Genomic DNA, 53,843 nt, shown 5'->3' on the forward strand with positions numbered 1-53,843 from the left:
CACGCCCCGCCCCCCTCGGAGCGGGCGCTGGGGGCGTGGGGGCCCCTTTCCCTGCCCGCGGGCTTGCTGGAGCGTTCCCCCCCCCTCATGGCCCCGGTCACCTCCTCCCCGCGCCCGGGGGCGGGGGTGAGGGGGGGCGCCGGCGGGGGGGCGCGTTCGGCGCCGCGCCGGGGGGCGCAGGTGCTGTTGTGGGCCGCCGGGCTCCGGCCCCGCCGGGGGCCCCCGCCCCTGCCGATCCTCCGGAGCAAGGCGAGGCGCCGCCCCCTCCCCGCCCCGGCACCGCACCGGTCCCAGCCTCGCTCCTCGACACCCTGCTGGCGAACCCGTCCCGGTTCAGCTTCGATGCGGCGGTGGCGGTGATGATGCGTGCGAGCGGGCGTGGCGATCCGGGCGCCGCGATCCGGTTCGAAGCCGCGCTCGGGCTCGCCTACGTGCCGGGCGACGTCACGTCGGTCCGCCCGGAGCGGAACGGACCCTTCGTGGCGCGCACCGGGATCCTGGGACTGACCGGCCCCGGCGGCGCCCTGCCGCGGCCCTATACAGAGATGGCGAACGGCCAGGCGCGCCAGCGCTCGGCCGCCTTCTCGCGCTTCCTGGATCTCGTTGCGCAGCGGCCGCTCGCGCAGTTCGCGCAGGCGGGGCTGAAGTACCGCCCGCATCGCGCCGCCGACGCCGCGGCCGCCGACAGGGAATCGCCGGACGATCCCGCCGCGGCCCCTTGCGACGGCATGCGGGAGGCGCTGCTCGCCCTGACCGGCTACGCGGATCCCGGACTGGTCGCGCGTCTCGCGAGCGACAGCGATCCTGTCCTGTACTACTCTGGATTGTTCGCGGCGCGCCCGCGCTCGGCCGGGAGGCTCTCCGCCATCCTGACGGAGTGGCTCGGCCGCCCCGTGGCGGCCGAGCAGTTCGTCGGTGCCTGGGTCGAGATCGGCCGGGAGCAGATGACCATGCTGCCGCGCGCGGGCGTCGGCCAGTTCAACCGCCTCGGCGTCGACGCCACCGCGGGGGCGCGGGCTTGGGATATCGGGTCGCGGATCCTGCTGCGGGTCGGCCCGCTCGACGAGGCGCAGTTCCGTCAGCTCCTGCCCGGGAGCGCGCTGCTGACACGGCTGTGTGCCCTCGTCCGGGCCTATCTCGGCGCGGAGGCCGCCGTGATCGTCAATCCCGTCCTGGCCGCCGACGCGGTGCCGCCGCCGGCCCTGGACGCCGCCGCGCTCTGCCTTCTCGGCTGGACGACCTGGTTGCCGGTGGGGGGCGGCCGGACATCGGACGCCGCGGAGGCGCGGTTCCGGCTCTGACGCGCTCGAAGACGCGCGGTCGTCACCTGCAGCGGCGGACGTCCACGCGCCCGGCGATGCCGCCGCGAGGATCAGCCGCGGCGCGCGGCCTGGAAGCGGCGCCCTACTCCCGGGCGTTCCAGGCGGCTGCGGCCGATCTCGGTCAGCGGCACGTCGCCCACGGCGCCGAGATAGCGCGACAGCACCGCCACGAGCGCGTTCGGGGAATAGGGCCGGCGCACCACGCCCGCCACGCCCGCCGCCGTCAGCGTCTTGCCATCCACGAATTCAACGGCGGCGGCCGAGAGCAGGATCGGACAGGTGACGAAGCGTGACGCCTGCCGGGCGAAGGCCAGACCCGGCGCGGCGGCGAGCTGGCTCTCCACCAGGATCAGGTCGAAGCGCTCCGGGGCGGCGCGCAGGGCCGACAGCGCCGCCTCGGGCTCCACGAACCCGATCGGCTCGAAGCCCAGCGCCGCCAGCATCTCCTCGTCCTCCACGATCCCGGCGCGGCTGTGCCCGACGAGCATCAGCGTGCCGCCGGTGGCTGCGACGCTGGGGTCGGCCTCGGGCGGGGCGACCACCGGCAGCCAGACCTCGAAGGTACTGCCCTCGCCCGGCGCGCTGCGCACGTCGAAGGCGCCGCCGCGTTCCTCCACGAACTCGAAGGCCGTCGCCAGACCGAGCCCGGTGCCGGTCGGGCGGGTGGTGAAGAACGGCTCGAAGATGCGCGCCCGGGTCGCCTCATCCATCCCGCGGCCGGCATCGACGACGCAGAGCCGTGCGTAGGGGCCGGGCCGCAGCGTGCCGTGCGAGAGCCTGCGCACGCCCGTGACGCCGACCGCAGCCATGTGCACGCCGACCACCGCTCCCGGATCCGAGGCCTGGGCAGCGTTCCGGATCAGGTTGTGGACCACCTGCTGCAGCTGGGCGGCCTCGCCCCGGACCAGCGCTCCGCCGGTGGTGCCTTCGAGCCGGATCGCGACCGGCTCGGCCATCGAGCTCCGGATCTGGGCGAGCGTCTCGCCGACGACGACGTCGAGGGAACTCGTGTGCCAGCTCGATGTCCCGCGGCGGCCGAAATCCAGGATCTGGCCTGTGATCTCGCGGGCGCGCCCGCCGGCCTGGATCAGCAGATCGATCTGGCGTGCGGCACGGGTGCCGGGCGCAAGGGTCTCGGCCGCGATCTCGGCATGACCCAGGATGACGTTGAGCACGTTGTTGATGTTGTGCGCGACGCCGCTCGTGAAGATGCCGATCGTCTCCAGCCTCTGCGCCCTGCGCAAGGCCGCCTCGGTCTCGCGGTGACGCTCCGAGGTATGCTGGCGTTCGAGCGCGGCGCTGAAGACGCCGCCGATGACCTGCAGCATGCCGCGCGAGCGGCGCAGCCAGGGTTGCAGCGGACCGGTCGAGCGCTCGTAGCAGAGCAGACCGACGACCTGATCTCCCCGGCGCAGGCGCGTGCAGCCCCACGAGACGACGCCGCGCGCCGCGAGCTGGTCCCGCAAGGCTCCCGGAGCGCCGCCGTTCCTCACCTCGATGGTGATGGGGTCGTGCGGCCAGGCGAGGATGTCCGGGATCATCGCGCGCTGGGCGCAGGGCCAGCCGGACGGCTCCGGCAGGCCGGATCGCGACCAGAGATGGGCCTTCTCGTCGGCCTCAAGGCTGAGGACGTAGCCGTGATCGAGCCCCGCCGCCGCCCCGATGATGGCCAGGACCTCCTCGATGCGCGAGGTGGCTTCCTCAGGCTGGGCGGCGAGGAACCGGTTGCAGGCCTGCGCGATCACGCGTTGGAAGCGCACCATCCGCGTGAGGTTGCGTGCGGCGCTGCGGACCTGAAGCCCGAGCAGCCCGAGCAGCGCGAGGGCGGTGAGCGAGAGGGCGAGGCGGTCGCGAACCGCGAGGGCTTGGCGGGCGGCGCGGTCGGCGTGGTGGGCGGTGATCAGCGCGTCCCGCTGCGGCTCGCTCGACGCCGTCGGCAGAGCGCGGCTGAGGGCGTCGACGCCGGGCAGAAGCTCCACCAGCGCGCGTCCGTGGCGGCGCACGCGTCCGATCTCCCTGTCGTCGCCGGAGAGGTCCTGGTCGGGCGGGACCAGCTGCTCCATCCGTCGGCGGAAGGCGTCGAGGCGCGGCTGCGTTGGATCGCGCGCCAGGGCGCCCGCTTCACTCGGCAGCACCTCCAGAAGCGGGACGAGGCGTGGATCGAGGCCGGTCATCCGCTCGCCCAGCGCATCGAAATAGGCGAGAGCCGCCTGGACCGGTGCATTGGCGGAACGGAAGCGCTCGGCCGCCCGGATCTCGTCCCCGACGGCGACCGCGACGGCCCGCAGCTCGCGTGCCCCGTGCGGCCGCGCCGCTTCCACGGCGGCGAGCGATGCTCTCAGGGACACGATCCGCGTCGTGAGCAGCCCGTCGCCGTGCACCAATCCGCCACGGGCCCGGAGGACCTCGTAGTGCAGCTGGGCCTCCGCGAGCCCGACGGCGTCGATGCTTCGACGAACCTCGATATCCTCGTCCGCGGGGGCCTCGATCCCGCTCAGCATCAGCCATGTCAGGGCAATCGCCAGGACGGAGCCGCCGACCGCCGCTCGGCCGGCCCATCCCGCACGATCCCCGGCCATCCGCGCCGCGCGGCGGTGGCGCCGCTCGGGCGGGGCACGGTCGGGTCCGTCCGGCCGCCGCGCGTGCATTCCGAGGATCACCGGGTCGCGATCCGGCCGCCGCAAGGCCGGCGCGGCCCCCGCCCCGGATCGCGGGCAATCCTCCGGACCACGGCGATGCGCGATCCATCGGCAACCTCCTCGACGCCGCGCGTCGAGGGCTGCCGCTGATCGTTTGCAGGCGGGTGTGAGGATCGAGAGATGTCGCGCAGCCTGCGCCGAACCATGACTGGCTCCGGTGCGTCGGGAACGGGCGGCACGATGCCGATCCCGGTCGCGGCCTCATCGGTGTCCCCGAACGCCGCCAGGATGAGGCGCTTCTATAGATCGAGAAGATCATGAGCGTCCATCGAGCGACCGTTACAGATGAAACACTCGCTACATCAATCGGTAATACGTGAATTATAGCCTGCATCTTGTGACGGTCTAACCCTGGTATTCTGACGGTGACGAAGGCGTTCTTGCAGACATGCTCTGGCTGCTTTCAGAAGCCGGTTTGTGCGTCCATGACGGGCGAGGCGCGTCGCATCGGTCCGGAGCGGCACGCCGTCTCGGTCCGGCGCTCCGGCCGGCCATCGTTCCGTCCTCCTTGCCTCACGGCGGCGGAGCCCGATCAAGCCGGGTCGAGCCGATGACGGCGCGTGGCCGCGCGCGGCTGCTCTCGGCGCTCGCCGCCGCCGTCGCTCCAGCCTGGGCCGATGCGGCCGGACATAGGGTGGCCGGACATAGGGTGGCCGGACCTGGGGCAGCCGGACCTGGGGCGACTGGATCCGGGACGGCCCGATCGTCCCGGGGCTTCCGCATCGCGCACGGGATCTATCTGTCGGATTCGGTGGCGGTCTCGCTGCAGCCGGACGGCGCCTATCGGGTCGAGGAACTCGGCGGGAGCCGGATCGCCCGGGGCCGCTACGCGGCAGGGGCGGATCTCCTCACTTTCGTGGCCGGCCAGGGCGATGTCGGGCGCACGCGTTTCCCACTGAAGTGCCGTGTCGCCGGCATGTATGGCGGCTTTCGTGTCGGCGCCGGGCAGCCGGCATGCAGGGCCTTCGAAGGGCTCTCCTTCAGGAGAGCGAATTGACGAATTTCGACGATACGGGCCGCTTCGGGGGCCATTCCGAGAAAGTGTCGCGGACGGTGCCTGCGCCGGCGTCCAGGCGGAGCGCGAGGAGAGGCTCGGCGAAGAACGCCCCCGCTGCGGTCCCGGCTGACCCCGCGACTCCCGCGGGCGAGGACTCCCACGTCGCGGCCCTGCCGCGCGGCACGATGCTGTTCGAGTACAGGATCGATGCGATTCTCGGGTCCGGCGGATTCGGCATCACCTACCTCGCCCACGACACGCTGCTGGACGAGCCGGTGGCCATCAAGGAGTTCTTCCCGAGCTTCACGGCGGTGCGGACCAGCGACCGATCGGCCCGGGCCCGTTCCAGCCGCGACGCGGCGGCATTCGGGCAGGGCGTCGAGTCCTTCCTCGAAGAGGCGCGCATCATCGCGCGCTTCCGGCATCCCAACATCATGCAGGTGCGCCGCTACTTCGAGGCGCACGGCACCGGCTACATGGTGCTGGAATTCGTTCACGGCCGGTCTCTCGAGGCGGCGCTCGCCGAGGGGGCGATGCCGGAGCCGGCGGTTCACCGGATGCTCCTCGGCATCCTGGACGGCTTGTCCGTGCTGCACGAGCAGGCGATCCTGCACCGTGACCTGAAGCCCCGGAACGTCATCCTGCGTCCGAGCGGGAGCCCGGTTCTCATCGATTTCGGGGCCGCCCGCGACTTCGATCTCCGGCACGGCGCCACCGTCACGCAGATCGTCTCGCCGAACTACTCCGCGCCGGAGCAGTACGGGGTCGGCGGACAGCAGGGTCCGTGGTCGGATTTCTACGGGCTCGGTGCGATCCTGTACCGCGCGGTGACCGGCACGGTTCCGATCGACGCCCTGCGACGGCTCAGAACGGATTCGCTCGAGCCCGCGAGCCGCGTGGCGGCAGGCCGCTACGATCCCGCCCTGCTGAGCCTCGTCGACGCGCTTCTGGCGATCGAACCGGACCGGCGCCCGAACTCGGTCGACGCCATCCGGACCATGCTGGAGCCGTCTCCGCACTGGCCCGCCGCCGCGGCTCGTGCCGGGGAGGTCGACGGATCCGCGCGCAGCCGGATCGCGGCCCGTGGGACCGGCGCCCGCGCGGCGTCCGGCAAGCGATCCGCGGTGCTGGGCCTCGCGGCTCTCGCCGTCGCGCTGGTCGGCGGATCCGGCCTCTGGCTCGTGACCCGCCCGGCCGACGCACCGAAGGAGGCTGCGCAGGACGCCCGGATGAACGAGGAGACCGGGCCCCGCCGGCCCGAGGCCCGGCAGGCGAGCAGCCCGATGCCCGAAGCCGCCGGCCCTGCGAAGCCGCCGGCGACCGGTCGGCGCGAGGCGGGGCGGCCGGTCGACCTGCGGCCGGGGATGTCCTTCAAGGATTGCCCGACCTGTCCGACCATGGTCGTGCTTCCGCCCGGCTCGTTCCAGATGGGGTCGGCGGATGGCCGTCCCGACGAGCGGCCGGTGCACAGGGTCACCTTCGCGACCGCCCTGGCGATCGGCCAGCGAGAGGTGACGCAGCGCGAATGGGACGCCTGCGTGACCGCCGGGGCCTGCGAGTCCCGCCTCGGCAACGCGGCGCGCGGCGACGATCCGGTGATCAATCTGAGCTGGCTCGACACGCAGAGCTATCTCGCGTGGCTGTCCGGCACGACCGGCCAGAGCTACCGCCTCCCGAGCGAGGCCGAGTGGGAATACGCCGCCCGCGGTGGGACCACCGAGGCCTTCTGGTGGGGCAGCAGCGCCGGCAGCGATCACGCCAACTGCGCCGTCTGCTCCGTCAAGGCGAGCGGGGCGCCAACCCCGGCCGGGAGCTTTCCCTCCAATCCGTTCGGGCTCTACGACACCGCCGGCAATGCCGCCGAGTGGGTCCAGGATTGCTGGACCCCCGACTACACGGCGGCCTCTGCCGACGGGAAGGCTGCGGAGACGCTCGGCTGCCCGCAACGCGTCGTGCGGGGCGGCAGCTTCGTCAACGACGCTCGCTATCTGCGCTCGGCCTCCCGCTACCGGTACGAGGCGACGGTTCCCTACTACGCCCACGGCTTCCGCGTCGCGGCCGAGGTCGGACGCCGATGACGGGCGGGCTCGCGCGACTGGCGGAAGGTGTGCCCATGACGCGATCGAAGACGGCACGGTGGACGGGGCTGATCGCGGCCATCCTCGCGGTTCTCCCGGCCGTTCCCCTGACAGCCTCCTCCGCCTCCGCACAGAACGCAGAGCGCCGGACCTACGTGCTCTCCGGCGAACTCCGGCGGGACCTCGACGCCCATCAGTTCGACGCGGCGCAGTACGAGGGCGCCGTCACCGGCATCGCCGAGGGCCTCGCCTCCGGGGATCTCGCGCGGGTGCTCGACCGCGCCACGCCAACGATCCGCGTGACGGACGGGGACAGGAACACGATCGTCGCCAAGGACCGGCTCGGGGCGCTGGGCGACAAGCTCCTGAAGAGCGCGGGCCTGCGGGACGACGTCATGGACGACAGCCAGACGATCGTGCGCGGCGACGAGATCGGTCTGGCGCGGGGCATCTTCTGGATCAGCCAGGCCTGCCTCGATCAGGCCTGCACGCAAAAAAAAATTTCGCTGGTGACGATCAACCTGCCGTGATGCTGGCCGCGAACACCGACAGGCCGTCGGCAGGCCCCGCGCCACCGCCCGTGACCGGCGATGTCGACGAACTGACCGACCGGCTGAAGAACCTGCTGATCTTCGAGGAGGGGCGCGTCGTGCTGCGCAACGGCCTGCACGTCGCCTACCGCGACAGCAAAGGCATCGCCACGATCGGCTACGGCTTCAACCTGGAGGCCGGCGCGACGAGCGTCCTGCGCAGCGTCACGCCGAAGGCGGCCGGCGAACTCATCGCCAGGACGGCCTTTCTGACCGAGGCCGAGGCGCAAGCGCTGCTGCTCGTCTCCGAGACCGCGGCCCTGCGGGGCGTCCGCTCCGTCTTCCCGGACTTCTCGGCCATCAACCTTCCCCGGCAGGTCGTGCTGGCCGCGATGGTCTACCAGATGGGCCAGGGGGGCTTCGGCCGCTTCCAGCGCCTGATCGGCGCCGTGAAGGCACGCGACTGGGCCACCGCCGTCGATTCGATGGAAAACTCCAAGTGGTGCCGAATCGACTCTCCCCTGCGGGCCCGCCGCATGAGCGCGGCGATGCGGGACGGCACCTTCCCGGCCTCCGCCGTGCGCAGCCCACCGGGCCAGCGCTTCGCCGTCCCGGATCTGAGGGCCCTGTCCGGTGTCCCGGAGAAATCGCAGGCCGCACCGCCGGCGGCCATGCGGGGGCGGCGCCAACCCTGGCCGTTCGACAACGAGTGAGGATCGCGTGGAGAGGATCAGTGCCGAACCGAGACGTCTCCGGGCCCTGTCGGCGGCGCTCCCCCGGCTGACAGCAACGTCCCACGATGCCCGTGCATCGGGCCGTGGGCCCATCGCGAATTCTCGACGTGACGCCAAAGGCATGGCGACCATCCGGGAACGGAACCAGCGGTCGCACCCAAAGATCGTCGGCGTGAGCTGGAGCCGGCCACGGCGTCGGGCGAGGCCGCTCCACGCCCTCGCACTCGCGCTCCTGCTGGCCGGCGGACCGGTCCTTCTCCCGCAGGCGCGGGCCGCCGACGGACAGGACGGCTTCGCGGCGACGCCTCCGCCGCCCGGGGCCCGCGTCTACTTCATCGACCTGAAGGACGGGGCGCGCGTGCCTCTGAAGCTGCTGGTGCGCTTCGGCCTCGCCAACATGGGGGTGGCGCCGGCAGGCAGCGTCGTTCCGGCCACCGCGCATCAGCACGCGTCGAATACCGGTCACCACCACATCATCATCGACGCGCCGCTGCCGCGACCCGACCGGCCGATCCCCGCGGACGACAACCACGTCCACCTTGGCGGTGGCCAGACCGAGGCGGAAATCACCCTGACGCCCGGCCCGCACACGCTGCAACTGCTGGTCGGCGACAGGAACCATGTGCCGAACGACCCACCGGTCGCCTCGCCACCGATCACGGTCGTGGCGGTCGAGCCGCGGATCAGCGCCCCGGAGGGCGCCGCCGTGTCGTTCATCGGAATGCAGGACGGAGCGACCGTCCCGGGCCCGGTGCGCCTCTACTTCGGCGTGAAGGGGATGGGCGTGGCGCCGGCCCGGAGCGAGGTACCGAAGACCGGCCATTTCCATGTCGTGATCGATGCCGACACGCCGGATCCCGACCTTCCCATCCCCAAGGATGACCGCCACAGGAGCTTTCCCGACGGCGCGACCCAGACGGACCTGAATCTGGAGCCCGGGCTGCACACGCTTCAGCTCGTCTTCACCAGCTTCAACGGCCGCAGCTTCGATCCGCCCCTGGTGTCGAAGCGGGTGTCGATCCGGGTCCGTCGGCGCCGATGAGGACGTTCTCGATCGGCCGCTCCGCAGCCTGCGACATCGTCCTTCGCGATCCCACCGTGTCGCGGACGCACGCGGTGCTGACGGTGACCGGGACCGGTGCCTACCGCTTCGTCGATCAGGCGAGCACCTCCGGCAGCTACCGGATGCACGACGGGGCGTGGCGCGCCGTGACCGAGACCGAACTGCGCGCCGACGACCGCCTGCGGCTCGGCGATCACGAGACGACGGTCGCCGCCCTGCTGGAACGGGCGGAAAGACCCGGGCCGGAGCCGCACGGGACGGCGACCGGCGGGCCGTCCGCGAGCGCGGCACCGGAAGAGGCGCAGGCCGAAGCGGCCGCGTCCCGCGCGCACGAGCCCGGGGATGCGCCGCGGCGGGCGCCCAGGACGGTGGTCGAGCGCGATCCCGCGACGGGTCGGATCGTGGTCAGGCTGCGATGAGTGCCGAGACCGCCACCCGGACACCGGTCGCGGAGACGGCGAGCGTCCCCGCCGATGCGGCGCGGAGCGCGCCCGCGCGGCGGCGCCCGCCGCTCGCGGAGAACCGGGCCACCTTGGCCGCCGTCACGGGCCTTGTGGGCGTGGCCTTGTGCGCCGTGTTCGGCCTCACGCTGCCCGACCACGCCGCCAAGCTGCTGATCGACCGGGGTGGCCTGCTCTATCCGTTCTCGGTCCAGAACTTCATGTGGGTCGCCTTCTGCATCGCGGCGGGCGAACTCGCCGCGCGGATGCGCGCCGCCTCGCGTGAGTTGCGTCAGCTCCGCCTCGGTTACCTGCCGGAGGATCCCCGCACCGTGCTCCAGGCCGACGACCTGGGGCCGATCTACCGGCGCGTGCGCGAAGGCGGCATGGCGGAGCGCTGCTTCCTGCCGCGCCTGATCTCCCGCTGCATCCTGCAGTTCCAGATCAGCGCCTCGGTCGAGCAATGCACCACCCTCATGAACGCCACGATGGACCTGATGGCGCATGAGATCGAGCTGCGCTACGCGCCCCTGCGCTACATCACCTGGCTGATCCCGTCGCTCGGCTTCATCGGCACGGTCACCGGCATCGGCCACGCCCTCGCCTATGCGGGCGAACCGGGCCGCTACCAGGAACCGACGCTCCTGACCGAAGTGACCGGACGGCTCGCCGTGTCCTTCGACGGAACCCTGGTGGCGCTCGTGATGGCCGCCATACTGATGTTCTGGCAGAATATCGTCGAGACGCGCGAGGAGCTGGCACTCAACGCCTCGGGACAATACTGTCTCGATCACCTGATCAACCGGATCTACGTCGACAAGGCGGGTCGTCCCGCATGACGGCGTCTCCCGCTCCGCACGTCTCCCCGAGCCTCATCGCTCGCCGCCGCGCGGCGCTTTCGCGAAACCGATATCCGCATCGAGAAGCGATCAACCGGACATCGGGCGGGACGACCTGATGCGCAGACGTCGGCGGCGGCACATCGAGATCTTCGGCATCTCGGCGCTGGATCTCTTCGCCTCGGCGCTGGGAGCCTTCATCCTCGTGACGATGATCCTGTTCCCCTATTACGGCCAGGGCCGCGCCGCCGCCGACCGGATCGCCGCGATGGATGGCACCCTGCGCGCGCTTCAGGATCGCGTCGCGCGGACCGCCGCTCCCGGTCCTCCCTTCCTGCTCGTGCAGATCCGGTGGGCCGACCCCGGGGCGGATGTCGATCTTCACGTCACCGATCCCGCCGGCCGCGAGTTCTGGTGGTACAAAGCAAACACCGACGGGCGCGATCATCCCGGCTCGGCTGCGGCACTCACCTACGACATGACGGCGGGACCGGCCGTGGAACTCTGGCAGAGCCCGAGCGCGGAGCCCGGCACCTACAGCATCGACTACGTCGCCAACGCATTGCCGGACGGCGCCGCCGTGGCGGTATCCGGGACGCTGCTCGACCGCTCGGGGCCGCACGACCTTCCGGTCCGCACCCTGCGCACGGCCAAGCAGCGGGTGCGCGCGGCGACGGTCACGGTGGAGCCAGATGGCCGTGTCGCGCTTCGCTGAGGTGCCCGCGCGCCCTTGCGGCCGGCGGGGCTGCGCCGTTGCCGCGCTCCTGCTCGCGATCGGCATGCGCGTCCTGACCGGCCCGGCCACGGCACAGGAGACCGACCGGAGCTACTGGCTGGCATTCGGCAAACCCGTCCAGCTCTGCCCACGGGCGCGACGGTGGATACCGGCCAAGCTCGTCGGCGAGGCCTGGGGCGTCGTCGCGAGCGGCGTCGTGCTGTGTCGCGACCGGGGCCGACATTATGCGCTCACCGTCGAATACCTGAACCTGCGGATCGATCCGGCCGAGCGCGGACGATCGGGAGGGGATTTCGCCCGCTTCGACTGGCTCGGCCTCGCGCTGTTCCGGCCGGATCGGCGAGGCGGCACGGAATGGCTGTTCGACACCGCACGACCCGTGGAGGGCGAATTGCGCCGCGAGGGAGCCCGCCGCCTGGCGTTCGGCGGGATCGCGTTCCGGGTTCCGAAGGTGCGGGCCCGGCTGGCGACCAACCTGCTGTTCTATCTCACCTTCGGCGCCCGGATGGTGGCCGTCCGTGTCCTCTGACGCCGTGCGCCGCCGGCGGTGGCCCGCCTTCGCCGCCATCGCCCTCCTCGCGGCCGTCGGGTGCAGGGTGCCGGCTGCGGCCGAACCGACGGACGCACCGGTGCGCCGCAGCTTCGACTTCGCGCGGCCCCGGCCGGAGGAGGTGCGCGGCCTCCGTGCGGGCGCGAGCGAGCCCCCTCCCCGCCTCGCGCAGTTCGCTCCCGCCGTCACGTCCAGGGCCGAACGATCCGGCCGGCGCGACGGCGTTGCCGAGGGCGCCGGACGCCCGTCGGGGTCCTCCCATGCGATGGCGCCGATCACGGCCGGCGACGCGCCGCCGTCCTCCCTCGGCGCGGCACGCTTGGCACGGCAGATCGTGACGCTCGGCATCACCGGGGCGCTCGCGGCCTCCACGGACAGCGCCGATGGCGACGCCCTGCGCGGGTCCCTGAGGCGTAGCCTGCTCGGCGTCGTCTCCGCGGGAACGGATGCCACAGGCCTCCGCACGCCCCGGCCGGGCCAGAGCCTCGAGATGAGGATCGATCCATGACATCGTCCGCAATACGCGGAGCACCGCCCGCGCGGTCGCTTCTCCTCGCCGCCATCGCGCTCGTCGTTGCGGGAGCGGCCGAGGCCGAGGACGCGCTTCTCCAGATCCTGTCGGCGCCCCTCGTCTGCCGTTTCCAGGCGGTCTCCGTCGGCCAGTTCCGGGGGCTCGATTACGGGCCCGGCACTCCGAGCGGCTCGTCGGTGATGACCATCGCGGCGGCCCCGGACGATCTGCGCCAGGGGCGGGCGGCAATGATCGAGCAGGATCGTGCCGCCATCGCGCGCATCGTCGTCACGGACAAGCAGACCCTTCTCGTCGGGACCACGCCGGGCGGCGACCTCGCGACCGTGACCCTGCTCCTCGCCGCCCGCACCGGCGGCGGCGTTCCGGCCTCCCTGACGCGCCACGCGATGATCGGCAACGTGCCCGTCCTGGCCCAGAGCACCGGCATCTGCCGCCCGGACGCGCCCGAGGCGGGACAGAAGGCCCGCTGACGAACCGCTTCGGCAGCGGCCAAGCACCCCGGCGCGTCGGCGATCAGCCGGCGGAGGGAGCCGCCGCGGCATTCACCGGCTGAGATTCTCCACCGGGATGGCGAAGACGTAGCCGATGCCGCGCTCGGTCACGATCATGCGCGGCTCGCTCGGATCGGCTTCCAGCTTGCGCCTCAGGCGCAGGATCTGCACGTCGATGCTGCGATCGAAGATGTCTTCGTGAACGCGCGTCGCCTGCAGGAGCTGCTCCCGGCTCAAGGGGCGTTGCGGCGCGTCGAGGAAGGCCGTCAACAGGGCGTACTCACCCTTGCTGAGGGTGACCTCCTCGCCCTCCGGGTTGGTCAGGCGGCGGCGGCGGCGGTCGAGAATCCAGCCGTCGAAGCGGCTCAGGCGGGCTTCCTTGGTGCGGCCGGGCGCGGAGGAAGACAGCTCGGCCCGGCGCAGGACGACGCGCACCCGGGCGAGGAGTTCGCGCAGGCCGAACGGCTTGATCAGATAGTCGTCGGCCCCGAGTTCGAGGCCCACGACGCGGTCGATCTCGTCGCGGCGGTGGCCGGTTGTGATGATGACCGGAATGTCGCTCGTGGTGCGCAGGTCGCGCAGCAGGTCCAGGCCGTTCTCGGAGCCGAGACGCAAGTCCAGCACGACCAGATCGAAGGACGGTTCGGCGAGGTGGGCCGTCGCCTCCGCGCGGCTCGCCGCCGCCACGACCGAGACGCCGTGGTCGGCGAAATGCTCCGAGACGATGCGCTGCATGCCCGGATCATCATCGACGAGAAGAATCCGGATTGACTCGCCGCTCATGATCTTTCCTCGATCCTGACCCGCTTTCCGCCGGTCCCCATCCCACGACGCCGTTGCATGGCCCGCGCGGGTAGTCGGGCGCCGACCGCCCGACCACCGACCGTCGTGCAGGCCCGATGGGCCGCGTGGCTCACCCCCGACGGGGTGGCGCCCATCGGCTGATCCTCGTTGCGATGTGTCGAAGGGTAGGTCTCCGTCGAGCTGTTCCCATTCCGAGCCTTGGGCGAGCGCTGTCGCCTCGGACCGCCGTGACTGCGCCTGAGGATCCCGGGCCACCGGCAGGGCCCTACCCGCCCAACCCGCCTGTTGGACTCGCGGCAGCCCGGAAGGCTACCGCATTGTGGCAGTCAAGGGTAGCAGGAAGGACAGATGCCACAAAGCCAGCTTGCGCTGGCGGCGGAGGGCTGGCCGGTGTGGCGTCGCAACGGGCGTGCCGGTCGCGTGATCCGTGAGAGCGGAGACGATGCGAAATTGTTCGGGAAGGCTCCTCCGTCGGGACAGGGATGATACTAACCATCGGCTCCCCGGGCTGCGGACAGGGTGATCCATGCTTTCGGCATTCTGGTCGACATCGGCTGATGGCCGTCGGTTATTCCGTTCCGGCCGAGCGGGCGGAGGCCCGCGGAGACCGGCCTCGATCCTGCCGGCCGTGATCCTTCCGGCGACGCTGCTGGCGCTTGCCTGCGCGCCGCATCTGAGCTGGGCCCTGAGCGACGCACCACCGATGGTGCCGGCCGCCCCGATCGCGACGGATCCCGACAAGGCCGCCCTCGGCGAGCGGCTGTTCCACGACGCGAGGCTCTCCGCCGACGGCCGCCGGGCCTGTAGCACCTGTCACGACTTGGCCCAGGGCGGGGTGAATCCATCGATCCCCCCGTCCTCCGCCGGACCGCACAGGGGGTTCGACACGCCGAGCATCTTCAATGCCGCGCTGAACTACAGGTTCGGATGGCTCGCGGAGCACCGGACGCTCGAGGCGTTCAACGAAGAGATCCTTGGCTCCCCCGACATCATGGCGGCCGACTGGACGGCTGTGCTCGCGACACTCAACGCCGACGCCTGGTATTCCGACCGGTTCCGGGCGATCTACGGCAGAGGCTGGGGGCGGAGCGAGGTCCTCCAGGCCCTCGCCGAATTCCAGCGCTCGCTCGTCACGCCGAACAGCCGGTTCGACCGCTTCCTGGAGGGCCAGGCGGACGCCCTGACCGCCGAAGAGGCGCAAGGGTATCGCCTGTTCCAGGACCTCGGATGCATGAGCTGTCACCAGGGCCGCAATGTCGGCGGAAGCCTCGTGCAGAAATTCGGCGTCTTCGCGGGCCCGCGTGACACCGCGAACCGGGATCTCCGAGGGGCCGATATCGGCCGTTTCGCAATCACCGGTCTGGAGCGTGACCGTCACGTGTTCCGTGTTCCGAGCCTCCGCAACGTGGCGGTGACAGCCCCCTATCTGCACGACGGACGCGTCGCGAGATTGGACGAGGTCGTCGACATCATGGGACGCATGCAGCTTGGCCGCGACCTGAGCCGTCACGACATTGATGCTATCGTCAAGTTCCTCCGGACCCTGACCGGAGAGTACAAGGGTGTTCCCCTCGACCAGCTCCGACCGGGCGCCCCCAGGTGAAGTCCTACGGCATCGCCACGATCGTCCTCGGTTCGGCTTTGCTGTTCGCGGCCTACACCCTGACCCGGGATCTGATGCCCGATTCAGGGGCCCACCAGCGCACCCTGGCCGTGTTCCTGCGTTCGTTCCTCGCGGACGCACGGTTGCGGCGCGAGGTGCTCCAGGCGCAGGTCGGCGTCGCCGTCAATTACGACGTCCTGAACGACCAGATCGCGACCTTGCGCGATGGGGCGGCGGAGTTGCGCGCCGTGGCCCCGATGGCCTTCGGCTCGCATGCGGGCGCGATCGTCGGGGCGCTGGAACAATTCGCGGAGAACATCGCGGCCAAGGAGGATCTCGTCGAGCAATTCAAGTCGACGAGCGCGCTGGTCCAGAACTCGAACCAGATCTTTTCCTACGTCGTGGGTGAACTCAGCGGCGAGAGTGCGTCGAAGGATGCGCCTCTTGCCAATGGCGTGCTTCATTCGGCCATCGCCCTGACGACGTTCGCGCACCGTCCGGATCGCGAGACGGAAGCGAAGGCACGGTCTGCCCTCGATGCGCTGGCCTCGCTCCCGGTCGACCGGCAGGACGGCGACCGATTGAAGACGCTGCTCAGGCACGGAACCCTGCTTATCGATCTCATCCCGAGAATCGACGACCTGACCGCGCGGATCGAGCGGACGGACCTCTACGACGCCATCTGGCTCCTGCGCAGCAGCTATCTCGATGCCTATGCGGAGCGGGAGCGCATGGCCGGTCACGTGCAGCTTCTGCTGTTCGGCAGCGCGCTCCTGCTCGCCCTCTACAACATCCGCCTCCTGTACCAGCTCGCGCGCAGCGCCACGAGGCTTGAGCAGCGCCTCTCGCTGGAGCAGACGGCAGCGACCATCTCGCGCCACCTTCTCTCGCTGCCGTGGAAGAGGACCGCGCAGGGCATCGGCTACGGCCTGGAGCGCCTCGCCCGCCAGATCGGCGGAGACACGGCCCAGATGCTGATCGTGGACGCGGGAGGACGCGTCGAGGCGGCGTATTGCTGGCCCGCCACCGTCGAGCCTCTGACGGCCGGCGACATCGGACACTTGCTCGATCGCGGCAGCGCCCCAGCCGGTCAGGACGAGTCGTTCTCGGTGGTCCCGGGCGCCGATCACCCGAACGCCCTGCTGCGGTTTCCGCTTCAGGGCCCCGGCGACCTCACCGGCTACCTCGTGATCACCCGGAAAGCCGGCAGGGCCCGGATCGAACTGGACGATCGGATCCTCCTCAATCTCGTCGGCGACATCTTCCGCTCGGCACTCGAACGCCTGCATCAGGAGGAGGAGCGCCAGAAGCTGCAGGTGCAGCTGGCGCGGGCCCAGCGCCTGGAAGCGCTGGGAACGCTCGCGAGCAGCGTCGTTCACGAGTTCAGCAACATCCTCGGCGCGATCCGCGGCCACGCCGAACTCGCCGGCGACAAGCTCGCGGAGGATGGACCGCCCCGGGATCATATCGCGCAGATCCTGGTCGGAAGCGCGCGCGCCCAGGCGGTGATCGACAAGGTGCTGACCTTCGGGCGTCGGCGCTCCGACCACCGGCATCCGTTCGATGCCAGCGACGCCTTGGCCGAGGCTTTGACCCTGCTGAGCGCGTCGGTTCCCGACACCATCGCGTTCCGCCGCGAGATCGACGCCGGGATCATGCTCGACGGCGACGTGACCGAGTTCCAGCAGATCGTCCTCAACCTCTGCACCAATGCCGTCCACGCGATGGGCGGCAAGGGCGAGATCGGGATCTCGCTCGCGACCGTCGATCTCGACGGCGGCGAAGCCCGGCCGGGCGCGCGACTATCGCCGGGTCGCTACGCGCGTCTGCGCGTCGAGGACACCGGCTCCGGCATTCCGCCGGGCGTGATGGACCGCATCTTCGAGCCGTTCTTCACCACGAAAGGCGCCGGTGCCGGTACGGGGCTCGGCCTGTCAACCGTCCACGACATCGTCGCGGCCTGGACGGGAGGGATCGACGTCTCGAGCACGCCCGGCCGCGGAACTCGCATGCAGGTCTATCTCCCGGTCGCCGCCGAGCACGAGAGAGGGACCCTCGGTTCCGGCCTCGTCCGGGGGAGCGGAGAGGCCGTCCTCCTCGTCGAGCGCGATCCGGATCGCCTGCGGCGCGACGAGGAGATGATCGCCGCGCTCGGTTACGAGCCGGTCGGCTTCTCGGATGGCTCCCGGGCCCTCGCCGCGTTCCGTTCCAGGCCGGAGCGCTTCGGGATCGCGATCGTCGAGGCGGATGCCGGCACGGGCCTTGACCTGCCGCGCGCCCTCGCGGCGATCAGAGCGGATTTCCGGGTGCTCGTGATGGCCGAGACCGAGGCGATCCATCACGTTGTCGAGGCGCAGACCTGCGATGTCCGTGACATCATCTCCGCGCCGTTGAGCGTGAACCAGATCGCCGGCCTGATCGCGAGCCGTCTGTCCCGGCATCCCGCCCGGTCGCGACCCGAGTGATCCCGACGGCCCAGGATTACTGATGTAACGCGACGGCCGGTTGCGGAAATCATGCCGTAATCGCTCGGGTCGATCTCATGATCCCGATGAACTTGTCTCACGATTCTGATCCGCGCGCGGTCCCATCGGGTTCCAGGAACGATAAAGGCCAGCGAAGACTGCTCATGGCTCCTGCCGACATCGTGTTCGACGTACCGCGCAGCTCGGGAGCGATCACAGGGCTCCGGCCCGCCCGCGGAGCCGGCCGGTCGTGACGGGCGGCCTGTCGCCGCTGCTGCTGCTCGACACGCCCCTCGGCGGCGAGCGTCAGCCGTTCCAACCCGGAACGCTCCACGCGGTCGCGATGACGGCGCGGGAGCGGATCAGCGCCCCCTATGAGATCGACATCACCGCGGTCTCGACCGAGCGGTCGATCGATCCCGACCGGCTGCTCTACAAGCCGGTCGGCCTGACGGTCCGGCGCAAGGACGGCACCGATCGCCACTTCCACGGCATCGTCCGCCGCGTCGACTCCGTCGGCCTCGAGCGGCGCGGACGCTGGGAGTACAGGCTGGAGGTGGTCCCGCGGCTCTGGTTCCTCGACCAGACGGTCGATTGCCGGATCTTCCAGCAGCAGACGGCCGAGCAGATCCTCGGGGATGTCCTCAGCGAGCACGATGTCTCCGCCGTCGATTTCCGGCTCTTCGGCCGCGCCACCGTCCGGCCCTACACGACCCAGTTCGACGAGACCGATCTCCAATTTGTCCAGAGAATCATGCAGGAGAGCGGCTACTTCTACTTCTTCGAGCATGAAGAGACGAAGCACACGCTGGTGATCGCCAACAAGAACCAGACCTTCCGTCCCCAGGACGGTGCGCTGCACCGGGTCATCTTTCAAGGCGACAACGTCGACATCATCGACGACTGGAGCGAAGGCCAGACCACCGCATCGGGCAGCGTGCGGATCCAGGATTACGATCCCGAGAAGCCGCAGCGGCCCGTCGAGGGTCAGCAGCGGACGCGGCTCGGGACCGCCGGCGCTGGCAAGCGGAGCGTGTACCGCTGGCCGGCCATGACGATGGACAAGGCGGTCGCCGAGGACCGCGCCCGGTTTCGTCAGGAGGCCGCCGAGGCCGCCGCCGCGTTGTGCCGCGGACACGGTTTCGATCCGCGCATGTCGGCGGGGCGGCGCTTCACGCTCGCCAGTGACCCCGTGACCCAGGCGACGAACGTCGATTTCGTGGTCCACGGCGTGACGCACCGGGCCAGCGACGAGACGTGGCTCGGCGGCACCGCGCCTCCGACCTACGACTGCGAGTTCGTCTGCTTCCAACACGCGGTGGCGTGGCGCGACGACCTCACGATCCCGCGTCCGGCCATGACCGGCATCTTCTCCGCCATCGTTCTCGGCGAGGCCGGCCAGGAGATCCACGCCGACGAACTCGCGCGCATCAAGGTCCAGCCGCTCTTCGATCATCGGAAGGACACGACCGCCGCCAAGTCGATCTTCGTGCGCGTCCTGCACGCCTGGTCGGGCAACCGGTGGGGCTGGCAGCACCTGCCACGCGTCGGCACGGAGGTAGGCATCTCCTTCATGAACGGCGACCCGGACAACCCGGTCGTGGTCGGCTGCTTCTACCATCAGGACGACCAGCCGGTCTTCGCCATCCCGCGGGAGCAGACCAAGCAGGGCTTCCGCAGCCGCTCGACGCCGAAGGGCGGGACGCGGGACTTCAACGAATTGTCGTTCGACGACGCCAAGGGCCGCGAACTCGTCTACCTCCACACGCAGAAGAACCACACGATCGAGGTCGAGAACGATCAATCGGTCACCGTCGAGCGTGATCGCACCGTCGTCGTCAAGCAGGACGAGACCGTCACGATCGGCCGCAATGAAACCATAGAGAGCCAGCGCGGAGACATCTCCATCACCGCTGATCTCGGCACGATCACCCTGAAATCCGGCCTGAGCCGGATCGAGATCTCCAAAACCGGCATCGTCATCAGCGGTCCGTTGATCAAGATCAATTGACCGCGGCGATCGCTCACGAGGATCCGCGACACACCCGGAGGAGGCGAGCCTTGCCCCGATCGCCCGCAGCGCGAATCACCGACAACCACGTCTGCCCCGCCACGACCGGACCGATCCCGCATGTCGGCGGCCCCATCGTGCAGGGGTGCCAGTCGGTGCTGATCGGCGGCCTTCCGGCGGCCCGCGCGGGCGACGCGGCCATCTGCGTCGGGCCAACCGACCTGATCCGGATGGGCTCTCTGACGGTCCTCATCGGCGGCAAGCCCGCCGCGCGGATCGGCGATCCCTGCGCGCATGGCGGGGCGATCGTGCAGGGCTGTCCGACGGTCCTCATCGGATGAGGCCGTGATGATGCGGTGGAACCGTTAGCATGGGCGCGATCCTCGCCATGACCCGCTGTCCCGACGGGGTGGGCGCCGAGCGGCGGGACGTCCCCGGCGGCGAACTGACGATCGGGCGCGGCAGCGATTGCGACTGGATCCTTCCGGATCCGGACAAGATCCTGTCCAAGCAGCACTGCCGGATCGAGGCGCGCGGCGACGCATGGCTCGTGACCGACAGCAGCTCGAACGGCACCCTCCTCAACGGCACCAGCCTGGAAAGCGGCCTGCCCCATCCCTTGCGGGACCACGATCGGCTGACGCTCGGGAGCTACGAGATCGAAGTCCGCTTCGAGGCGCCCGCGCCCGCCGACCCGGACGACGACCCGCACGTCGACCCCGCCGATGCGCCGACGCGCTTCGTGAGGCCGCCCGATCTGTCGGACCCGCAAAGGCTGACCGGCGACCCTTTCCCGCCGGAGGAGGATCCGCTGGAGGCCGCCCGCCCCTCCGTCGCCCTGCCGCTCGACCTCGACGCCCTGATGGATGCCGGCGATCGGATCGCGGAGCCGTCGGCCCCGTTCCCGGATCAGGTGAGCCATCTCGGCAGCCATTTCACGCCGCCGCGCCCGAGCTTCGATCTGCTACCGGAGGATTGGGATCAGGATGATGCGGCCCCGGAGGGTGTGGGCCCGTCCGAGCTGCCCCGCCCCGTCGACCGGACGGAGGACGACACGCCGTCTACCGGTCCGGTGCCGGTCCGGCCGTCCGCCGCGCCCGACGGGCATGCGGGCGACACCGGCCTCGCGGCCTTCCTGGCAGGCGCCCGCGTCCGGGGCGAACTGCCCGCGGACCCGGACGCGATCCTGCGCCAGCTCGGGGCCGCCTTCCGCGCCATGGTGGGCGGGCTGCGCGAGAGCATGATCGCCCGGGCGGCAGTCAAGAGCGAGTTCCGCATCGGCCAGACGATGATCCGCCCGGCCGGCAACAACCCGCTCAAGTTCTCCGCCGACGACGACGACGCCCTTGCGGCGCTTCTTGGGATCGGCCGGCAGAGTGCGATGAGGCCGGAGGCCGCGGTCGCCGATGCGCTGCGCGACATCCGGCTGCACGAACTGGCGACGGCGGCGGCGTTGCAGAGTGCGGTGCGCGAACTGCTCGCCGAGATCGCGCCCGAGCGCGTGATGCGCAGCGTCCGCGAAAGCGCCATCGACGACCTGCTCGGGCGCAGGAAGCAGGCGGCCTGGGATGCCTACGCGGCCCGCCACGCCGCGGTGACCCGGGCGCTCGGCGACGATTTCGACAGCGTGTTCGGCCGGGCCTTCGCCCGTGCCTACGAGATCGCCCTGGCGGCCGTGGGCAGGCAGGAAGCGCGCCATGAGGCGGACGAGGATGACCCCCTCGACCGGGGCGAGCGTTCCGGGAGGCAGACGTGACCTGGCACAACCGCGTTCTCTGGCAGGAGGGCATGTTCCTCCGCGCTCAGCACTTCCAGCAGCAGGATCGATGGACCGCGGCCGAACTGCGCCGCAGCCTCGCCGGATCGCGGCCCTCCGCCCACGGCTTCACGGCCCTGTCGATCTCGCGCGACCTGCTCGGGACGGGGCGCTTCGCCCTCGCGGCGGCCGCGGGGGTGTTCGACGACGGCACCTCCTTCTCGACGCCGGACGAGGCGGCGCTGCCGCCGCCGCTGAGCGTGCCGGAAACGGCGCGCGACGTCCTCGTCTTCCTGGCCCTCCCCCTCTACCAGCCGGGTGCCTCCGAGGTCGCGGGCCACGGCCGCACCGGCCGCTACGAGGCGGAGGAGTTCGAGGCCTTTGACACCCATTCGGGAGCGACCGAGGCCGCCCAGCTCCAGGTCGGCCGTCTGCGCCTGCGCCTCCTGCTCGAGACTGACGACCGGGAGGGCTACATGTGCCTGCCGGCCGCGCGGATCGTCGAGGTGACCGCCGACCAGCGGGTGGTGCTCGACGAGGCCTTCATCCCGACGGTGTCGACCTGCGTCGCGGCACCGCCGCTCGCAGCGCTCCTCGTCGAACTCGCCGGCCTGCTCAACCAGCGCGGCGAGGCGATCGCGGGCCGGCTCACGGCCGCCGCCGGCAAGAGCAGCGCGGAGGTGGCGGACTTCCTGCTGCTGCAATCCGTGAACGGCTGGCAGACGATGTTCTCGCACCTCTCGGACACGGCCCGCATCCATCCCGAGACCCTGTTCCTCACGCTGCTGCAGATGGCCGGCGAACTCGCGACCTTCACGGATCCGCGGCGCCGGCCGAGCCGCTACGAATCCTACCGTCACGACGATCTGCAGCGCAGCTTCGCGCCCGTGGTCGCCGATATCCGCCGCTCGCTCTCGGCGGTGCTCGAGCAGACGGCGATCCCGATCCCGCTGCAGGAGCGCCGCCACGGCGTCCGGGTCGGGCCGATCACCGACCGCACGCTTCTCAACGGCACCACGCTCGTCCTCGTCGCGAAGGCCGACATGCCGGGTGAGAGCCTGCGGCGGCTGTTGCCGAGCACCGCCAAGATCGGCGCCGTCGAGCACATCCGCGAACTCGTCAACGTGGCGATCCCCGGCATCGAGATCCGCGCGCTGCCGGTCGCGCCGCGCCAGATGCGCTTCATTCCCGAGGCGCAGTACTTCGAGCTCGACCGTCATTCGCCCCACTGGCCGCAGATGCAGAACTCGGGCGGCTTCGCCATCCACGTCTCGGGCGACTTCCCGAACCTCACCATGGAACTCTGGGCGATCCGCGCGTGAGGGGCCGGCCGTGACCAACAACCCCTTCGCCGAGCCCGGTGACGACGACCTGACGACCATTCTGCCCAGGCCGGAATCGCGCGCGCCCGGGCGGTCCGCGCCGGAGACGGCCGATCCGGTCGAGATCGGCTTCTCGGATCTGCCCGGGGCCAATGCCTCGCCGGTGATCTCCGCCGCCTCGCCCCTCCTGTCGCTGCTCGCGCGGCTGCGGAACGTCGCTACCGTCCCCGATCCGGGGCGGCTGCGTGAGCGCACCGTCGACGCGGTGCGGCGCTACGAGCAGGCGCTGCGGGACGCCAAGGTGCCGGTCGAGCTCCTGCGCACGAGCCATTACGCCCTGTGCGCGAGCCTGGACGACGTCGTTCAGAACACCCCCTGGGGCAGCCGCGGCGCCTGGGCGAACGCCTCCCTGGTCTCGACCTTCCATCGGGAGGTGCGCAGCGGCGAGCGCTTCTTCGATCTCCTCACGCGCCTCTGCCAGACGCCGGGCAAGTTCCTGCCGGCGATCGAGCTCATGTACCTGTGCATGTCGCTCGGCATGCAGGGGCGCTACCGCGTCTCGGCCCGGGGCGAGGCCGAACTCGACCGGGTCCGGGAGGAGACCTACCTGGTGATCCTGCGCCAGCGCGGCGCCGCCGAGCCCGCGCTCTCGCCGCATTGGCAGGGCGTCTCCGCACCCTATCGCCCCTTGCGGCCCGAACTGCCGGTCTGGCTGGCCGCCGTCGCGGTGCTCGGTCTGCTCGGTCTCGCCTATGCCTACGTCCTGCTCGGCCTCAATGCCGCCTCCGACCGCCTGTTCGACGAGGCGCTCGCCGCGCCGCCCGCCTCGATGCCGGGCATTGCCCGCGGCGGCGCGCCGAAGCCCCTGCCCCCCGCGCCATCACCGCCCGAGGACCGCGGCGACTTCGCCCGCCTTCTCGAGGCGGAGATCCGCACGGGCATCGTCAGCCTCGCCGGCACCCCCGCCGCGCCGATCATCCGCATCCGCAGCAGCGGCATGTTCGCCTCCGGCAGCGCGACGCTGCAGCCCCGCTTCGGGCCGGTGCTCGAACGGATCGCGGCGGCGCTGCAGCAGCGGCCCGGGCCGATCCGCATCGTCGGCTACACCGACAACGCGCCGATCCGCACGGTCGCCTTCCCGTCGAACTACGAACTCTCGCTCGCCCGGGCCAGGGCGGCGGAGGCTGTCATCGCGCGCGCATCCGGGAACGGCCGCGTCCGCTCCGAAGGCCGGGCCGACGCCGATCCCATCGCCAGCAACGAGACGCCGGAGGGACGTCAGCTGAACCGCCGCATCGAGATCCTGACGGAACCGGTGAGCCGCTCCCGATGAACCAGCTCGCTTCGCTGCTGATGCAGTTCGCCGGACGCTGGGGCAGCGGCTTCGCCGGCTGGGCGATCCTCAGCGCGATCATCTGGTACCTGCTCCCGATCGTGCCGGCGCTGCAGCCGCCGGCCGCGCGCCTCGCCGCGATCGGCGGCCTGCTCGCCGTCTATCTGGCGGTGAACGGTGCGATCTCCTGGCGCAACCATCGCCGTCGCAGTGCCCTTGCCGCCGGCATGACCGACGAGGCCGCCCGCGAGGCGGCGGAGGCCGAGGCTGAGGCCGCCGAGGAGGTGACGCAGCTGCGCGAGCGCATGAAGCAGGCGCTCGCGCAGCTGCGGCGCAAGGGCCGGCGCGGACGCCATCTCTACGACCAGCCCTGGTTCGTCCTGATCGGACCGCCCGGCTCGGGCAAGACCACCGCGCTGACGAATTCCGGGCTGCACCTGCTGCTCGGCGAGGATGGCGGCCGCCCGTCCCTGCCGGGCGTCGGCGGCACGCGCCTGTGCGACTGGTGGTTCGCCGACGAGGCCGTGCTGATCGACACCGCTGGCCGCTACACGAGTCAGGATTCCGCCCCGTCCGTCGACGCGGCCGGCTGGCAGGGCTTCCTCGACCTGATCCGCCGGACCCGGCCGCGTCAGCCGATCAACGGCGTCGTGGTCGTTCTGTCCCTGCCGGACCTCGCCTCCGCCGCGCCGGAGGAGCGGGATGCGCATGCGAGGGCCGTTCGGCTGCGCATCGACGAGATCACGCAGCGGCTGGGCTTGCGGATCCCCGTCTACGTCGTGCTGAGCAAAGCCGATCGGCTGCGCGGCTTCGACGCCTATTTCGACGATCTCGACACGACCGGCCGCGCCCAGGTCTGGGGCATGACCTTCCCGCTCGACGCGGGCGTGGAGCGCTTCGAGCCCGAATTCCGCCTGCTGCTGCGGCGGCTCGACGACCGCCTCGTCGAGCGCCTCCAGGCGGAGCGGGCCAGCGTACGCCGCGCGCTGATCGGGCAGTTCCCGATGCAGGTCGCGAGCCTGGAGCAGCCCCTCGCCGCCTTCCTCAAGCGGGCCTTCTCGGGCAGCCGGCTCGATCCGGCGCCGTTCCTGCGCGGCGTCTACTTCACCTCCGCGACGCAGCAGGGGACACCGATCGACCGCCTGACCGGGATGCTGGCCCGCTCCTTCGGCGTCGATCAGACCCGTGTGCCGGGCTTGCGCCCGGTGAGCGGCCGCAGCTACTTCGTGACCCGCCTCGTCCGCGAGGTCCTCCTCGGTGAGGCGCTGCTGATCACCCGGCGGCAGGACCGCTGGCCGCGGCGGCGGGCCCTGCGGATCGCGGGCTTCGCGGCGGTCGCGACCGCGCTCCTGACCGGCGGAGCCGCCATCCACCTCGCGGAGGCGGACAACCGGGCGGCGGTCGCGCAGGCCCACGACGCGCTCGCGGCCTACCGCCGCCTCCTGTCCGAACTGCGGCTCGATCCGGTTGCCGGGGACGACCTCGTCCGGACGACCCCCGTGCTCGATGCTGCCGCGGGCCTGGTGCAGGGAGTGGACGCCGCGCCCGTCGTGCCGGGGCTCTCGCAGCAGCCCAAGCTCGCCCAGGCGAACCAGCAGGTCTATCGCCACGCGCTGCAGCGCATCCTGCTGCCGCGCCTCGTCTGGCGGCTGGAGCAGCAGATGCGGGCCGATCTCGGCAACGCGGCACGGCTCTACGACGGCACGCGGGTCTACCTGATGCTCGGTGGTCAGGGGCCGCTCGAGCCCGAGGCCGTGCGTGCCTGGATGCGGGCGGATTGGGACGCACGGTTTCCGGAAACCCTGAACGCGCCGCTGCGCGCGTCGCTGGCCCGCCACCTTGACAGGCTGCTCGCCGAGCCGCTCCCGGACATCCCCCTCGACGGCGCCCTGGTCGAGGCGGCCCGCGCCGCCCTCAGCCGCATCTCGCTGGCCGAACGGATCTACGGTCGCCTGCGGTCGGGCCCCGCCGCACGCGCGCTGCCGGATTGGACGCCGGCCGCCGCGCTCGGGCCGGACGGCCGGCGCCTGTTCGCCCGCGCCTCGGGCCGGCCGCTCACCGCGGGGATCCCGGGCCTCTACACGATCCGCGGCTACCGCGAGGCGCTGCAGCGCGACCTGCCCGGCGTGGCGCGGGACGCGGCCGGGGAGAGCTGGGTGCTCGGCCGTACCGAGCAGGTACCGACCGAGGGGCCGCCGCTCGCGACCCTGGAGGAGGCCGTGCTGGCGCTCTACGCCGCCGAGTTCACGGCGCGCTGGGACGCCCTGCTCGTGGACCTCGTCCTGGTGCGCTTCAGCAGCCAGGAGGCGGCGGTCCGGGACCTCTACGTGCTGTCCTCGCCGCAATCGCCGATGCGCGATCTCCTCACGGCGATCACCCGGGAGGTGAGCCTGCTGGCCGATGCGGGAGCCGTCCCGCCGGCGGAGCGCGCCGCGGCCGGGGGCGAAGCGAAGGACCAGACGACCGCCTCGCCGGCCCTCCGCGGCATCGAGCGGCACTTCAAGTCGCTGTTCGACCTCCTCGGCCGGGGAGAGGCGTCCCCCCTCGCCAACATCCTGCGGCTGATCAACGATCTCCAGCAGATGCTGGCGGCAGCCTCCGGGCGTGGCGCACCGCTGCCGGACAGCCTCCAACGGAGCGGCGACCCGGTTCAATTCCTGACCGCCGAGGCCGAGCGGCAGCCCGCCCCCCTGGCGAACTGGCTGCGCGAGATCGCGGTCTCCGGCGGCCAGGTCCTCGGCACCTCGGCCCGCGCGGCCGCCGCTGACGCCTACTCGGCCACGGACGGACCGCTGCCCCTCTGCCGCAGCGTCGTCGACGGGCACTATCCGTTCGATCCGGCGTCCCGGATCGACGCGCCGATCGATGATTTCGCGCGGCTCTTCGGGCCCGGCGGCCAGTTCGACACCTATTTCCAGAAGCAGATCCGAGGCTTCGTCGACACGCGGGGAGCGACGTGGCTGCCGCGCAGGCTGGGCGGGGTCGCCCCGCCGGTCGATGCCGCCGCCGCTGCCGCCTTCCAGCAGATTGCGGCGATCCGTGCCGCCTACTTCCCGGTCGGGGACGCGCCGCAGATCAGCTTCTCCCTGGCGCCGGCCTCCGACAACGACCCGGCCGCGAGCCTGTCCATCGGCGGCACCACCGTGAGCAAGGATCCGAACCAAGCCGCGACCTTCACCTGGCCGAGCGGCGGCCTCAGCGCGGCCGCCCTCACCTTCGACGATCAGGCCGGTCGGGACGCGGCCGGCTTCGGCGCGTTCGCGCTCGCCGCCAACGAGCCGAATCCGCCGCCCGCCGGCATTCAGGTCGGCGGCGCATGGTCACTGTTCCGGCTGCTCGACCGGGCGCGCGTGACCCCGACGCGCAATCCCACGACCTTCGACCTGACCGTGACCGCGGGAGGCCGGCGCGCCGCCTACGTCCTGCAGGCGGGCTCGGCCCGAAGCCCCTTCGCCCGCAACCCGGTGCGCGGGTTCCGATGCCCCTCGATCCGGTGACGACGGCCAAGGCCGGGTTCTACGGCAAGCTCCCGGCCCGCGGCGACTTCCTGCGGGACACCTTGCCGCGAACCGCCGCCGCTGCCTGGGACGCCTGGATGCAGGCGGTCCTCCCCGTCGCCCAGGCGCGGCTCAGTGGCGGCTGGACCGAAACCTGGAGCATGCTCAGGCCCTGGCGGTTCTGGCTCGGCGCCGGGCTGTGCGGGGAAGCCTGCCTGAGCGGCGTCTGGATCGCCAGCGCCGACCGGATCGGGCGGCCGTATCCGTTCCTGCTGGCCGCGCAGGCGGCGGCCCCGACCGAGCGCTTCCTCGCGGCGGCCGAGACGCTCGCCGTGAGAGCGGTCGAGGGCACGGTCACGCCGGAGCAGCTGTCCAGAGCACTGCGATCCGACCTGCGGCCCGAGGCGGCTGCGGCCTTCGCACTGCAGTGCGACGGCGCGCGGGCGCGGTGGTGGCGCGCCGCCGGCGACGAGCGGGAATCGTCCGGCTGGCCGGATGCCGATGCCTTCGTGGAGATGGTGAGATCGTGACGCAGACGTTGCGGCACTGGGCCGCCACCCATCCCGGGACCCGGCGCGCCACCAACGAGGACGCCTATCTGTGTCGTCCGGAGATCGGCCTGTTCGCGGTCGCGGACGGCGTCGGCGGTCACGGCTCGGGGGCGTTCGCCTCGGCGCAGGCGATGAAGGCGCTCGAACAGATCCCGCAGACGGCAAGCCCCGGCGACGTTCTCGTCGCGGTCCGGACCCGGCTCGGCTCCGTGCACGATGCCCTCTGCGCCGCCGCCGCGGAGGCGGGCCGGGAGGATCCTCCGGCGACGACCGCCGTCGTGCTGCTGCTCGGCGGCGGCCACCTCGCCTGCGTCTGGGTCGGGGATTCCCGGGCCTACCTGCTGAGGCGGGGCGAACTCTTCCGGCTGACCACGGACCACAGCGTGGTCGGCGAATTGGTGAAGGCCGGCCGGCTCACCGACGCCCAGGCCGAACGCCGCTCCGACGGCCACATCATTACCCGGGCGCTCGGCGTGAACACCGGGGGCGCGCTGCTCGACAAGGTGACCGCCCCGGTCGAGCCCGGCGACCGCCTCCTCCTGTGCAGCGACGGCCTGCCCAGATCCGTCTCCTCGCAGGTCATCGGCGCGACCATGGCCGCGGACGAGCCGGCCGCCGCCCTCGTCGCGGCAGCGCTCGCCGCCGGCGTGCGGGACAACGTCACCGCGCTGGTCGCGCGCGTCTGAGTTTCCACCCGCGATGCGAACCCCGGCGGATCAGGCCGGAAGGTGCCTGCGTTCGTCCGAACTCGCCCCGTTGTGGCGTCGGCGGAAGGCGATCCGGAAGCCGCCACCGAACCCGCCTCCAAGCGGCTCCGAGTGGTGAGATGGCGCCGACAGGCGATCGCTCCAGCGCGCAGACCGGGACAAGCGGTCGTCCCCTGCGCGGCCCTCTCCCGGAGACGATCCGCGTTACAGGCGCAACCCTTCTCCGCCGTCCGGCCGCGAACCTGCAATCGTCCCGCAGCCGGACGCCGGTACTCGGACCCTGCCGGAAGCCGGCGGGAGCGAGAAGGGCGCGCAGAATGAACGTCAGGCGGGAGCACTATGCTCAAACCGAAGCGATGTCATGCGGGGCAGCCGCCCTGATGTGCGCGCTCGTCGAACTTGGATGCACGCACTACGCGACCGGGCTTGGCGGTCTCTCGATCAGCCATCACTCGGAGCGCGAGATCTATCGCGTGATCAGCAGCCCCCTGCCCTACTTCAAGACACCGGGCTACTCGCTGCCGCCACAGATCGCGAGATACGCGATCGAACTCGGCCTCGGCGCCGTGTGCTATGTCCCGAGGAATTTCCTGAACAACACGTTGAGTGCGTTCTACGCGAACATCAGGCCGGAACTCGAATCTCTCGGCGTCGAGGTGGTTGACGACTCGATGCCCTTGCTCCAGCGCAACCAGCGGGCGCTTCGCGTGGTTCGGCGGCTGGTGATCGGCCTGCACTGGATCCTGATCAGGCCCGACACGTCCTGGATGGATCCCGACGGCGGCAAGGAACACACCTTCTTCCTGAATACGGTCCCGGAAATCTATCCCGGCGACACCGGGATCTCGCTGGTCCTGACACGTCAATCCTGATCCTCCGCCCTGCGCGGCCGGCAACCCGAGCGACGCAGCACCTACCAGCCGTCGCGCACCCGCAGCTGGCCGCCGGCAAGACCGCGGAAGGAAGCGATGCGTGGTGCGTTGGAGCCGTCGTCTCCCGGTTCATCGTCCAGAGGGCACCACTGTGGCGCGGCGCCATCGCGAGAGTTGCTCAGCGCATCGGCCGCCGGGGTGCTGCCGGCTATCACAGCACCGCCAAGACACGCCGTCCGCACGGCTTGATCGTGCCCGACACCATCACGTTGCTGCATCTGCCGGCGTCCTCGCCGGAGCTGAACCCGATGGAGCTGGTCTGGTATTGCCTGCGGCAGAACAAGCTCGCCAACCGGGGTGTTCCGGACCTATCTGCAGATCATGGATGCGTGCTGCACTGCCTGGAAATTCTTCGCCAACGACGCAGATATCGTTACTTCCATCACGATACGAGAGTGGGCACAGGTCAAAATCTAGCAATCACTGGCATCATATGCTCGATTTGTGCAACGATCGCCGCTGTGGAGCGTCATAGCTGGACCAGCGTCGCCGGCTTCGCTGAGGAAACTGTTCACTCACCGATCGGATTTACTGGTCTGGCCCTCGTCACCACTCGGCGATGGGTCGCGAGCAGGCCCGGCAAGGCGGCGTCCAGCATCGCGGCGCGGACGGCATCGCGATCGGCCGTGCCATCCATCCCATAGACCCTCGAGCGCAAGCCCACATAGACCAGAGCGCCGTGGATTCCGAAGAGCAGCTCGAACTCGTCCGCCACGAGGGGTTGGGCCTGCGGGCTCGGCAGGTTGGATTCCGCCCGCATGTCTTCGAGGAGAGGCGCGAAGATGCGTTCGCGCACCATGCCGAGGTAGCGGCTCGGGAGATCGAAGCCCTTCAGTCCGGCCGAGACGAAGATCCGCAACCAGGCGTAATCGTCGATCGTTCGCTGGTAATCCATCTCGAAGCGCCGGAACCGCTCCAGGCACGGCAGGGAGGCGTCGCGCACCGTCTCCTCCCAGCCGAGCTTCCAGCGCTTGAGGTAGACTTCCTCGTAGATGCGCTCGATCAGCGACGCCTTGGTGGGGAAGTACCGGAACAGGAGCGGCTGCGCGATGCCCAGGCGGCGGGCGAGTTCGCGGGTATGGCCGTCGAGGCCGACCTCGGCGAAGTAGGCGATCGCCCCCTCGACGATCTGGCGCTCGCGGCTCTCCGCCGTCAGCCGCCGTCCGGTCGGGACGCTCACGGTCCCGCTCTCCGCCTTTCGGCCTTTGGGCCTGCTTGACGCCATCGCGGTTTTGGCCTCCTCTTGAGCGATCGATCAACAAGGGCATCCAGCCTGTCCCATCGGGGCGGTCATGGGCAAGCCCATCGGGAGGAGGACCAGCGCGTGAAGGCGCCCGACTTCGCCTATGTGCGCCCCGCCTCGCTCGACGCGGCTCTGGCGCTGCTCGCCGAGCACGGCGAGGATGCGGCCCCCCTCGCGGGCGGTCAGAGCCTCGTCACGGCGCTGAACATGCGGCTCGCCTCTCCCCGCCTGCTGGTCGACCTGAACGCGATTCCCGATCTCGCCGGCGTCTCGGAGTGGGACGGCGCGGTGCGGATCGGCGCCATGACGCGCCACCGCGACGTGGGCACCGCGTCGATCGTGCGCGAGCGCTTGCCGCTCCTGGCCGCGGCCCTGCCCCACATCGCCCATCCGGCGATCCGCAACCGCGGCACGATCGGCGGCTCGGTGGCGCTGGCGGATCCGGCCACCGAATGGCCCGCTTGCTGCTTGGCCGCCGGCGCCACCATCGTGGTGCGCGGGCCGAGAGGCGAGCGGCGCATTGCGGCCGAGGACTTCTTCCTCGGCCTCTACGCGACGGCTCTGGAGGCCGGCGAGATCGTCACCGCGGTCGAGTTCCCGGTGCCGGGCCCCGGCGCGGTCTGGGGGTTCGGGGAATTGTCGCGCCGCCACGGCGACTATGCCCTCGTCGGACTCGCCGCGACCGGGCGGCAGACCGGCGGGAGCCTCACCGATCTGCGCCTCGCCTTCTTCGGGGTCGCCGACCGGCCGGTCCTGGCGCGCGCCGCCGCGGCGGCGGTCGAGGCCGGCGACGTCGCGGGGGCCCAGGCGGCGCTCGCCGGCGAACTCGCCCCCACGGACGATCCCGCGACCAGGGCCGCGACGCGGCTGCACCTCGCCCGCGTCCTCCTCGGCCGCGTGGCGGGCCGGATGTGCGGGGATACCGAGACGAAGGGAGGCCCCGATGGCGTCTGAGAGCCCGGACCGCGAGCACGCGGTCGCGTTCACGCTCAACGGCGAGGCCGTGCGCGCCCGGGTCCCGGCTAGGGTACATCTCGGCGACCTCCTGCGGGGCACCTTCGGCCTCACCGGGGTGCATCTCGGCTGCGAGCACGGCGTCTGCGGCGCCTGCACGATCCTGGTCGATGGGCGGGCGGTGCGCGCCTGCCTGATGCTCGGGGTCCAGGCCGACGGCGCCACCGTCGAGACCGTGGAGGGCCTGACCGAGAGCGGGCGCATCCGCGACCTGCAGGACGCCTTCCACGCCCGCAACGCCCTGCAATGCGGCTACTGTACCCCCGGGATGCTGGTGACCGCCGCCGAGCTTCTGGCAGACGAGGCCGCCGCGTCGTCTCGGGAGGAGATCCGCCAGGCGATCTCCGGCAACTACTGCCGCTGCACCGGCTACCACGCCATTGTCGACGCGATCGCCACCACGGCCGAGTCACGCCGCACCCGCCGGGAGGCCGCCGAATGAGCGCGGAACCCAGCGGCCTCACCTTCCTCGACCGGCCGAACAGCTATATCGGCCGCTCGGTCCCGCGGCCGAACGCGCGGCGCCTGCTGGAGGGCCGCGGCGTCTACGTCGACGACGTTCCCGCCGCCCGCCTCGCCCACGTCGCCTTCCTGCGCAGCCCTCACGCCCATGCCCGCATCCGGTCGATCGACACGGAGGCGGCCCGGGCGATGCCGGGGGTGATTGCAATCGTCACCGGGCCCGAGCTGGCGGAGGTGTGCACGCCGTGGATCGGGGTGCTCGGCCACTTCAAGGGCCTGCGCTCGGCGCCCCAGCACGCCCTGGCGGTCGACCGGGTGACCTGGGTCGGGGAGCCGTTCTGTGCGGTCGTCGCCCGGAGCCGCGCCGAAGCCGAGGACGCGCTGGCGGCGATCGAGGTCGCGTTCGAGCCGCTTCCCGTCGTGGTCGAGATGGAGACGGCCCTCGATCCTGGGACCCCGGCGATCCACCTGGATCTCGGCGACAACCTCGCCTTCGAGCGCGTCCTCGACGTCGGCGAAGTCGACGCGGCGTTCCGCGACGCAGCTCTCGTGGTCGAGGAGACGTTCCAATTCGGCCGGCATACCGGCGTGTGCCTGGAGCCGCGGGCGATCCTGGCCGACTGGGCACCGGCGGATGGCCTGCTCACCGTCCACCACTCCTTCCAGGCGCCGCACATGATGCAGGACATCCTGTGCAAGCACCTCTCCCTGGCCGAGGGGGCGGTGCGGGTGATCTGCCGGGATGTCGGCGGCTCGTTCGGGATCAAGGTCCACATCTACCCCGACGAGATGGCGACCTGCGCGCTGGCGCTGATGCTCAAGCGCCCGGTCAAGTTCGTTGCCGACCGGCTGGAGAGCTTCCAGAGCGACATCCACGCCCGCGACCACCGGGTCACCGCCCGGATGGCGTTCTCGGCGGAGGGCGACATCCTGGCGATCGACATGGACGACCTGACGGGAATCGGGCCCTACTCGGTCTATCCGCGCACCAGCGCGGTCGAGGCCAACCAAGTCGTCAACCTGACCGGCGGTCCCTACCGCCACCGGCATTACCGCGCCCGGGCCCGGGTCGTGCTCCAGAACAAGGCGCCGACCTGCCAATACCGGGCGGTCGGCCACCCGATCGCCACGATGGTCGCCGAGGGCCTGGTGGATCTCGGGGCCGCCCGGCTCGGGCTCGATCCGCTGGCCGTCCGCGAGCGCAACGTCATCCCGGACGATGCCTATCCGTGCGCCGGCGTCTCAGGGATCAAGCTCGAGAAGCTGTCCCACCAGGCGGCGCTCGCGAAGCTCAAGGCGATGATGGGCTACGACGCGTTGCGGGCTGAACAGGCGGTTCTTCGGGAGCAGGGCATCTACCGCGGCATCGGCCTTGCCGCCTTCATCGAGATCACGAACCCTTCCGCCGCCTTCTACGGGGTCGGGGGCGCCCGCATCTCCTCGCAGGATGGCTGCACGGTCCGGCTCGATCCGCAGGGCGGCGTTGTCGCCGCAATCAGCGTGACCGAGCAGGGCCAGGGCACCGAGGGCATCATCGCCCAGATCGTCGCCACCGCCACCGGCGTGCCGATGGACAAGGTCAGGGTGATCTCCGGCGACACGCAAGGAACGCCCTATGGCGGCGGCACCTGGGCCTCGCGCGGGGCCGGAATCGGTGGCGAGGCCGCCTGGCAGGCCGGCAAGGCGCTCCGCGAGAACGTCGTGGCGGTGGCGGGCGCGATCCTCCAGGCCGATCCGGCGAGCCTCGACGTGCGTGACGGGGCCGTGGTGGATACCGCAACGGGCACGGAGCGCATGACGCTCGCGGAGCTCGGCCGCATCGTCTACTTCCGGCCCGACACCCTGCCGCCGGGCGTGCAGCCGGAATTCGTCGCGACCCGGCACTACGTGCCGAAGGACTACCCCTTCGCCTTCACCAACGGCGTGCAGGCCTCCTACGTCGAGGTCGACGTGCAGACCGGGTTCGTGCGGCTCCTCAAGCACTGGTGCGTCGAGGATTGCGGCACCGTCCTCAACCCGCTCCTCGTCGACGAGCAGATCCGCGGCGGCATCGTCCAGGGGATCGGTGGGGCCCTGTTCGAGCACTGCCTCTACGATGCCGACGGCCAGCTGCAGAACGGCTCGATGGCCGACTACCTGGTACCGATGGCCTGCGAGATGCCCGACATCGAGGTCGCCCACGTCGTCTCGGCGACGGCCTCCTCGGAGATCGGCGCCAAGGGCGCCGGCGAGGCCGGCACCGCCGGCGCGCCGGCGGCGGTGGTCAACGCCATCAACGACGCGCTCAGGCCCCTTGGGGCCCGGGTCTCGCGCCAGCCAGTGACGCCCGAGGTGGTGCTGGAGGCCCTGGGCCTGATCTGAGTGCAACTCCCGCTGTGCCGATGCCGCCGCGTCGGGCGGCGATGGTGACCGGACGTTGCGTGAGAGACACTGAACGACATCCGGGAACCGGTCCACCCGAACGAGGCCGGTCCCGATACGGAAACGCCACTCGAACCGAGGGACGATAGGATGACGACGGGCTTCGACAGGCGCCGGCTGCTTCAGGGCAGCGCCGCCGCATCCGCGCTGGCGCTCGCCGCCCCGGCCCTCCTGCGGTCGGCCGCCGCGCAGGGCGGCCCGATCCGGATCGGGTTCCCTGTGCCGCTCACCGGCGCCTTCGGGGCCGAGGCGAACGACCAGGTCCGCGCCGCCCAGCTCGCGATCAAGGAATTCAACGAGGCCGGCGGCTTCCAGGGCCGCCAAGCCGAGCTCCTGATACGCGACGACAAGCTCAATCCCGGCGAGGCCGCCACCCGCACCCTCGAGCTGATCGAGAAGGACAAGGTCAACTTCCTCGTCGGCGGGCTCTCGGCGGCGGTGACGCTGTCGATCAACAACGTCGCCCGCGAGCGCGGAGTGATCTACAACTCGATCAGCCAGTCGGACGCGATCAACGAGGCCAAGGATTTCGGCCGCACGACCTTCCACGAGGCGCTCAACCCGCACATGACCGCCGGCGCGGTCGGCCGCTACGTCTTCCCGAAGAGCGGCAAGCGGGTCGCCTTCCTGAGCGCCGACTACGCCTACGGCCATGAGATGATGCGCGGCTTCAAGCGCGCCGGCGAGACCTCGGGCATCGAGGTCGTGGCCGATATCCGCCACCCGATCGGCGCCTCGGACTACTCGGCCTTCCTGCCCCGGATCGCCGCGCTCAAGCCCGACGTGCTCTGTCTGTGCAATTTCGGCCGCGACCAGGTGGTGTCGATCCAGCAGGCGACCGAGTTCGGCCTCAAGCGCAACACCAAGCTCGTGGCGCCAGTCCTCCTCTTCACCTCGCGCAAGGCCGGCGGCGAGGCCTTCGACGGTGTGATCGGCGGGACCTCGTATTACTGGCGCCTGGAGGACAGCGTGCCGAGCGCCAAGGCGTTCAACGACAAGTTCCGCGCAGCCTATGGCGGGGCGGTGCCCTCCGATTACGGCGCGCTCGGCTATGCCGGCGTCCGCTCGGTGCTGGAGGGCGTAAAGATGGCCGGATCGACCGAGACCGACAAGGTCGTGGCCGCGATGGAGGGCCTCAAGGCCGACTTCTACAAGGGACCGCAGAGCTTCCGGAAGTGCGACCACCAGCTGGTGCAGTCGGTGCTGATCGTCGAATCGAAGTCGAAGGGCATGAAGACCCCGGACGACGTCTTCACGATCCTGGGCACCGAGGGGCCCGACGAGCGCTTCCTGCGCGGCTGCGACGAACTCGGCCACAAGGCATGAGCCGGATCCTCCGCCCCGTCGCCGGGAGGCCGCCGCGATGACCGACCTCACGATCGGCGGCTTCCCCCTCGACCTCCTCGCGCTGCAGCTCGTGACCGGCGTCGCCCTCGGCGCGATCTACGTCCTCGTCGGGATCGGCCTGTCGCTGATCTTCGGGCTGATGAACGTCGTCAACTTCGCCCACGGCGCCTTCTTCATGGTCGGCGCCTATGTCGGGGTCTTTCTCTACGGCTACACGGGTAGCTTCTGGCTGAGCCTAGTCGCCGCCCCTCTGGCGATGGGACTCCTCGGGCTCGCGGTCGAGCGCGTGCTCGTCCGCCCGCTCTACGGGCGAGGCATCGACGATCCGCTGCTCCTCACCTTCGGCCTGTCCTACGTCATGGTCGAGAGCGTGCGCATTGCCTTCGGGCTCACCGGGCTGCCCTTCGGGGCGCCGCCCGAGCTGCGGGGAGCGGTCGACCTCGGCATCGGCTACTTCCCGCTCTACCGGCTGTTCCTGATCGCCTTCTCGCTGACGGTCGTCGGCGCTCTCTGGCTCTTCATCGAGCGCACCTCGTTCGGCCTGGTGATCCGGGCCGGCGCCCGCGATCCGCAGATCGTGCAGGTGCTCGGAATCGAGATCTCGAAGGTCTGGCTCGCGGTGTTCGGCCTCGGCTGCGCGCTGGCCGGGCTCGCCGGCATCCTCGCCGCGCCCCTCCAGGGCGTGACGCCGGAGATGGGCATCCCGGTCCTGGCCGAAGCGTTCGTGGTCACGGTGGTCGGCGGCATGGGATCCCTCGCCGGCGCCGTGCTCGCCGGGCTCCTCGTCGGCATCGTCGTGGCGATGACCTCTCTCGTCGCGCCCGACATGACCAAGATGGCGATCTTCGCCCTGATGGCCCTGGTGCTGCTCGTGCGGCCCCGCGGCCTACTCGGCCGGGCGGGGGCGCTGGGATGAGCGCGCCCGCCCCCGGACACGCCCTTGCACGGGGCACTCCTCTCGCCGCACCCCGGCCGGGCTCGGGCCGGACCGGGCGCTGGCTGGCCCTGGCCGGGCGTCACCGCGTCGCCCTGACCCTCGCCTTCCTGGTCGTCTTCCCGTGGATCGCGCCCTACCAGGCGCTCGCCGTGAACATCCTGGTGCTCGGGCTCTACGCGCTCGGGTTCAACCTCCTGTTCGGCTATACCGGGCTCCTGTCCTTCGGCCACGCGGCGTTCCTCGGTGGCGGTGCCTATGGAAGCGGCATCGCCATCGCCCATTACGGGCTGCATCCGGCGCTGGCGCTCGTCGCCGGCACGCTGCTCGCCACCCTCATCGCCGCCGCGATGGGCGTGCTGGCGATCCGCACGCGCGGCATCTACTTCGCAATGACGACCCTCGCCCTGTCGATGTGCGTCTACTACGCCTTCTACCGGGCGGAATCCTTCACCGGAGGCGAGAACGGCCTGCGCGGCATCAACGTGCCGGTTCTGGCGCTGCCGGGCCTGCGCCTCGACCTCCTCGACCCGATGGTGAAGTACTACGCCGTGCTGGCTGTCGTCGGGGGCGCCGTCTGGCTGTTCTCGCGGCTCCTCTCCTCGCCCTTCGGGGCCGCCCTCGAGGCGATCCGCGAGAACGAGGGGCGGGCCCAGGCCTGCGGCTACGACGTGCGCCGCATGAAGCTCGTGGCCTTCGTGATCTCCGGTGCCCTGTGCGGGCTCGCGGGCGCCCTGCAGGCGATTCACCTCTCGATCGTGCCGATCGAGACGATGCACTACTCGACCTCCGGTCAGGCGGTGATGATGGCGCTGCTCGGCGGCATGGGCACGTTCTTCGGGCCCTTCGTCGGAGCTGCCACCTTCTCGCTGCTCCAGGACGGACTCGCCACCCTCACCAGCCACTGGCAGCTCTTCGTCGGCGCGATCTTCATCGCCTTCGTGCTGTTCCTGCCGCTGGGCATCTGGGGCGAGGTGCTGGCGCGGCTGAGGAGGGCCGGATGGTGAGCGCGGCTCCCGTCGCGGCTTCCGCCGCTTCCCCTCCGCCGATCCTTGCCACGAAGGGACTGGGCAAGCGGTTCGGGCATTTCCGGGCCCTGTCCGGTGTCAGCGTCGGGTTTCCCGAGGGCGGCATCACCGCGATCATCGGACCGAACGGGGCCGGCAAGTCGACCTTCTTCAACCTGATCTCGGGGGCGTTCCCGCCGAGCGAGGGCCGCGTGCTGTTCCGCGGGCGGGACATCACCGGGGCGCCCCCGCACCATTTCGCCCGGATGGGCATCGCCAAGTCGTTCCAAATCACCAACGTCTTCCCGCACCTCACGGTGCGCGAGAACGTGCGGGTGGCCGCCCAAGCGCGCCGGGTCCGCTTCGCCTTCTTCCGCGACCGCTCGGCCTATCCGGAGCTCGCTGAGCAGGCAGAGGCTCTGCTCGGCGAGGTCGGGCTCGGGGCCCGGATGGACCGGCTCGCCCGCGAGCTGGCGCACGGCGAGCAGCGGGCGCTAGAGATTGCGGTGGCGCTCGCCGCCGAGCCGACGCTCCTCCTCCTCGACGAGCCGACCGCGGGCATGAGCCCAGAGGAGACGCGCGAGATGATGGACCTCGTGCAGCGCCTCGCCGAGACCCGCACGCTCATCCTCGTCGAGCATAAGATGAGGCTCGTGATGGGCCTGTGCCGCCGCCTCGTCGTCCTCCACCAGGGCCAGCTCCTCGCCGAGGGCAGCCCCAACGACATCCGCGCCCATCCCGAGGTGCGCCGCGTCTACCTGGGCAAGACCGCATGACCGCCGTCGCTTCCGCGCCGCTGCTGGCGGTTGAGAATCTAAGGGCGTGGTACGGCCACTCGCACATCCTGCAGGGCCTCTCGCTCGAGGTTCGTGCGGGCGAGATCGTGACGCTGGTCGGCCGCAACGGCGCGGGCAAGACGACGACGCTCAAGTCGATCATGGGTCTCGTGCCGAAGCGCGAGGGCCGCGTGACCTTCGCGGGAGTGGACATCCTAGACCGGCCGCCGCACGAGCGCTTCCACCAGGGCCTCGCCTACGTGCCGGAGGAGCGGCGCATCGTGCCTGGGCTGACGGTGGAGGAAAACCTGCGCCTCGGCATCCTGGCGGCCAGGGGTGACCGGGCTACGAAGGGCGGGCGGGCGTCGCGCCATGACGAAGCGCGGCGCATCGAGGCGATCGCCGAGACCTTCCCGCGCCTCAAGCAGCGGCTAAAGCAGGAGGCGATCACGATGTCGGGCGGCGAGCAGCAGATGCTCGCCATCGCCCGCGCGCTCATGGCCGCGCCGGTGATGGTGCTCCTCGACGAGCCCTCGGAAGGCATCATGCCGATCCTGGTCGAGGAGATGTTCGAGCAATTCGTGGCGATGAAGCGGGCGGGCACCACCATCCTGCTCGTCGAGCAGAACGTCGAACTCGCCCTCGACATCTCGGACAGGGTCTACATCGTCGACGGCGGCGCGGTCGTCTACCATGCCCCGGCGGCCGAGCTGCGGGGCGATCCTGAAATCCAGGCACGCTACTGCGCCGTCTGATCATCGCCGCGTCGCCCGGGCGTTAAATCGAGATGACCAACACTTATGATGGTGGCCATCATCGCTGCGATTGACGACCTGCTGCAGAGCCTGCGGTGTCATTCTGTCCCCTGCGCTGCCCGTAATCCGGCTCGGATAAGGGAGCACCCAATCCTACTTGCGTGCTCAGATCACGCAGAAGCCTGGCAATATCATCTATAAAAGGACCGCCCTCCTGAGCGAGCAGAGGCGTAGGAAGGAAGCTGAGCGTGAAGGCGGCGACGCTACAAAGAAGGTGTAGGCGCTCTGCGTGATCCTCCCCGGATCAGGAGCAGCAGCGCATCACGCCCGCGCGCCGATGAAAACCCGCTACACGTCAAATCCTACGCGCGGCATCAAACATCGCCTGGACCGAAGGTCGAGGCCCGCTCAGGATCAATCCTCACCAGCTTATCTCAGGACCATACAATCCTCAGTTCTGCTCCCACCCCCTTCGGCAGCGATGACGACGCATCGGTGGCTCATTTCGATCTTGACCCGCTATTTCATGGTGTAGGCCGGCTGTCGACCCAGAACGCCGTTCACGAAATGGTCGAAGGCGCCGCTTTGTCCAAGCACGGACGCGCCGGCGGCGGTGAGATGGACCTTGTCGAAGTACATGATGCGGTCTCCCGTGTAGGCTGGGCAACTCGCGCCGCACAGGGTGTCGAGAACCTTCACGGTATGAACGCCCCGCCGGGCGCTTTCCTGCTGGATGACGGACGCCCTGTCTCGCTGGTACGGATAGTGGTGCAGGTCCATGAACGGCCTCAGATCGTTCGCGACGATCCGGTGAGCATCATGCAGCCGGATGACCGATGTGATCCACAAGGGCGTGTTGTCGACGACGGCCGGCACGAAGCTCCGGCCCTGAAGCCACGCGACGTTCTCCACCAGATGCCTCGCCGAAAATTCCTGAGCGTTCGTATTCCCGGCCAGCACGACGCCTTGCAGGCCGCGCAGGGTGAGGATGAGCTCTCCGACCTGCGCCCACGGTCCACCCGGCACGATCCGGCACGGCTGCAAGTTGTCAGATTGCCATCTGAGCAGGCTCTCGTCGGTACCGAGATAGGGAGGGCACCCTGAGAGGCTCAATTCGGTCACCCGGATCTCCGGATATTGTGTAAGCGCCAGGGCAATCGCCGCCGCCTTGCTGTCGCCGATGACGAGAACGTTCTTCTCGGTGGAGGAGAAGCAGGCTTCGACGTCGGAGGCGCGGGTCTGCGCCGTGATCGGCACGCGGCAGACTGTCTGCAGGGCCGCATTCAGCTCTGCCGCGACGGCGCGGGCCTCGACGGCCGTCTCGCCGGGTTTCAGCCACCACCGTTGAGGAGCCAGCAACGCGGCGCCCGCTACAGTGACGGCTGCAACCGCCGAACCGAGACTGGCGGCGAGCTTTCGTCCCCGCGCCGGGTCGTGCTTGCCCTTCAGCCGGAACGGGTGCTCCACGGCGGCCGAGAGAACGAGCCCCGCGGCGACGGACAGCGCGAGCATGCCCAATCGTTGGAACTTGGTCGGCTCCTCGACCAGGGTCAGGAAGGCGATGATGACCGGCCAGTGCGCCAGGTAGATGGCATACGACCGGTCACCGAAGAAGACCGCCAGACGTCCCCCGAGCAGGCTTCGACATCCGCGCGCATGAAGGGCGACCGCGGCCCAGCAGCCTATCGCAGCGGCGAGCGATGCAGCGGATTGGGCGGCGACCTGTGACAGCGTGCTCTGGAACGAGGCCAGCGACATCGCGCACAGAAGGAGCCCGGCGCCGATGACCAGGAGTTTGAGCAGTCCATCCGCGAGAAAGTCCTGCCTGCTCCGGCTCAACAGGGCGAAAATGGCCCCGAAGCCGAACTGGTGCAAGCGGAACGGCGTCAGGAAGAACACCGCGTCCGGGCTCGTCGCGCTTGCGGCAACGGCTGCGGCGAGGCCCAGCAGCGTGAATAGCGCAATGACGCCGAGCGCGACCTTCCTCCATCCGAGGAGGAAGGTCAGGCTTAAAGGCCAGATGAGGTAGAACTGCTCCTCCACCCCCAGGGACCACGTGTGCAGGAGCGGCTTGTACTTGGAGATTTCATCGAAGTATCCGGCTTCCATCCAGAACAGGATGTTCGACGTGGACAGGGCGGCGGCCAGTGCGGAGAGGGACAGCGGGCGGAAGTCGTTGAAGCCGTACAGGAGGGAGAACCCCACCACCGTCAACGCGACCGTCACCATCAGGCTCGGAAGCAGGCGGGCCGCCCTGGCGATGTAGAACTGCCGCAAGCTGAAGCGACCGGATCGATGCTGGTCAATGATGAGGCCCGTGATGACGAATCCACTGATGCCGAAAAACGCGTCGACACCGAGATAGCCGGACGGCAGCCAGCGCTGACTGGTATGAAATATCAAGACGGCAAAAATGCAGACGGCCCTCAAGCCTTGAATCTCTGGAACACGCCGCATGATTTCACCTCATCGTTGATGTAAGATATTTTTTGGCAATGCGTGCGCGACTATTGGACAGAGGAGCCGTCACAGTGTGGTCATCCCCAGGTCAGCCCGTGAACCTGCCGGACGATCTGCCATCGCGGAGGCTGTGGCATGCTCTCCCGGGCGGGAAACGGCACGATGAGGTCAGGGCAGCGGCCGGGCCATCTGCCCGATAAGCGGAACCTCTTCCTCACAATGGCAACCTGCTACCTCCATCGGCGAAGGATCCCGCGATGAGGGGGCGAGCGGACTGTACGGCGGTGGCGGCCGTTCGCTGCCGGCGCGCCAAGGCGGACCTGCGGAGGCGAGGCGCCTCGCCGGAAGTGGTAGCGCGGTCGGGAGGTGGCATCGATTGGAGAGGACGCGACCACCGTATGGCCGCCCTCCGGGCGCCCGGGGTCCCGACTAAGCTCCGGATGCTCAGAACTGCTGCCGGCACGACGTCGTGCCGAAGGCAGTGGCGTCCCCCGTCCCCCGCTCGCGATCCAGCGCGCGGCGACGACGAGAGAAAACTTATGTTGATCATCAGCAGCATCGCGTTGATCGTGATCGCCTGGCTTTGCGGCACGCGACGCTTCATCGAGGCCGTCATCCTGACCCGATCGTTCTGCGACCCGCTTTTCACGTTGTCGAAGCTGGACGACGGTGGAGGGATGGGCCTCGGCGCCTCCGTCAACCTGGCGGTGATCGCCGTTGCGGTCTGGTGCGTCTTGAGCCGGCCGCAGGTCAGGATCGCGCCGGTGGCGCGGATGTGGGGGCCCTTCCTGTTGGTCTGTCTCGTGGCGGTTCCGTTCTCGCCAGACCCGCCAACGGCCTTCCGCATGGTCCTGGTGCTGGTGTCCCACGCGGTTTTCTGCCTGCTGCCGTTCTATGTGGTGCAGAACTTGGAAGATCTGCGCCGCTTCCTCCTCATCATCGTGGCCTCCTCGCTCGTGCCGACGCTCACCGCCTTCACGCAGCTGGCCCTCGGCTTGGCCCAGACGGAGGACGGCACGCGCGTGCAGGCGACCTTCTCTCACCCGAACATCTACGCCTTCTATCTGATGGTGGTCCTCGCCGTGATGTTCGTCCTCCTCGCCGAGCAACGCTTCGCCCTGTCCTCACGGATGCGGTGCGCGCTGACCCTCTACATTCCGGTGGTGCTCGGACTGATCCTCTTGACCAAGACCCGGAGCGTTCTGGCCGGGACGGCCTTGATCTTCCTGACCTACGCGTTGCTGTTCGACCGGCGCAGCCTGTTATACTTGCTGGGCCTTCCAGTGATGATCATTGCGATGCCGGAGCTCGTCGAGAGGTTCACGGATCTTCAGCAGGGCAACTACCGAGATTCCTACGAGTCCCTCAATTCGTACGCCTGGCGTGTTCTTCTCTGGCAGAGTTCGCTCGATTGGATCGCCGAACGCCCCTGGTTCGGGTGGGGGCTCGTCGGGTTTCCTCACTACGTCGCGCAGTTCTTCCCGCTGCCGCTCGCCAACGACACGATCGACGCGCACAGCGTGCTGATCCAGCTCCTGTTCGACCTGGGAGCGATCGGTCTTGTCACGTTCTTATGGATATATCTTAGCATTTTCAATGTCCTTAAACAGCTGTTGCGATTTGATATGAGATGGTCCTACTTGGTTATTTCTTTGATGATAGGATATTTGTTCATGGCTTATTCAGATAACATGCTGGCCTATCTTGTTCCGACATGGTACATGTGGTTCCTGTTTGGCGGTTGCTGGGTCGCGCTGAACGGCTGTCGGGCATCGCGGCAGGAAGCGAAACGCTTGTCGCGGCAGAGAGAATGGAATTCGTCCGCTGTGATGACGGCCCCAGCGACCGCGTCGGACGTCGTTCAAGGCGCCAACTAGGGACCAGATGAGGATCGTGGCGACACCTGACGTTCAGCCTCTGCGGCGGCGATACGCCTGAGACGCAGCCGGGGTTCGATTGGGTCGCGTGACTGCGACCAAAGCACAGGGATGGTCATAGAAGGGCGTACCTGCAGCCGGCTCCCTCAGCCGGGTTCCCAGATCGTCGCCTGTCGCGACGCCTCGCGCCCGATACGCCTGCATCCGGGGCGCTCCGGTACGGACAGCACGGAGGAGACGAAGGATGATCAAGATTGTCAGGTTGGTGTTGCCCTGCGTGTCAGTGCTCGTCTGCGGGGCGGTCGTCGATGGATGGGCGGCCAACGGGAGCTCAGCCCGGGCGGAGGGGAGTTCGGTCACCGCCAATCCGGCCCGGCGGGGCCTCGCCGAAAGCAGGCGCGATGGAGGATGCGGGAAGTACGGCGCCGTCGCGCAGCCATTCGCGCCCAATAGCATCTGGAACACGCCCATCGGAGGTGGCGCGACGTTCCAGTCGGAATCCGATCCTCAAACGGCGTCGCTCCGGCACCAGGCCGGCGTGGCCACCTGGATCGGCGCGAGTGCGATCGGGATCTATCAAGCCGGGGCCTCCGATCCGATGGCGACCTGGACCTACACCAGCCGCTCGACGAATGCGGACTGGACGTTGGGCACCGCTGTCAACAACGGCTCGTTCCGGATGAGAACGCCGACGGCGTTGCAATTCAACACTGTCGACGGCTGGGCGATCATCGTCATGGAGGACGGCCAGCACTACCTCGAGACCTGGCTCGGAGCGAAGACCGGCGCCAACAGCTATCACGCCCGGTACATCGCCGAGAACACCTTGACGGGTGACGGCATCGCCGACAGGCCGGGTGCGCACGAGGGCATCCGCGCCGCCGGCATGTCGCTGATGGGCGGCCTCATCCAGAAGCGCGATCTCGACGCGCTCTCGATCGATCATGCGATCGCGATGGCGATTGCGACGACCCAGGCCGGTCCCAGCAGCAGGCCCTACGTCTGGCCGGCGACCACCGCCGACGGCGCCAGAGGTAGCTACTCCGGCAGCATTCCGCTCGGCGCGCTGTTCGCAATTCCGAAGGAGGTCGACCTGACCAGGATCGGTATCAGGACGCCTGAGGGCATGGCCTTGGCCAAGGCCTACCAGACCTATGGCGGCTATGTCACCGACACGGCCGGTCCGAGCACGATCCAGATGGGCTACGTCGAAACCGGCGCGACTCAGCAGCAGATCAACAACCTGCACGCCGACCTGCAGGCAATCCGCGTGCGCCTGGCCCTGGTCACCAACAACACCGCCGCCACGCCGGGCGGCGGCACCGGCGTAGCGGCCCCAGCGGCGCCGGCTTCCTCGACGACGGGAGGCTCCGCCGCGCTGTCGGGCACGATGGCGGCGGCACCCGTCGGGTGCCGGGATGCGGTCCCGTCGGGGCATGTCGGAGAATGATGGATGAGCCTGCCGAGGGGGCGGACCGGGTCTGCCCTCCGGAGGCGCCGGACTAACGTCAATCGAAACCTGAATCAGTCGCACCGCAATCCAGGCCGCCCACAATCTCATCCTGATGTGCGCACGTGCAGCGCATGTCGCGAGGCCTCCGGAAGATGCAAAGGTTTCTGGAGGAATCCTTCGATATCGCTCTCCGCCCCTCAGGATGGAATCGTGCATGAGATGGGACAACCGCGCGCATTTCTGCTTCTGCACATTTACTGATCCTTAAAATTATAATTAATACCGCCGCGCCTTCGAACGGACCCGTTCGGAGGCGCAAGGCAAGCCCGAACGGGCGCCGGCGCTGATGCGCCGGACGCCTTCGCATCGACGTGTCGATGCGAAGGCGCGAGGGTATAAGATGAGTTATACGCTGGATATATAATACCATAGCGCCTCCGAGTGGACTCACTCGAAGGCGCTGGCTGAGCCCGACCGGGCGCCGGCGCCCGCGCCGATGGGCCGAACATCTTACCATCGACGCATCGACGGCAAGGCGCGAAGTATTAGAGACTTTTTGATTTTACTCCACAGAGTTGACACTCTGCATGTCATCCCGGGGCCCAGGCAAGCCGGTGGTGCAGGAGGAGGCGGAGCGACTCCGGCTCTATCCTGAACCCCTTGCGCGTCTGGATTCCGGGCTCCGCTACGCGGTCCCGGAATGACGAAGAGGACATTAATACTGTCCAGCAAGGCAAACAGTCTTTTAGAGCGACAGGCGCTTGAACAGCGGCTCCGGCACGTTCTGGATCGCCATCATGATCAAACGCCATATCGGCCGTATGTAGATAACGTCCTTGCGCTTCTCGACTGCCGTCCAGATGGCGTCGGCGACCTCTCCGGGCTGCGCGGTCAGCAGGGGAGGAAGCTTCAGCCCGGCCGTCATCTGGGTCGCGACGAAGCCGGGCTTGACCGTGATGACCGCGACGCCCTGGCCGAAGAGGCGGTTTCGCAGTCCGGAGAGGAAGGCGGTGAAGCCGGCCTTGGCCGAGCCGTAGACGTAGTTCGACTTGCGGCCGCGATCGCCCGCGACCGAGCTGATCCCGACGATGCAGCCGCTGCCGCGCGCCTCGAGTCGCCTGGCTGCGGCGAGCAAGTAGGCGACCGGCCCGGTGAAGTTGGCCGCCATCACGGCCGTGGCGGCCTCCAGGTCCGTCTCGCTGCGCGCCTGGTCACCGAGGAGGCCGACGACCATCACGACCACGTCCGGAAGGGTCGGGAGGGCCTCGAAGAACGCTTCCGGGTCACCGTCGGTGACGTCGAACTCGATCGCCTCGGCCTTCACCTTGTGGCGGATGGCGAGGTCCGAGACGTCGGCGGCGAGTTCGTTCGATCGCCGGGCCGCAAGGATCACGGAGGCGCCGGCGCGCGCGAAGCGCCGGGCCACGGCGCGGCCGATATCCGAGCGTGCGCCGAGGATGAGGACGGAAGATGGCGTCATGCTAGAGCTCCAGGCGCTCGGCGAGCGCCGACCGGAAGCGCCGCTCGACGCCGTAGCGGCGCCGGACGGCGTTGAACTGCGCGAGCCGCGGATAGCCGGCACGGAACATCGGCGCGCTCATCCGCGCGTCCTTGGCGAGGTAGAGACGCCCGCCGCCCTCGAGCACGATCCTGTCCAGTCGTTCGAGCAGCGCGAAGGTGTCGGGGTTGGCTGGAAAGTCGAGGGCCAGCGTGTAGCCCTCGCGCGGGAACGATAGGTATCCGAATGACTCGCGTCCGAGCCGCTTGAGGACCGCGAGAAAGGAGGCCAGGCCGACCCGGGCGATCTCCGTCAGCAGGGCCTCGAGCCCCTCCCGGCTCGTCTCGAGCGGCAGGACGCACTGGTACTGGACGAAGCCGCCGCGGCCGTAGATCCGGTTCCAATCCTGGATCGCATCGAGCGGATAGAAGTAGGGGTCGAGGTCCACGAGCTTCCGGCCCGGGCCGTGCGTGCCGTAGTAGAGGCGGTTGAACAGGGACACGGACAGGCGATTCAGGGCGAAGGCCGGAAAGTCGACGGGCACGCGCCGGGTCCGCGCCGGCGGACGGGCGAAGGGCGCATCGCACCGTCCCGGCTCGAGGTCGTCGGGCGCGGCATGCTCGCCCAGGACGATCACCGAGCGGCCGAGATCCGGGCCGGAGGCGAGGCAGTCGATCCAGGCGACCGAGTAGGTGCGCCCGACCTCTCTCTCGAAGATCTCCATCGCTGCGGCGAGGTCCGGGGCCCTGATCGTCTCCTGGACGATGACGGATGTCCGCACCGGAACGAGACGGAACGTGACCTCGAGCACGAGGCCGGTCAGCCCCATCCCGCCGCAGGTGGCGGCGAACAGCTCGGGATGCTCGTGCGGCGAGCAGGTCAGGACGGTCCCGTCGCCGAGCGCGAGCCGGAGCGACACGACGTGGTCGCAGAAGGAGCCGGCACCATGGTGGTTCTTCCCGTGAACGTCGGAGGCAACCATCCCGCCCACCGTGACGTACTTCGTGCCCGGCGTGACAGGCGGGAACCAGCCCCGCGGCGTGAACACCTCGACGATCTCGCTCAGGAGGACCCCGGCCTCGCATCTCAGCTCGCCCGTCCCGTCGTCGAAGTCGAGGAGCCGGCCCAGGCGGCGCATGTCGACCGTGAGGCCGGACCCGAAGCTGGCATCGCCGTAGGAGCGTGCGTTCCCCCGCGCGGCGAGCGGGGCGGAGGACAGGCAGGCGGCGAGGTCGTCGGCCGTGCGCGGCGTCGCGAGGCGGCCCTCGAGCCGCGGATAGCGCCCCCACCCCGAGAGGAGGGTGGGCGTGCAAGCCGGATTCGCCAGCATGGCCGCACTCCTCAGATCGAGATCGCCAGCACCGCGGCGACGCAGGCGCCGGTCGCGAGGCTGATGCGGTCGGTGAGGGCGTACACGACCGGGTCGTCGTGAAGCTGGGCCCGGTTCGAGAGCAGGAACATGCGGCTGATCCAGTAGACCAGCAATGGACAGATCAACCAGAGTCGATCCGGATGCGTGTACAATGTACGGACTTCCGGGCTCGACATGTAGAGGGCGAAGACGAGGACCGACCCGTAGCCGGCCGCCGCGCCGAACGGGACCAGCACGCGCAGATCCTCGCTGGAATAGCCGCGGCCCGCGAGCTTCGCCTTGCCGGCCCCTCGCTTCGCCGTCAGTTCCGAGCAGCGCTTGACGATGGCGAGGCTCGTGAACAGGAACAGCGAGAACATCAGCAGCCAGGGAGCGTGGGACAGTTCGAGCGCGACGAGGCCCCCCAGCACGCGAAGCGCGTAGAGCCCGCCGAGCACCACGATGTCGACCATCATCTTGCGTTTCAGGTAGAACGAGTAGGCGAGCGTGGTCGCGATGTAGGCGAACAGGACGAGGCTGAATTTCACCGGCAGGAGCGCCGAGAGCACGAAGGCTCCGATGCCGAGGAGAGCGGCCAGGACCACGCCGACCATGATCGGCACGGCGCCCGACGCCAGGGGGCGCCGCGACTTGCGCGGATGGGCACGATCGGCCGGGAGATCGAGGAGATCGTTGATCAGGTAGGCGCTGGACGCCGCCATGCAGAAGCATGCGAAGGCGATCAACGCGGCGAGGATGCTCTGGGCGTCGAAGTGGTGGCCGGCGATCAGTCCCACGAAGACGAGCGTGTTCTTCGACCACTGGTGAGGTCGAAGCGCACGGAGGACGTCGCGGGGGCGCGTGCTCGCGGTCGCGACGACCTGGGCGTCGGGAAAGGCGTGCCGGAGCTGCCGCGAGAAGCTGCCGCTGTGCGAGACCGCCAGCACCTTGCGAGCCGATCCCCAGACGGGGAAGTCGACGGGCGCGTCGCCGACGTAGTCGAAGCCCCGGTCGCCGAGCTCCGCGACGAGCCGCCTGGCCTTGTCGTCCCCGGCGAGGTTGACGCTTCGGTCGGTCGTGAACACGCCGGCGATGCCGCCGACGCGGCGGGCCAGGGCCTCGACGAGGCGGCCGTCGGAGGCCGAGGCGAGATAGACGCGGCGCCCGGCCTCGTGGGCATCCCGGATGAGCGCGACCGTCTCGTCCCGGAGCGGGATCGTCGCCACCTGCGGGTCGGCCCGCTCGGCGAGCCGCACCTTCAGCCCCGCCTTTCCATGCGTCATGAGCCAGTGCGGAAGCCGCCACGCTTCCAGCGGGAAGCGGGCCAGGAACTGCAGCGCCGATTCGTAGAGAAGATCGGACTTGATCAGCGTGCCGTCCACGTCGACCACGAGCGGGATGTCGACCGCCGGCTCATCCAGGATCGCTGCGCTGGCGACGCTCATTGCAGTATTCATGGCAGCCCAGTCCAAATATGCGGCCATGTCGATACGGTACAAAGACCGTGAATAGCAGCAGCGCACTTGGTGGCTGCACCCATGACACCTCCTCCCTGGGTAGCAGCACCTTTAGGAGTAGAAGCGGGCACACAGGCGGATGTATCACGGCCGAGCCGCATGGAATAAGGACATTGCTCACCGGCGCGGAGCAGACACGCCACCGTGCAGCGTATTGGATAGCAATTGATGGCGAGATTGATCGTGATCGGGGCTGGCGCGATGGGCTTGGCGGCCGCCTACCACGCGAGCAAGGCAGGGCATGAGGTCGAGGTGATCGAGGCCGGAGCCGAGCCCGGCGGGATGGCCGCCCATTTTGATCTCGACGGGCTCTCGATCGAGCGCTTCTACCACTTCATCTGCAAGACGGACGCGCCGACCTTCGCGCTGCTCCGCGAGCTCGGCATCGCCGATGCCCTGCGCTGGCGCCCGACCTCCATGGGCTACTTCGACGGGGCGACGCTCCACCCGTGGGGTGATCCGATCTCACTGCTCCGTTTCCCGAAGATCAGCCTGCTGTCTCGCCTCCGCTACGGCCTCTTCGCCTTCATCTGCACCCGGCGCGAGCGCTGGGACGCGATCGAGCACGAAACCGCGCAGTCGTGGATCACGCGCTGGTGCGGGACGGAGGTCTACAAGAAGCTCTGGCGGCCGCTGTTCGATCTCAAGTTCTACGAGTACGCCGACGACATCTCGGCCGCCTGGATCTGGACGCGGGTCAAGCGGATCGGCCGCTCCCGCCGGTCGCTGTTCCAGGAGGAGCTCGGCTACCTCGAAGGGGGAAGCCTGACGCTGGTCGAGCGGCTCTGCGACGCGATCCGGGAGGCGGGCGGAACGATCACGCTCCGCACGCCGGCGCTCCGGGTCCAGACGAAGGACGGCCGGGTCACGGGCGTCGAGACGCCGGCCGGCACGATCGCCGCCGACGCCGTGATCTGCACGGTGCCGACCCCCCTCGTCCCCACCCTCGTCCCCGACCTGCCCGAGGAGTGGCGGCAACGCTACGAGGCAATCGCCAATATCGGCGTCTGCTGCCTCGTCTTCCGGCTGAAGCGGCCGGTCTCGCCGCATTTCTGGATCAACATCGTCGAGAAGGACGGGGTCATCCCGGGACTGATCGAGTTTTCCAACCTGCGGCCCGTCGGCGGATCGGTGGTGTACGTCCCGTACTACATGCCGGTGTCCAACCCGAAGTTCGGCTGGTCGGACCAAGCACTGCTCGACGAGGCGTTCGCCGTCATCCAGCGCGTGAATCCAGCGCTGACCCGGGACGACGTCGAGGCCTCGCGAGTCGCCCGCCTCCGCCACGCGCAGCCGGTCTGCGAACCGGGCTTCGCGGCCAAGATTCCTCCGGTCGAGACGCCGATCCGCGGCCTGCAGATCGCGGATACCTGCTTCTACTATCCGGAAGACCGCGGAATCTCCGAGAGCGTCCGGTTCGGACGAGAGATGGCCGCCCGGGTCGCGGCATAGCCGACTGATCTGCACCGCTTCATCGGCAGAGAGGGGACGCGATGATTGTGGACGTGGCGCCTCGTCAGGCGATCGACATTCGGGAGTTCGTCCGGTTCGTCGGAACCGGCGTGACGGCGACAATCGGCAATCTCGCCGCGGTCTGGATCGTGGCCCGGCACGGAAGCTTCGGCCTCGCGCTCCTCGCCGGCTCGATCGCCGGCTTCATCCTCTCCTTCGTGCTCTCGAAGCTCGTCGCCTTCAGGGCGCGGTCGTGGGACCGTGCCTGGGCCGAGGCGCTGCGCTTCACGCTCGTCCATGGGGCCGGCGCGGTGGTCTACTGGGTCGTCGGCTTCGCAGTCGGCCGCTACGTCCTGCCCCACCTCCTCGACCGGCCGTTGTCCGAGCTGGGAGGGGCCTTCGTCGGCGCCGGCGTGATGACCGCGACGAGCTATTTCGGCCACCGCTTCTTCACCTACCGCACCTACGCGCCGCGCTCGCGCGCTCAGCCGGGGACCACGGCCCCGGTCTCTGCCTCACCCGCGCCGTCCGGGGAACGGTCCGCGAGCGCGAGACATTCGGAGGACGCAACCAGCGCGGCGCTCGTCGGCCTGCTCGCCTTCGTCGGGCTGGGGCTCCTCATGCCGCGCGGTGTCGGCCTCTTCGACGAGGGCATCATCCTCTCCGATGCCATGCGCGTCGCGGCCGGCGAGGTCGTGCACCGCGACTTCTACTCCAGCTACGGGCCGGCACAGTACACGATCGTCGCCGCGGTGCTCGGGCTGACCGACGGCAGCTTCCTGGCCGTGCGCCTCTACGACGTCGCGTGCAAGGCCGTGGTCTGCGCCCTGCTGTTCTCCATCCTGCGCGGTCTCGCCGGGGGTCCCCTCGCGCTGCTGGCGATCGCCGCCGCGTGGCTCTGGTTCGCGGCGCTCGCGGTCTTCCCGCTCTACCCGATCTACCCGTGCATGATCCTGGGCTTGGTCGCGACCTGGCTCATGGTCGGGGGCTCGCTCAGGCCGGGCGGCCTGCGGGTCTGCGCCGCGGCGGGCGCCTGCGCCGGCGCCGCGGCGCTCTTCCGCTACGAGGTCGGCTTCTTCCTCCTGGTCGCGAACCTTCTCGGGGCGGGCGTCCTGATCGGGCTCGACGCGGCGAGGGGCGGAGCGGCCCGCCGGTACGCTGGCGTCGTGGTCGCCTACGGCCTCGGCACCTCGCTCGTCTTCCTGCCGGCCGCGGCCGCGTACCTCCTCGTCGCGCCGGTCGGGAGCTTCTGGCACGACATCGTCGAGTTTTCGACAAAGTATTACGCCGAGATGAGAGGCCTGCCATTCCCGCGCCCCTGGGAGCCGAAGGGCGGCGTCTACTTCGCGCCCTTGATTGCCGGGCTCGGGCTCGTCGAGGCCGGCCGGATCTCCTGGCCCGCACGGCGACCGCGTCGGGACGAGGCTGAGGCGCGCGCGCGCGCCGTCCTGGTCCTGTTCAGCCTCTGCACGCTCCTTTTCTTCCTCAAGGGCATCGTCCGGGTGAGCGCCATCCACGTGCTGCTCGCCACCATACCGGCTCTCGTCGTGGCCGCGATCCTGGCACGGCGGTGGCTCGGCGGTTCGCGCCTGCCTCAGGCGGGCGCCATCCTCGTGCTCCTGCTCACGATCGGTCCACCGGCGGTGTTCGCGGCGAGCAAGTTGAGAGACGCCTTCACGAGCCCGGACAACGTCCTGGCGAGCCTGATCGCGGAGCGGGCCGGTCTTCGGTCCGCACCCGGCGAGGCCGCGTGCCGGACCACGTCCCGGTCCACGGTCGCCCTGTACCCGCCGGACCATGCCCGCGCCGCCAACTACGTCGCGCGGCGGACGCGCCCGGACGAGCGGATCTTCGTGGCTCTCGACCGTCACGACATGATCTTCACGAATCCAGTCGCCTTGTATTTCGCCGTGGAACGGCTTCCGGGGACGCATTGGCACCAGTTCGACCCGGGCCTGCAGACCCGGGCCGACACGCAGGCGGCCATCGTCGCCGACCTGCAGGACAACCGGGTGCGCTGGGTCATCCGCGACGGAAGCATGGAGAACCCGAACGAGCCGAACGGCAGCTCGCGGAGCAGTGGTGTCACGCTTCTCGACGAGTTCCTCGACGCCAGCTACCGGCCGGTGGCGTCCTCCGGTCGGGTCGCGGTCTGGCTCCTGAAAAGTGAGGCCGTGAGTTCAGTCGATCATCAGTCGCCATGTGAAGCAACGGCTATCGACTGATTTCATTGTCGTCGCCGGATCGGGGCCTGCGCGATCTGATACCGTTGCGCCTTCGAACG

At 69.8% G+C, this 53,843-nt stretch carries 42 protein-coding genes; 35 read left to right on the forward strand and 7 right to left on the reverse strand.

Annotated elements, in window-relative coordinates:
• The first annotated feature begins 188 nt into the window (after window positions 1-188).
• Window positions 189-1,301, forward strand: a complete 1,113-nt coding sequence (gene tssG / locus VQ02_RS06725; protein WP_157080528.1) for a type VI secretion system baseplate subunit TssG — start codon at window positions 189-191, stop codon at window positions 1,299-1,301.
• A 71-nt stretch (window positions 1,302-1,372) separates the two neighbouring features.
• On the opposite strand, the gene VQ02_RS06730 is transcribed toward tssG, so the two are convergent.
• On the reverse strand, window positions 1,373-3,982 hold the full coding sequence (locus VQ02_RS06730; RefSeq protein WP_157080529.1) for an ATP-binding protein: 2,610 nt from the start codon (window positions 3,980-3,982) through the stop codon (window positions 1,373-1,375).
• Between the two features lie 790 nt (window positions 3,983-4,772).
• Between VQ02_RS06730 and VQ02_RS38065 the strand changes: the two genes are divergently transcribed.
• The 11 genes from VQ02_RS38065 (at window position 4,773) to VQ02_RS06785 (ending at window position 12,990) form a co-directional block, all read left to right on the forward strand.
• A complete protein-coding gene (locus VQ02_RS38065; protein WP_048443398.1) occupies window positions 4,773-5,018 on the forward strand; it encodes a hypothetical protein in 246 nt (81 codons plus the stop codon).
• On the forward strand, window positions 5,015-7,096 hold the full coding sequence (locus tag VQ02_RS34645) for a bifunctional serine/threonine-protein kinase/formylglycine-generating enzyme family protein (protein ID WP_167350716.1): 2,082 nt from the start codon (window positions 5,015-5,017) through the stop codon (window positions 7,094-7,096). The genes VQ02_RS38065 and VQ02_RS34645 overlap by 4 nt, the downstream gene beginning before the upstream one ends.
• A 35-nt stretch (window positions 7,097-7,131) precedes the next feature.
• Window positions 7,132-7,626: a hypothetical protein gene (locus VQ02_RS06745; RefSeq protein ID WP_048443399.1), complete on the forward strand. Its 495-nt coding sequence runs from the start codon at window positions 7,132-7,134 to the stop codon at window positions 7,624-7,626.
• Between the two features lie 50 nt (window positions 7,627-7,676).
• Entirely contained in the window at window positions 7,677-8,339 is a 663-nt protein-coding gene (locus tag VQ02_RS34650) for a glycoside hydrolase family protein (protein WP_157080530.1), read from the forward strand.
• A 142-nt stretch (window positions 8,340-8,481) separates the two neighbouring features.
• Window positions 8,482-9,402, forward strand: coding sequence for a DUF4399 domain-containing protein (locus tag VQ02_RS35415; protein ID WP_083469091.1), 921 nt, complete (start codon window positions 8,482-8,484; stop codon window positions 9,400-9,402).
• Entirely contained in the window at window positions 9,399-9,842 is a 444-nt protein-coding gene (locus tag VQ02_RS06760) for an FHA domain-containing protein (RefSeq protein ID WP_048443400.1), read from the forward strand. Before VQ02_RS35415 ends, VQ02_RS06760 begins: the two co-directional genes overlap by 4 nt.
• Window positions 9,839-10,702 carry a MotA/TolQ/ExbB proton channel family protein gene (locus VQ02_RS06765; protein WP_053080265.1) on the forward strand — a complete coding sequence of 288 codons (864 nt, stop codon included), beginning with the start codon at window positions 9,839-9,841 and terminating at the stop codon, window positions 10,700-10,702. Before VQ02_RS06760 ends, VQ02_RS06765 begins: the two co-directional genes overlap by 4 nt.
• A 118-nt stretch (window positions 10,703-10,820) precedes the next feature.
• Complete coding sequence (locus VQ02_RS06770) at window positions 10,821-11,417, forward strand: hypothetical protein (protein WP_048443401.1); 597 nt, start codon at window positions 10,821-10,823, stop codon at window positions 11,415-11,417.
• On the forward strand, window positions 11,395-11,967 hold the full coding sequence (locus VQ02_RS06775; RefSeq protein WP_048443402.1) for a hypothetical protein: 573 nt from the start codon (window positions 11,395-11,397) through the stop codon (window positions 11,965-11,967). Before VQ02_RS06770 ends, VQ02_RS06775 begins: the two co-directional genes overlap by 23 nt.
• Window positions 11,957-12,496, forward strand: coding sequence for a hypothetical protein (locus VQ02_RS06780; RefSeq protein WP_048443403.1), 540 nt, complete (start codon window positions 11,957-11,959; stop codon window positions 12,494-12,496). Before VQ02_RS06775 ends, VQ02_RS06780 begins: the two co-directional genes overlap by 11 nt.
• Window positions 12,493-12,990, forward strand: a complete 498-nt coding sequence (locus VQ02_RS06785; RefSeq protein WP_048443404.1) for a hypothetical protein — start codon at window positions 12,493-12,495, stop codon at window positions 12,988-12,990. The genes VQ02_RS06780 and VQ02_RS06785 overlap by 4 nt, the downstream gene beginning before the upstream one ends.
• A gap of 72 nt (window positions 12,991-13,062) precedes the next feature.
• Here VQ02_RS06785 and VQ02_RS06790 read toward each other — a convergent pair whose 3' ends face one another.
• Complete coding sequence (locus VQ02_RS06790; RefSeq protein WP_048443405.1) at window positions 13,063-13,794, reverse strand: response regulator; 732 nt, start codon at window positions 13,792-13,794, stop codon at window positions 13,063-13,065.
• A 649-nt stretch (window positions 13,795-14,443) separates the two neighbouring features.
• On the opposite strand from VQ02_RS06790, the gene VQ02_RS06795 reads away from it, so the two are divergent.
• From VQ02_RS06795 to VQ02_RS06845, 11 genes are all read left to right on the forward strand, one after another.
• The gene (locus VQ02_RS06795) at window positions 14,444-15,418 is read left to right on the forward strand and encodes a cytochrome-c peroxidase (RefSeq protein ID WP_053080266.1); all 975 of its coding nucleotides are present in this window, start codon (window positions 14,444-14,446) and stop codon (window positions 15,416-15,418) included.
• The gene (locus VQ02_RS06800) at window positions 15,415-17,883 is read left to right on the forward strand and encodes a DAHL domain-containing protein (protein WP_048443406.1); all 2,469 of its coding nucleotides are present in this window, start codon (window positions 15,415-15,417) and stop codon (window positions 17,881-17,883) included. Before VQ02_RS06795 ends, VQ02_RS06800 begins: the two co-directional genes overlap by 4 nt.
• A 250-nt stretch (window positions 17,884-18,133) precedes the next feature.
• Complete coding sequence (locus tag VQ02_RS06805; protein WP_048443407.1) at window positions 18,134-19,894, forward strand: type VI secretion system Vgr family protein; 1,761 nt, start codon at window positions 18,134-18,136, stop codon at window positions 19,892-19,894.
• Window positions 19,895-19,944: 50 nt separating this feature from the next.
• A complete protein-coding gene (locus VQ02_RS06810) occupies window positions 19,945-20,235 on the forward strand; it encodes a PAAR domain-containing protein (RefSeq protein WP_048443408.1) in 291 nt (96 codons plus the stop codon).
• 29 nt (window positions 20,236-20,264) lie between these two features.
• The gene (gene tagH, locus VQ02_RS06815) at window positions 20,265-21,650 is read left to right on the forward strand and encodes a type VI secretion system-associated FHA domain protein TagH (RefSeq protein ID WP_053080267.1); all 1,386 of its coding nucleotides are present in this window, start codon (window positions 20,265-20,267) and stop codon (window positions 21,648-21,650) included.
• Window positions 21,647-22,972, forward strand: coding sequence for a type VI secretion system baseplate subunit TssK (gene tssK / locus VQ02_RS06820; RefSeq protein WP_048443409.1), 1,326 nt, complete (start codon window positions 21,647-21,649; stop codon window positions 22,970-22,972). Before tagH ends, tssK begins: the two co-directional genes overlap by 4 nt.
• A 10-nt stretch (window positions 22,973-22,982) precedes the next feature.
• Window positions 22,983-24,305: a type VI secretion system protein TssL, long form gene (gene tssL / locus VQ02_RS06825; RefSeq protein WP_048443410.1), complete on the forward strand. Its 1,323-nt coding sequence runs from the start codon at window positions 22,983-22,985 to the stop codon at window positions 24,303-24,305.
• Window positions 24,302-27,802: a type VI secretion system membrane subunit TssM gene (tssM, locus tag VQ02_RS06830; protein WP_053080268.1), complete on the forward strand. Its 3,501-nt coding sequence runs from the start codon at window positions 24,302-24,304 to the stop codon at window positions 27,800-27,802. The genes tssL and tssM overlap by 4 nt, the downstream gene beginning before the upstream one ends.
• Window positions 27,784-28,332 (forward strand): type VI secretion system-associated protein TagF, encoded by a 549-nt coding sequence (tagF, locus tag VQ02_RS06835; RefSeq protein WP_053080269.1) that lies wholly within the window; start codon window positions 27,784-27,786, stop codon window positions 28,330-28,332. The genes tssM and tagF overlap by 19 nt, the downstream gene beginning before the upstream one ends.
• Window positions 28,329-29,039 (forward strand): PP2C family protein-serine/threonine phosphatase, encoded by a 711-nt coding sequence (locus tag VQ02_RS06840; protein ID WP_053080270.1) that lies wholly within the window; start codon window positions 28,329-28,331, stop codon window positions 29,037-29,039. Before tagF ends, VQ02_RS06840 begins: the two co-directional genes overlap by 4 nt.
• Before the next feature lie 338 nt (window positions 29,040-29,377).
• Window positions 29,378-29,932, forward strand: coding sequence for a T3SS effector IpaJ family cysteine protease (locus tag VQ02_RS06845; protein WP_157080531.1), 555 nt, complete (start codon window positions 29,378-29,380; stop codon window positions 29,930-29,932).
• Between the two features lie 571 nt (window positions 29,933-30,503).
• Here the strand turns inward: VQ02_RS06845 and VQ02_RS06850 are convergent.
• Complete coding sequence (locus VQ02_RS06850; RefSeq protein WP_245239651.1) at window positions 30,504-31,172, reverse strand: TetR/AcrR family transcriptional regulator; 669 nt, start codon at window positions 31,170-31,172, stop codon at window positions 30,504-30,506.
• A 144-nt stretch (window positions 31,173-31,316) separates the two neighbouring features.
• Between VQ02_RS06850 and VQ02_RS06855 the strand changes: the two genes are divergently transcribed.
• The 8 genes from VQ02_RS06855 (at window position 31,317) to VQ02_RS06890 (ending at window position 39,951) form a co-directional block, all read left to right on the forward strand.
• A complete protein-coding gene (locus VQ02_RS06855; RefSeq protein WP_048443413.1) occupies window positions 31,317-32,189 on the forward strand; it encodes an FAD binding domain-containing protein in 873 nt (290 codons plus the stop codon).
• On the forward strand, window positions 32,179-32,691 hold the full coding sequence (locus tag VQ02_RS06860) for a (2Fe-2S)-binding protein (RefSeq protein WP_048443414.1): 513 nt from the start codon (window positions 32,179-32,181) through the stop codon (window positions 32,689-32,691). Before VQ02_RS06855 ends, VQ02_RS06860 begins: the two co-directional genes overlap by 11 nt.
• Window positions 32,688-35,072, forward strand: a complete 2,385-nt coding sequence (locus tag VQ02_RS06865) for a xanthine dehydrogenase family protein molybdopterin-binding subunit (protein WP_048443415.1) — start codon at window positions 32,688-32,690, stop codon at window positions 35,070-35,072. The genes VQ02_RS06860 and VQ02_RS06865 overlap by 4 nt, the downstream gene beginning before the upstream one ends.
• A gap of 150 nt (window positions 35,073-35,222) precedes the next feature.
• Window positions 35,223-36,458 (forward strand): ABC transporter substrate-binding protein, encoded by a 1,236-nt coding sequence (locus VQ02_RS06870; protein WP_048443416.1) that lies wholly within the window; start codon window positions 35,223-35,225, stop codon window positions 36,456-36,458.
• Between the two features lie 37 nt (window positions 36,459-36,495).
• Window positions 36,496-37,395 (forward strand): branched-chain amino acid ABC transporter permease, encoded by a 900-nt coding sequence (locus tag VQ02_RS06875; RefSeq protein WP_048443417.1) that lies wholly within the window; start codon window positions 36,496-36,498, stop codon window positions 37,393-37,395.
• Complete coding sequence (locus VQ02_RS06880; protein WP_048443418.1) at window positions 37,392-38,420, forward strand: branched-chain amino acid ABC transporter permease; 1,029 nt, start codon at window positions 37,392-37,394, stop codon at window positions 38,418-38,420. Before VQ02_RS06875 ends, VQ02_RS06880 begins: the two co-directional genes overlap by 4 nt.
• Window positions 38,414-39,196, forward strand: coding sequence for an ABC transporter ATP-binding protein (locus tag VQ02_RS06885; RefSeq protein ID WP_048443419.1), 783 nt, complete (start codon window positions 38,414-38,416; stop codon window positions 39,194-39,196). The genes VQ02_RS06880 and VQ02_RS06885 overlap by 7 nt, the downstream gene beginning before the upstream one ends.
• Complete coding sequence (locus VQ02_RS06890; protein WP_083469093.1) at window positions 39,193-39,951, forward strand: ABC transporter ATP-binding protein; 759 nt, start codon at window positions 39,193-39,195, stop codon at window positions 39,949-39,951. The genes VQ02_RS06885 and VQ02_RS06890 overlap by 4 nt, the downstream gene beginning before the upstream one ends.
• Before the next feature lie 519 nt (window positions 39,952-40,470).
• On the opposite strand, the gene VQ02_RS06895 is transcribed toward VQ02_RS06890, so the two are convergent.
• Window positions 40,471-42,408: an acyltransferase family protein gene (locus VQ02_RS06895; protein ID WP_048443420.1), complete on the reverse strand. Its 1,938-nt coding sequence runs from the start codon at window positions 42,406-42,408 to the stop codon at window positions 40,471-40,473.
• Between the two features lie 542 nt (window positions 42,409-42,950).
• Here VQ02_RS06895 and VQ02_RS06900 point away from each other — a divergent pair.
• Window positions 42,951-44,288, forward strand: coding sequence for an O-antigen ligase family protein (locus VQ02_RS06900; RefSeq protein ID WP_048443421.1), 1,338 nt, complete (start codon window positions 42,951-42,953; stop codon window positions 44,286-44,288).
• A gap of 244 nt (window positions 44,289-44,532) precedes the next feature.
• Window positions 44,533-45,738: a hypothetical protein gene (locus tag VQ02_RS06905; RefSeq protein WP_157080532.1), complete on the forward strand. Its 1,206-nt coding sequence runs from the start codon at window positions 44,533-44,535 to the stop codon at window positions 45,736-45,738.
• A 748-nt stretch (window positions 45,739-46,486) separates the two neighbouring features.
• Here VQ02_RS06905 and VQ02_RS06910 read toward each other — a convergent pair.
• The 3 genes from VQ02_RS06910 to VQ02_RS06920 are packed head-to-tail and all read right to left on the reverse strand — an operon-like array spanning window position 46,487 to window position 50,035.
• A complete protein-coding gene (locus tag VQ02_RS06910) occupies window positions 46,487-47,221 on the reverse strand; it encodes an SDR family oxidoreductase (protein WP_048443423.1) in 735 nt (244 codons plus the stop codon).
• A 1-nt stretch (window position 47,222) separates the two neighbouring features.
• Entirely contained in the window at window positions 47,223-48,569 is a 1,347-nt protein-coding gene (locus tag VQ02_RS06915) for an FAD-binding protein (protein ID WP_048443424.1), read from the reverse strand.
• An 11-nt stretch (window positions 48,570-48,580) separates the two neighbouring features.
• Window positions 48,581-50,035 (reverse strand): UbiA family prenyltransferase, encoded by a 1,455-nt coding sequence (locus tag VQ02_RS06920; protein WP_048443425.1) that lies wholly within the window; start codon window positions 50,033-50,035, stop codon window positions 48,581-48,583.
• A 240-nt stretch (window positions 50,036-50,275) separates the two neighbouring features.
• Here VQ02_RS06920 and VQ02_RS06925 point away from each other — a divergent pair, with 240 nt between their 5' ends.
• Window positions 50,276-51,559: an NAD(P)/FAD-dependent oxidoreductase gene (locus VQ02_RS06925; protein ID WP_048443426.1), complete on the forward strand. Its 1,284-nt coding sequence runs from the start codon at window positions 50,276-50,278 to the stop codon at window positions 51,557-51,559.
• A 53-nt stretch (window positions 51,560-51,612) separates the two neighbouring features.
• On the forward strand, window positions 51,613-53,784 hold the full coding sequence (locus tag VQ02_RS06930) for a GtrA family protein (protein WP_167350717.1): 2,172 nt from the start codon (window positions 51,613-51,615) through the stop codon (window positions 53,782-53,784).
• The last annotated feature ends 59 nt before the right edge of the window (window positions 53,785-53,843 follow it).

Source organism: Methylobacterium variabile (assembly GCF_001043975.1).
In the GTDB taxonomy this organism is placed as follows: domain Bacteria; phylum Pseudomonadota; class Alphaproteobacteria; order Rhizobiales; family Beijerinckiaceae; genus Methylobacterium; species Methylobacterium variabile.

Excerpts from the sequence above, each read along its gene's own strand:
- VQ02_RS06745 (WP_048443399.1), top strand. The coding sequence starts at position 7,132 with ATGACGCGATCGAAGACGGCACGGTGGACGGGGCTGATCGCGGCCATC.
- VQ02_RS35415 (WP_083469091.1), top strand. The coding sequence starts at position 8,482 with ATGGCGACCATCCGGGAACGGAACCAGCGGTCGCACCCAAAGATCGTC.
- VQ02_RS06760 (WP_048443400.1), top strand. The coding sequence starts at position 9,399 with ATGAGGACGTTCTCGATCGGCCGCTCCGCAGCCTGCGACATCGTCCTT.
- VQ02_RS06765 (WP_053080265.1), top strand. The coding sequence starts at position 9,839 with ATGAGTGCCGAGACCGCCACCCGGACACCGGTCGCGGAGACGGCGAGC.
- VQ02_RS06770 (WP_048443401.1), top strand. The coding sequence starts at position 10,821 with ATGCGCAGACGTCGGCGGCGGCACATCGAGATCTTCGGCATCTCGGCG.
- VQ02_RS06775 (WP_048443402.1), top strand. The coding sequence starts at position 11,395 with ATGGCCGTGTCGCGCTTCGCTGAGGTGCCCGCGCGCCCTTGCGGCCGG.
- VQ02_RS06785 (WP_048443404.1), top strand. The coding sequence starts at position 12,493 with ATGACATCGTCCGCAATACGCGGAGCACCGCCCGCGCGGTCGCTTCTC.
- VQ02_RS06790 (WP_048443405.1), bottom strand. The coding sequence starts at position 13,794 with ATGAGCGGCGAGTCAATCCGGATTCTTCTCGTCGATGATGATCCGGGC.
- tagH (WP_053080267.1), top strand. The coding sequence starts at position 20,265 with ATGGGCGCGATCCTCGCCATGACCCGCTGTCCCGACGGGGTGGGCGCC.
- tssM (WP_053080268.1), top strand. The coding sequence starts at position 24,302 with ATGAACCAGCTCGCTTCGCTGCTGATGCAGTTCGCCGGACGCTGGGGC.
- tagF (WP_053080269.1), top strand. The coding sequence starts at position 27,784 with ATGCCCCTCGATCCGGTGACGACGGCCAAGGCCGGGTTCTACGGCAAG.
- VQ02_RS06845 (WP_157080531.1), top strand. The coding sequence starts at position 29,378 with ATGAACGTCAGGCGGGAGCACTATGCTCAAACCGAAGCGATGTCATGC.
- VQ02_RS06860 (WP_048443414.1), top strand. The coding sequence starts at position 32,179 with ATGGCGTCTGAGAGCCCGGACCGCGAGCACGCGGTCGCGTTCACGCTC.
- VQ02_RS06865 (WP_048443415.1), top strand. The coding sequence starts at position 32,688 with ATGAGCGCGGAACCCAGCGGCCTCACCTTCCTCGACCGGCCGAACAGC.
- VQ02_RS06870 (WP_048443416.1), top strand. The coding sequence starts at position 35,223 with ATGACGACGGGCTTCGACAGGCGCCGGCTGCTTCAGGGCAGCGCCGCC.
- VQ02_RS06875 (WP_048443417.1), top strand. The coding sequence starts at position 36,496 with ATGACCGACCTCACGATCGGCGGCTTCCCCCTCGACCTCCTCGCGCTG.
- VQ02_RS06880 (WP_048443418.1), top strand. The coding sequence starts at position 37,392 with ATGAGCGCGCCCGCCCCCGGACACGCCCTTGCACGGGGCACTCCTCTC.
- VQ02_RS06885 (WP_048443419.1), top strand. The coding sequence starts at position 38,414 with ATGGTGAGCGCGGCTCCCGTCGCGGCTTCCGCCGCTTCCCCTCCGCCG.
- VQ02_RS06890 (WP_083469093.1), top strand. The coding sequence starts at position 39,193 with ATGACCGCCGTCGCTTCCGCGCCGCTGCTGGCGGTTGAGAATCTAAGG.
- VQ02_RS06895 (WP_048443420.1), bottom strand. The coding sequence starts at position 42,408 with ATGCGGCGTGTTCCAGAGATTCAAGGCTTGAGGGCCGTCTGCATTTTT.
- VQ02_RS06900 (WP_048443421.1), top strand. The coding sequence starts at position 42,951 with ATGTTGATCATCAGCAGCATCGCGTTGATCGTGATCGCCTGGCTTTGC.
- VQ02_RS06905 (WP_157080532.1), top strand. The coding sequence starts at position 44,533 with ATGATCAAGATTGTCAGGTTGGTGTTGCCCTGCGTGTCAGTGCTCGTC.
- VQ02_RS06910 (WP_048443423.1), bottom strand. The coding sequence starts at position 47,221 with ATGACGCCATCTTCCGTCCTCATCCTCGGCGCACGCTCGGATATCGGC.
- VQ02_RS06915 (WP_048443424.1), bottom strand. The coding sequence starts at position 48,569 with ATGCTGGCGAATCCGGCTTGCACGCCCACCCTCCTCTCGGGGTGGGGG.
- VQ02_RS06920 (WP_048443425.1), bottom strand. The coding sequence starts at position 50,035 with ATGAGCGTCGCCAGCGCAGCGATCCTGGATGAGCCGGCGGTCGACATC.
- VQ02_RS06925 (WP_048443426.1), top strand. The coding sequence starts at position 50,276 with ATGGCGAGATTGATCGTGATCGGGGCTGGCGCGATGGGCTTGGCGGCC.